This window comes from Pigmentiphaga soli, assembly GCF_039541095.1.
GTDB lineage: Bacteria > Pseudomonadota > Gammaproteobacteria > Burkholderiales > Burkholderiaceae_B > Pigmentiphaga > Pigmentiphaga soli.
Genome location: NZ_BAABFO010000025.1, coordinates 1 through 56,564 on the forward strand (window position 1 = coordinate 1; position 56,564 = coordinate 56,564).

At 69.5% G+C, this 56,564-nt stretch carries 50 protein-coding genes and 3 pseudogenes (1 of these 53 running past the window's edge); 30 read left to right on the plus strand and 23 right to left on the minus strand.

Annotated elements, in window-relative coordinates:
* Positions 1-129 precede the first annotated feature (129 nt).
* A pseudogene (gene dkgB / locus ABD927_RS20015) lies at positions 130-935 on the plus strand (2,5-didehydrogluconate reductase DkgB).
* Positions 936-1,099: 164 nt separating this feature from the next.
* Positions 1,100-2,098 carry a tripartite tricarboxylate transporter substrate binding protein gene (locus ABD927_RS20020; RefSeq protein WP_345251625.1) on the plus strand — a complete coding sequence of 333 codons (999 nt, stop codon included), beginning with the start codon at positions 1,100-1,102 and terminating at the stop codon, positions 2,096-2,098.
* A 55-nt stretch (positions 2,099-2,153) separates the two neighbouring features.
* Here ABD927_RS20020 and ABD927_RS20025 read toward each other — a convergent pair whose 3' ends face one another.
* From ABD927_RS20025 to ABD927_RS20055, 7 genes are all read right to left on the minus strand, one after another.
* The gene (locus tag ABD927_RS20025) at positions 2,154-2,843 is read right to left on the minus strand and encodes a class II aldolase/adducin family protein (protein ID WP_345251626.1); all 690 of its coding nucleotides are present in this window, start codon (positions 2,841-2,843) and stop codon (positions 2,154-2,156) included.
* Positions 2,840-4,183, minus strand: a complete 1,344-nt coding sequence (otnK, locus tag ABD927_RS20030; protein ID WP_345251627.1) for a 3-oxo-tetronate kinase — start codon at positions 4,181-4,183, stop codon at positions 2,840-2,842. The genes ABD927_RS20025 and otnK overlap by 4 nt, the downstream gene beginning before the upstream one ends.
* 46 nt (positions 4,184-4,229) lie before the next feature.
* Positions 4,230-5,168: an FCD domain-containing protein gene (locus tag ABD927_RS20035; protein ID WP_345251629.1), complete on the minus strand. Its 939-nt coding sequence runs from the start codon at positions 5,166-5,168 to the stop codon at positions 4,230-4,232.
* Positions 5,165-6,136 carry a Bug family tripartite tricarboxylate transporter substrate binding protein gene (locus ABD927_RS20040; RefSeq protein WP_345251630.1) on the minus strand — a complete coding sequence of 324 codons (972 nt, stop codon included), beginning with the start codon at positions 6,134-6,136 and terminating at the stop codon, positions 5,165-5,167. The genes ABD927_RS20035 and ABD927_RS20040 overlap by 4 nt, the downstream gene beginning before the upstream one ends.
* Before the next feature lie 88 nt (positions 6,137-6,224).
* Complete coding sequence (locus tag ABD927_RS20045) at positions 6,225-7,001, minus strand: hydroxypyruvate isomerase family protein (RefSeq protein ID WP_345251631.1); 777 nt, start codon at positions 6,999-7,001, stop codon at positions 6,225-6,227.
* Positions 7,002-7,096: 95 nt separating this feature from the next.
* On the minus strand, positions 7,097-8,158 hold the full coding sequence (locus tag ABD927_RS20050; protein ID WP_345251632.1) for an isocitrate/isopropylmalate dehydrogenase family protein: 1,062 nt from the start codon (positions 8,156-8,158) through the stop codon (positions 7,097-7,099).
* 161 nt (positions 8,159-8,319) lie between these two features.
* Positions 8,320-8,991: an aspartate/glutamate racemase family protein gene (locus ABD927_RS20055; protein ID WP_345251633.1), complete on the minus strand. Its 672-nt coding sequence runs from the start codon at positions 8,989-8,991 to the stop codon at positions 8,320-8,322.
* Positions 8,992-10,084: 1,093 nt separating this feature from the next.
* Between ABD927_RS20055 and ABD927_RS20060 the strand changes: the two genes are divergently transcribed.
* From ABD927_RS20060 to ABD927_RS20105, 10 genes are all read left to right on the plus strand, one after another.
* The gene (locus ABD927_RS20060) at positions 10,085-11,515 is read left to right on the plus strand and encodes a cytochrome ubiquinol oxidase subunit I (RefSeq protein WP_345251634.1); all 1,431 of its coding nucleotides are present in this window, start codon (positions 10,085-10,087) and stop codon (positions 11,513-11,515) included.
* Between the two features lie 3 nt (positions 11,516-11,518).
* A complete protein-coding gene (cydB, locus tag ABD927_RS20065) occupies positions 11,519-12,526 on the plus strand; it encodes a cytochrome d ubiquinol oxidase subunit II (RefSeq protein WP_345251635.1) in 1,008 nt (335 codons plus the stop codon).
* A complete protein-coding gene (locus tag ABD927_RS20070; protein ID WP_345251636.1) occupies positions 12,526-12,663 on the plus strand; it encodes a DUF2474 family protein in 138 nt (45 codons plus the stop codon). The genes cydB and ABD927_RS20070 overlap by 1 nt, the downstream gene beginning before the upstream one ends.
* Before the next feature lie 166 nt (positions 12,664-12,829).
* Positions 12,830-13,930, plus strand: a complete 1,101-nt coding sequence (locus ABD927_RS20075; protein WP_345251637.1) for a nitrilase-related carbon-nitrogen hydrolase — start codon at positions 12,830-12,832, stop codon at positions 13,928-13,930.
* Positions 13,931-14,031: 101 nt separating this feature from the next.
* A complete protein-coding gene (locus tag ABD927_RS20080; protein WP_345251638.1) occupies positions 14,032-14,850 on the plus strand; it encodes an SDR family NAD(P)-dependent oxidoreductase in 819 nt (272 codons plus the stop codon).
* Positions 14,851-14,917: 67 nt separating this feature from the next.
* Complete coding sequence (locus ABD927_RS20085) at positions 14,918-15,688, plus strand: SDR family NAD(P)-dependent oxidoreductase (RefSeq protein WP_345251639.1); 771 nt, start codon at positions 14,918-14,920, stop codon at positions 15,686-15,688.
* A 44-nt stretch (positions 15,689-15,732) separates the two neighbouring features.
* Positions 15,733-16,710 (plus strand): Bug family tripartite tricarboxylate transporter substrate binding protein, encoded by a 978-nt coding sequence (locus tag ABD927_RS20090; protein ID WP_345251640.1) that lies wholly within the window; start codon positions 15,733-15,735, stop codon positions 16,708-16,710.
* A 129-nt stretch (positions 16,711-16,839) separates the two neighbouring features.
* The gene (gene gcvA, locus ABD927_RS20095; protein WP_345251641.1) at positions 16,840-17,769 is read left to right on the plus strand and encodes a transcriptional regulator GcvA; all 930 of its coding nucleotides are present in this window, start codon (positions 16,840-16,842) and stop codon (positions 17,767-17,769) included.
* A gap of 230 nt (positions 17,770-17,999) precedes the next feature.
* Complete coding sequence (locus ABD927_RS20100; RefSeq protein ID WP_345251642.1) at positions 18,000-18,929, plus strand: peptidylprolyl isomerase; 930 nt, start codon at positions 18,000-18,002, stop codon at positions 18,927-18,929.
* Between the two features lie 18 nt (positions 18,930-18,947).
* Positions 18,948-19,604, plus strand: coding sequence for an epoxyqueuosine reductase QueH (locus ABD927_RS20105; RefSeq protein ID WP_345251643.1), 657 nt, complete (start codon positions 18,948-18,950; stop codon positions 19,602-19,604).
* Between the two features lie 19 nt (positions 19,605-19,623).
* On the opposite strand, the gene ABD927_RS20110 is transcribed toward ABD927_RS20105, so the two are convergent.
* From ABD927_RS20110 to ABD927_RS20130, 5 genes and pseudogenes are all read right to left on the minus strand, one after another.
* Positions 19,624-20,499: a ChaN family lipoprotein gene (locus ABD927_RS20110; RefSeq protein WP_345251644.1), complete on the minus strand. Its 876-nt coding sequence runs from the start codon at positions 20,497-20,499 to the stop codon at positions 19,624-19,626.
* 34 nt (positions 20,500-20,533) lie between these two features.
* Positions 20,534-21,217, minus strand: a pseudogene (locus ABD927_RS20115) (ABC transporter ATP-binding protein); the annotation flags it as partial.
* A gap of 95 nt (positions 21,218-21,312) precedes the next feature.
* Positions 21,313-22,299: a FecCD family ABC transporter permease gene (locus ABD927_RS20120; protein ID WP_345251646.1), complete on the minus strand. Its 987-nt coding sequence runs from the start codon at positions 22,297-22,299 to the stop codon at positions 21,313-21,315.
* Positions 22,296-23,168 (minus strand): heme/hemin ABC transporter substrate-binding protein, encoded by an 873-nt coding sequence (locus ABD927_RS20125; protein WP_345251647.1) that lies wholly within the window; start codon positions 23,166-23,168, stop codon positions 22,296-22,298. Before ABD927_RS20125 ends, ABD927_RS20120 begins: the two co-directional genes overlap by 4 nt.
* Positions 23,161-24,201, minus strand: a complete 1,041-nt coding sequence (locus tag ABD927_RS20130) for a hemin-degrading factor (RefSeq protein ID WP_345251648.1) — start codon at positions 24,199-24,201, stop codon at positions 23,161-23,163. The genes ABD927_RS20125 and ABD927_RS20130 overlap by 8 nt, the downstream gene beginning before the upstream one ends.
* Positions 24,202-24,412: 211 nt before the next feature.
* On the opposite strand from ABD927_RS20130, the gene ilvD reads away from it, so the two are divergent.
* Entirely contained in the window at positions 24,413-26,293 is a 1,881-nt protein-coding gene (gene ilvD / locus ABD927_RS20135) for a dihydroxy-acid dehydratase (RefSeq protein ID WP_345251649.1), read from the plus strand.
* A gap of 73 nt (positions 26,294-26,366) precedes the next feature.
* Here the strand turns inward: ilvD and ABD927_RS20140 are convergent, their stop codons facing one another.
* Together ABD927_RS20140 and ABD927_RS20145 are read right to left on the minus strand one after the other, a co-directional pair.
* Positions 26,367-26,645 carry a hypothetical protein gene (locus tag ABD927_RS20140; RefSeq protein ID WP_345251650.1) on the minus strand — a complete coding sequence of 93 codons (279 nt, stop codon included), beginning with the start codon at positions 26,643-26,645 and terminating at the stop codon, positions 26,367-26,369.
* A 110-nt stretch (positions 26,646-26,755) separates the two neighbouring features.
* The gene (locus ABD927_RS20145; protein ID WP_345251651.1) at positions 26,756-27,196 is read right to left on the minus strand and encodes a helix-turn-helix domain-containing protein; all 441 of its coding nucleotides are present in this window, start codon (positions 27,194-27,196) and stop codon (positions 26,756-26,758) included.
* A 152-nt stretch (positions 27,197-27,348) separates the two neighbouring features.
* On the opposite strand from ABD927_RS20145, the gene ABD927_RS20150 reads away from it, so the two are divergent.
* Positions 27,349-27,684 carry a hypothetical protein gene (locus ABD927_RS20150; RefSeq protein WP_345251652.1) on the plus strand — a complete coding sequence of 112 codons (336 nt, stop codon included), beginning with the start codon at positions 27,349-27,351 and terminating at the stop codon, positions 27,682-27,684.
* On the opposite strand, the gene ABD927_RS20155 is transcribed toward ABD927_RS20150, so the two are convergent.
* The 4 genes from ABD927_RS20155 to ABD927_RS20170 form a co-directional block, all read right to left on the minus strand.
* The gene (locus ABD927_RS20155) at positions 27,652-29,775 is read right to left on the minus strand and encodes a M3 family metallopeptidase (protein WP_345251653.1); all 2,124 of its coding nucleotides are present in this window, start codon (positions 29,773-29,775) and stop codon (positions 27,652-27,654) included. The genes ABD927_RS20150 and ABD927_RS20155 overlap by 33 nt on opposite strands.
* Before the next feature lie 208 nt (positions 29,776-29,983).
* Positions 29,984-30,835 (minus strand): bifunctional methylenetetrahydrofolate dehydrogenase/methenyltetrahydrofolate cyclohydrolase FolD, encoded by an 852-nt coding sequence (folD, locus tag ABD927_RS20160; protein ID WP_345251654.1) that lies wholly within the window; start codon positions 30,833-30,835, stop codon positions 29,984-29,986.
* Between the two features lie 81 nt (positions 30,836-30,916).
* Entirely contained in the window at positions 30,917-31,540 is a 624-nt protein-coding gene (locus ABD927_RS20165; RefSeq protein ID WP_345251655.1) for a response regulator transcription factor, read from the minus strand.
* A complete protein-coding gene (locus tag ABD927_RS20170) occupies positions 31,537-33,921 on the minus strand; it encodes a PAS domain S-box protein (protein ID WP_345251656.1) in 2,385 nt (794 codons plus the stop codon). Before ABD927_RS20170 ends, ABD927_RS20165 begins: the two co-directional genes overlap by 4 nt.
* A gap of 247 nt (positions 33,922-34,168) precedes the next feature.
* Between ABD927_RS20170 and aceE the strand changes: the two genes are divergently transcribed.
* The 3 genes from aceE to lpdA all read left to right on the plus strand — a co-directional run bounded on the left by aceE (position 34,169) and on the right by lpdA (position 40,682).
* Entirely contained in the window at positions 34,169-36,883 is a 2,715-nt protein-coding gene (gene aceE, locus ABD927_RS20175) for a pyruvate dehydrogenase (acetyl-transferring), homodimeric type (protein WP_345251657.1), read from the plus strand.
* A gap of 102 nt (positions 36,884-36,985) precedes the next feature.
* Positions 36,986-38,734 (plus strand): dihydrolipoyllysine-residue acetyltransferase, encoded by a 1,749-nt coding sequence (gene aceF, locus ABD927_RS20180; RefSeq protein ID WP_345251658.1) that lies wholly within the window; start codon positions 36,986-36,988, stop codon positions 38,732-38,734.
* A gap of 10 nt (positions 38,735-38,744) precedes the next feature.
* Entirely contained in the window at positions 38,745-40,682 is a 1,938-nt protein-coding gene (lpdA, locus tag ABD927_RS20185; RefSeq protein ID WP_345251659.1) for a dihydrolipoyl dehydrogenase, read from the plus strand.
* An 87-nt stretch (positions 40,683-40,769) separates the two neighbouring features.
* Here the strand turns inward: lpdA and ABD927_RS20190 are convergent.
* The 3 genes and pseudogenes from ABD927_RS20190 to ABD927_RS20200 form a co-directional block, all read right to left on the minus strand.
* Positions 40,770-40,874: pseudogene (locus tag ABD927_RS20190) on the minus strand (LysR family transcriptional regulator); the annotation flags it as partial.
* A 37-nt stretch (positions 40,875-40,911) separates the two neighbouring features.
* The gene (locus ABD927_RS20195; RefSeq protein WP_345251660.1) at positions 40,912-41,511 is read right to left on the minus strand and encodes an NADPH-dependent F420 reductase; all 600 of its coding nucleotides are present in this window, start codon (positions 41,509-41,511) and stop codon (positions 40,912-40,914) included.
* Between the two features lie 72 nt (positions 41,512-41,583).
* Positions 41,584-42,318 carry an SDR family NAD(P)-dependent oxidoreductase gene (locus tag ABD927_RS20200; protein WP_345251661.1) on the minus strand — a complete coding sequence of 245 codons (735 nt, stop codon included), beginning with the start codon at positions 42,316-42,318 and terminating at the stop codon, positions 41,584-41,586.
* Positions 42,319-42,429: 111 nt separating this feature from the next.
* On the opposite strand from ABD927_RS20200, the gene ABD927_RS20205 reads away from it, so the two are divergent.
* Entirely contained in the window at positions 42,430-42,792 is a 363-nt protein-coding gene (locus tag ABD927_RS20205; RefSeq protein WP_345251662.1) for a winged helix-turn-helix transcriptional regulator, read from the plus strand.
* 83 nt (positions 42,793-42,875) lie between these two features.
* On the opposite strand, the gene ABD927_RS20210 is transcribed toward ABD927_RS20205, so the two are convergent.
* A complete protein-coding gene (locus tag ABD927_RS20210; RefSeq protein WP_345251663.1) occupies positions 42,876-44,006 on the minus strand; it encodes a methyltransferase in 1,131 nt (376 codons plus the stop codon).
* 178 nt (positions 44,007-44,184) lie between these two features.
* Between ABD927_RS20210 and gor the strand changes: the two genes are divergently transcribed.
* On the plus strand, positions 44,185-45,537 hold the full coding sequence (gene gor / locus ABD927_RS20215; protein ID WP_345251664.1) for a glutathione-disulfide reductase: 1,353 nt from the start codon (positions 44,185-44,187) through the stop codon (positions 45,535-45,537).
* Positions 45,538-45,653: 116 nt separating this feature from the next.
* Here the strand turns inward: gor and ABD927_RS20220 are convergent, their stop codons facing one another.
* Entirely contained in the window at positions 45,654-46,421 is a 768-nt protein-coding gene (locus ABD927_RS20220; RefSeq protein ID WP_345251665.1) for an SDR family oxidoreductase, read from the minus strand.
* Positions 46,422-46,566: 145 nt separating this feature from the next.
* Between ABD927_RS20220 and ABD927_RS20225 the strand changes: the two genes are divergently transcribed.
* The 11 genes from ABD927_RS20225 to ABD927_RS20275 all read left to right on the plus strand — a co-directional run.
* Positions 46,567-47,193 carry a glutathione S-transferase family protein gene (locus ABD927_RS20225; RefSeq protein WP_345251691.1) on the plus strand — a complete coding sequence of 209 codons (627 nt, stop codon included), beginning with the start codon at positions 46,567-46,569 and terminating at the stop codon, positions 47,191-47,193.
* Between the two features lie 44 nt (positions 47,194-47,237).
* Complete coding sequence (gene map, locus ABD927_RS20230; RefSeq protein WP_345251666.1) at positions 47,238-47,999, plus strand: type I methionyl aminopeptidase; 762 nt, start codon at positions 47,238-47,240, stop codon at positions 47,997-47,999.
* Between the two features lie 75 nt (positions 48,000-48,074).
* On the plus strand, positions 48,075-49,400 hold the full coding sequence (folC, locus tag ABD927_RS20235) for a bifunctional tetrahydrofolate synthase/dihydrofolate synthase (RefSeq protein ID WP_345251667.1): 1,326 nt from the start codon (positions 48,075-48,077) through the stop codon (positions 49,398-49,400).
* A gap of 53 nt (positions 49,401-49,453) precedes the next feature.
* The gene (locus tag ABD927_RS20240) at positions 49,454-50,353 is read left to right on the plus strand and encodes an SPOR domain-containing protein (RefSeq protein WP_345251668.1); all 900 of its coding nucleotides are present in this window, start codon (positions 49,454-49,456) and stop codon (positions 50,351-50,353) included.
* The gene (locus ABD927_RS20245) at positions 50,350-50,838 is read left to right on the plus strand and encodes a CvpA family protein (protein WP_345251669.1); all 489 of its coding nucleotides are present in this window, start codon (positions 50,350-50,352) and stop codon (positions 50,836-50,838) included. The genes ABD927_RS20240 and ABD927_RS20245 overlap by 4 nt, the downstream gene beginning before the upstream one ends.
* A gap of 23 nt (positions 50,839-50,861) precedes the next feature.
* On the plus strand, positions 50,862-52,376 hold the full coding sequence (gene purF, locus ABD927_RS20250; RefSeq protein ID WP_345251670.1) for an amidophosphoribosyltransferase: 1,515 nt from the start codon (positions 50,862-50,864) through the stop codon (positions 52,374-52,376).
* A gap of 186 nt (positions 52,377-52,562) precedes the next feature.
* A complete protein-coding gene (locus tag ABD927_RS20255; RefSeq protein WP_345251671.1) occupies positions 52,563-54,290 on the plus strand; it encodes a nitrite/sulfite reductase in 1,728 nt (575 codons plus the stop codon).
* The gene (locus ABD927_RS20260) at positions 54,283-54,846 is read left to right on the plus strand and encodes a DUF934 domain-containing protein (RefSeq protein WP_345251672.1); all 564 of its coding nucleotides are present in this window, start codon (positions 54,283-54,285) and stop codon (positions 54,844-54,846) included. Before ABD927_RS20255 ends, ABD927_RS20260 begins: the two co-directional genes overlap by 8 nt.
* A 1-nt stretch (position 54,847) precedes the next feature.
* A complete protein-coding gene (gene cobA, locus ABD927_RS20265; RefSeq protein ID WP_345251673.1) occupies positions 54,848-55,618 on the plus strand; it encodes a uroporphyrinogen-III C-methyltransferase in 771 nt (256 codons plus the stop codon).
* A gap of 268 nt (positions 55,619-55,886) precedes the next feature.
* A complete protein-coding gene (locus ABD927_RS20270) occupies positions 55,887-56,390 on the plus strand; it encodes a disulfide bond formation protein B (protein ID WP_345251674.1) in 504 nt (167 codons plus the stop codon).
* Between the two features lie 61 nt (positions 56,391-56,451).
* A protein-coding gene (locus ABD927_RS20275) for an enoyl-CoA hydratase/isomerase family protein (protein ID WP_345251675.1) crosses the window boundary here: on the plus strand, positions 56,452-56,564 show its beginning. 1,027 nt of this gene lie beyond the right edge of the window; the window shows 113 of its 1,140 coding nt (coding positions 1-113); its start codon is at positions 56,452-56,454; the stop codon falls past the right edge of the window.

The window sequence follows — 56,564 nt, forward strand, 5'->3', positions numbered from 1 at the left end:
CCGCGCGCGCCGCCGCGCGGCCGGCGTGCCGGCGGCCGCGGGCACGCCCGACGCGCCGTAGCGGCGCAGGGCCCGGACGGGCGCCGGGCAGGATTCACTCAACCTCGAACAATCGGCAAGGATAGAATCATGAACGCCATTCCCGCCTTCGGCCTCGGCACTTCCGCCTGAAAGGCCAGGTCGCCATCGACTCCGTCCGCAACGGACTGGAGCTCGGCTACCGCTGCATCGACACCGCGCAGATCTACGGCAACGAGGCCGAGGTCGGCCAGGCCATCGCCGAGTCCGGCGTGCCGCGCGGCGAGCTGTTCCTGACCACCAAAATCTGGGTCGACAACTATGCGCGCGACAAGCTGATTCCCAGCCTGAAAGACAGTCTGGCCAGACTGCGCACCGAGCAGGTCGACCTGACGCTGATCCACTGGCCGGCGCCGGGCAACGGCGTGGCGCTGCCCGAGTTCATGGGCGCGTTGGACCAGGCCAAGGCCCAGGGGCTGACCCGGCTGATCGGCGTCTCCAACTTCAACATCGAACTGACCCGCCAGGCCATCGCGGCCGTGGGCGAAGGCGAGATCGCCACCAACCAGGTCGAGCTCAGCCCCTATCTGCAGAACCGCAAGCTGGCCGCCTTCCTGCAGCAACAGGGCGTCCAGGTCACCTCGTACATGACGCTGGCCTACGGCAAGGTGCTGAAGGATCCGGTGCTGGGCGCCATCGCCCAGCACCACCAGGCCACGCCCGCGCAGGTGGCGCTGGCCTGGGCCATGCAGCTCGGGTATGCGGTCATCCCTTCGTCGACCAGGCGCGAGAACCTGGCCAGCAATCTGCTGGCGCAGCAGCTGCGGCTCAGCGGCGACGACATGGCGCAGATCGCCGCGCTGGAGCGCAACGGGCGGGAAGTCAGCCCGGCCGACCTCGCGCCCGAGTGGGATTGACGAGAGCGATTGACCCTGCATCTGTCTGTCGTTTATAAATATGAACTTCATTCATTAATATGGCCAAGACCAGGCGCCTGCCTGGTGGCCGGACAGCCGCCACGCGCCGGCGACAGGCGCGGCGGCGTCAGGACAGCGGCCATGCTTCCGAAGGGGGACGACAGATGTTCACAGGGCAATGGCGGCGGCGCTCGAAATGGGTGCGCGGGGCGGTGGTGGCATGGGCGGCGCTGCATGCCGCGGCCGCCGGGGCGCAGAATCCGGCCAGCTATCCGTCGCGGCCGATCCGCATCGTGATCGGCTTCGCCGCCGGCGGCGGCACCGACGTCGTGCTGCGCGCCATCGCCAGCAAGATGTCCGGCATCCTGAAGACGCCGGTGGTGGTCGACAACAAGCCCGGGGCCAACGGCAACCTGGCGGCCGAGGCGGTGCTGAAGGCGCCCGCCGATGGCTACACGCTGCTTTACAACACGTCTTCCATCGTGTTGAACGCGTCGCTGTATCCCAAGCTGGATTTCGATCCACTGAAGGACTTCGCGCCGATCACCGCCACGGTCAACAGTCCGCTCGTGCTGGTGGTCCGCCCGACGCTGCCCGACCGCAGCATCCAGGACCTGATCGCCCGCGCCAAGGCCAGGCCCGACGAGCTGACCTACGGCTCGGCCGGAATCGGCAACATCACCCACCTGGCCAACGTGCTGTTCCAGAACACGGTGGGCATGCGCAGCCGGCATATCGCCTACAAGAGCGAGGCCTTCGCGATGACCGACGTGGCCGGCGGCCACGTCGATTTCTATTTCGGCACCGCGCCGGGCGTGGCGCCGATGGTGAAGGAGAAGCGGCTGCACGCGTTGGCGGTGGCCAGCAGGCGCCGCCTGCAGACGCTGCCCGACGTACCGACCTTCGAGGAGAGCGGCATTCCCGGCATCGTGCTGGGATCATGGTCAGGCATCGTCGCGCCGGCCGGCACGCCCGCGCCCATCGTCGACCGCCTGAACGCCGTGATCCGCCAGGCGCTGGCCGATCCCGCGCTGAGCGCGACGCTGGCCAGCCAGAGCGCCGAGATCCTGGGCTCCAGCCCGGCCGAGTACGGCGCCTACCTGCGCGAGGAAATGGAGCGCTGGGGCAAGATCATCCGCGCCGAGGGCATCAAGGCGGAGTGACGAAGCGGGAACGGGCCCGCACGGCCCGGCGGCCGGCAGCCGCGGGCGATCCGCGCTACCACTGGGCGCCGAAGGTGCGGCGCAGTTCCTCGATGCGGGCCTCGTCCAACGGCGTCGCGGCGCGTCCGGACAACAGCCACAGGCGGGCGGTTTCTTCCAGTTCTTCCAGCGTGGCCATGGCGGCCGCCGGCGAGTCGTGCCAGACGTTCGGACCCAGGCGGTCCAGCATGACGGCGCGCAGCGTCAGGCCGGCCGACGCGTGGCGGGCGATGGCGGCGGCCACCTGTTCGGCGGCGGCCGGGTCTCCGGGCCGGAAGTAGTCGATCAGCGGCACGTGGCCCACCTTCATCACGAAGTAGGGCGTGATCGGCGGCAGCAGCTCGCCCGGCCCGGTCCCCGGGCCGGCGGCCACCAGCGTCAGCGCCACGCAATGCGTGCTGTGGGTGTGGATCACGCAGCGCGCCGGCGCGCCGGCCGCCGCGGTGGCTTCGTAGATGCGCCGATGCAGCGCGATGGTCTTGCTGGCGCGTTCGCCGCCGGTCTGCCGGCCGTCGGCGTCGAGCCGCGCCAGCGCGGCCGGGTCGAGAAAACCGAGGCAGGCGTCGGTGGGCGTGATCAGGAAGCCGCCGCCCTGCGCCTCGTCGAGCCGCACGCTGATGTTGCCGGCGGTGGCATGCACGTAGCCGCGCTCGAACAGGCTGCGGCCGACGCGGCAGATTTCTTCGCGGGCCTGGTTCTCGGTCATGATCGGGCGGCGTCCGTCGTGGTGTCGTCCAGCATCGCGAAGGCCCGGCCGAAGAAATCGGGGCCGCCGAAATTGCCGGACTTGAGCGTGAGGTGCAGGCTGCCCTGCGGTGCATAAGGCACGTTGGCGTGGCACCACGGCACGCCGGGCGCGATCTGCGGGCCGATGCGCATGCGGTCGACTTCCAGCGCCAGCACGCAGGCGCTGGAGGTTTCGCCGCCGGCCAGGATGAGCTGGCCGGCGCCGCGCTCGACCAGCCCGCGGGCAACGGCGGCCAGCGTTCGCTCGACCGCCTCGGCCGCGCCGGCCACGCCCAGGCGCTCCTGCGCGGCGCGCACTTCGTCGGGGCGCGCGGTGGCGTAGACCAGTACCGGGCCGTCCTGCCAGTGCGCGGTGGCCCAGTCGATGGCCTGCGCGGCCAGGCCGGCATCGATGGCCGCGGCCAGCGGGTCGATCCGGAAGGCTGCGCCGCCGCCGGCGATGAAGCGCTCCACCTGGCCCACGGTGGCGGTGGAACAACTGCCCGACAGGATGGCGCGCCGGCCCTGCGGCGGCGGCGGCCGGCCGGCCCCTTCGCGCGGCGCGCGCCGCCGCTGGGGCGCCAGGCCGATGGCCAGGCCCGAGCCGGCGGTGACCAGTGGCAGCGCGGCGGCGGCCGCGCCCAGCGTGGCCAGGTCGGCATCGCTGGTGGCGTCGGCGATCGCGATGCCGATGCCTTCGGCGCGCAGCGCGTCGATGCGCTGTCCCACGGCGGCGGCGCCGGCGGCGATGCTGCGGTAATCGATCAGGCCCACGCGGCGGCGGGTCTGCGCCTGCAGCACGCGCTGCAGGTTGGAATCGGTCATCGGCGTGAGCGGATGGTTGCGCATGCCGGATTCGTGCAGCAGCACGTCGCCCACGAACAGATAGCCCTTGAACACGGTGCGGCCTGCCTCGGGGAAGGCGGGGCAGGCGATGGTGAACGGCGCGTCCAGCGCGTCCATCAGCGCCTCGGTGACCGGGCCGATGTTGCCGGCCGGGGTGGAGTCGAAGGTGGAGCAGTACTTGAAGTAGACCTGGTCGGCGCCCAGCCCGCGCAGCCAGGCCAGCGCCTGCAGCGACTGCGCCACGGCCTCGGCGGCCGGCACGGTGCGGGTCTTGAGAGCCACCACCACGGCGTCGACCTCGCCGTCGAACGGCCCGGCCGGAACGCCCTGGGTCTGCACCACGCGCAGCCCGGCGCGGGCCAGGTTGTTGGCCAGGTCGGTGGCGCCGGTGAAGTCGTCGGCGATGCAGCCGAGCAGGGCGCCGCCTGCCGGACGGGGGCCGCCGGCGCGGCCTGGCGATGTGTCGGTGCTCATGGTCTCCTCTTGGTGAAAACGGAATCGGCGCGCCGCCCGCGCGCCGTCAGAAGTGGGCGGCCGGCATCGGGCCGGGTTCGTGCTGCTGCCCGAGGCGATGCTGCTTGACCTTGCCCACGATGCTCAGGTGCCGCTGCAGGAATTCGGCCGCCTGGCGGCGTTCGCCGCGCTCCAGCATGTCGAGCAGCGCCAGGTGTTCCAGGCATTGCTCGCCGAAATCGGCCGGCCGCGCCATCGCCTTGTATTCCAGCAGCCGTCGCAGGCGGTTGACCTGGCGGATGGCGTCGACGAAGAACGGATTGCGCGAGAAGCCTACCACCGTTTCGTGGAAGCGCGCGCCGATCTCGAACAGCTCTTCGCTGGTGACGCGGCCGCCCAGCTGGCCGTCGCGCAGCGCGGCCTGCTCGGCCCGCAGCCGTTCCAGCGCGGCCTGTTCCAGCGCGAAACCGGGAGCCAGCAGGGCGGCCGGCTCGATCGCGATGCGAAAGGCGTAGGCGTCGGCCAGCGACTGCGGCGAGTCGATGATGTCGGCGAACTCCCAGCCGTGGCCGGGCCGGCGCCGGATCCAGCCTTCCTGCGCCATGCGCTTGAGGATCGGACTCAGCTGGGCCCGCGTCAGCCCGTAGCGCTGGGCCAGGCCGGTTTCGGTCATCGCCTTGGGCAGCACGCCGCGCAGGCGATCCTGGGCAATGATCTGGTAGGTGGACAGGCTGGCCTCGCCGGCCCGGGCCAGCACGCGGCGAATGGCCGCCGGGCCGGCCGCCAGCACGAAGCCGCGGCCGGTGGGCTGGCTGGCCAGGCCCTGGTCGCGCAGCCAGGCCAGGCCGCGCTGGACGGGGAAGCGCGACAGCCCGAGCTCGTTGCCGATGGCCTTGGCCACCAGCGGCGTGCCGGCCGGCAGCTGCGCGCCGAGCGCGTAGGACAGCACGCGCAGTCCGGTACGCTCGGCCGGCGTGGCGGGGGACCGGCCCGGGGCGCCCGTCATTCGAGCTTGATGCGGGCGTCGGCGATGATCTGTTTCCATTTGGACGACTGTTCTTTCATGAAGGCGCCCATCTGCGCCGGCGTGCCGCCGACCGGGATGGCGCCGATGTCTTCGAGCCGGCCGCGCAGCTCCGGATCGCGCAGGGCCTTGCCGACCGCCGCGTTGACCCACTGTACCGCGTCGGCCGGCGTGCCGGCCGGCGCCAGCAGGCCATACCAGGCCAGCACCTCGAAATTGGCCAGGCCTTGCTCGGCGAAGGTGGGCACGTCGGGCAGCGCGGCCAGGCGCTGGCCGGCGGCCACCGCCACCGGCCGCAGGCTCTTGCCCTTGACCAGCGGCAGGATCGAGGTCGAGGTGTCGATGACCAGGTCGACCTGGCCGCCGATCAGGTCGGTCAGCGCCGGGCCGCTGCCCTTGTAGGGCACGTGGACCATGTCGACGCCGGCCACCCGCCGGAACAGCTCGCCCGACAGGTGCGGCGGCGTGCCGGCGCCGCCCGAGGCGTAGTTCAGCTTGCCCGCGCGCGCCTTGGCCTTGTCGATCAGGTCGCGCACGCTCTTGATGTCGGAATCGGGCCGCACCACCAGCACGGTGGGCGTGTTGGCGATCTGCACCACCGGCGTGAAATCGCGGTCGACGTCGTAGCGCAGCGACTCGTACAGGTAGGGGTTGACCGACAGCGTGAACTGGCCCAGCAGCAGCGTGTAGCCGTCGGGCGCGGCGTGGGCGGCGTATTCGTTGCCGATGTTGGTGCCGGCGCCGCCACGGTTTTCGATGACGAAGGTCTTGCCGGTCTGCTGCGACAGCTTGGTGGCCACCAGCCGGGCGACGTTATCGCTGCCGCCGCCGGGGGTGAAGGGCACGACGATGGTGACGGGGCGGGCGGGATAGGCGTCGGCGGCGAGCGCCGGGCCCATGGCGGCCGCCCATGCGGGCAGGAAGGCCAAGGCGCGGATCGGGGGCTTCATGGTGTCTCCTCCATGGTTGGTTTTGGATCGAACCGCTGTCGGGAAAGCGTGCGTTTCCGGGCCGGGGCCGCGCCCGTCCGGGTCTCCTTCAGGCTTGCAGGTAGCGCTGCAGGTGGCGCAGGCCTTCCAGGGTGGTGGTGGCCGGCTTGTATTCGCAGCCGACCCAGCCGTCGTAGCCGCCGCGCGCCAGCTCGGCGAAGAAGGCGTCGAAATCGATGGCGCCGGTGCCCGGCTCGTGCCGGCCGGGGGCGTCGGCGATCTGCACGTGCCCGATCTCGCCTGTCCATTGCCGCGCCACGCCGGTCGCGTCGCCGGTGAGGTTCTGCGCGTGATAGGCGTCGAGGATCAGCCTGGGCGTGCCGCCCAGCGCGTCGAACACCTCGCGGGCGCGTTCGTAGCGGCACATGGCGTAGCCGGGCACGTCCTGGTCGTTGATGACCTCGATCAGCAGGCCCAGGCCGTTGTCGGCGGCCAGCCGGGCGCAGCGTTCGACGTTGCGCATATAGGCCTGGCGCACGCCGGGCGCGTCCCACGACGGCACGGTGCCCGACATCGGATGGATCCATTTCGAGCCGAGCGCCAGCGCGTATTCGATCGCCTGGTCGAGGCCGGCGTCGAATTCGCTTTCGCGGCCGGGCAGGGCGGTCAGGCCTTTTTCCCCCTTGGAGGCATCGCCGCCGGGCAGCGTGACCTGCACCCAGCTCACGCCGTGGTCCTCGAGCATCGCGCGCAGCTGCTGCGGCGTGAACGCGTACGGCGACGGCCACTCGACCGCCTTGAAGCCCGCCTGCGCGGCGCGCGCGATGCGCTCGGCCGGCGGGAACTCCTGGAATTGGTAGCCCAGGTGGGCGCACAGTTTGACCATGTTCGTCCTTCGTGGATGATCGGGGCACTGCCAGGCGGGCGCCGGGCCGCCCCAAGCCCGCCGCGCCCCGTGGGGGGCTATCGTTCGAGGGCTGTTCAGGCGCTCGAACGATCGGGGTCACTGGCTCTCACGCGATCGGCGATGGCGCCGGCCAGCGCGAGCGTGTTAGCGGTGCCGCCGAGGTCGCGCGTCAGCACCTTGCCTTCGCCCAGCACGGCACGCGTGGCCCGGACCACCGAGGCGGCCTCGCGGCCATGGCCCGCGTGTTGCAGCAGCAGCGCGCCCGACAGCAGCAGCGCGACCGGGTTGGCGATGCCCTTGCCGGCGATGTCGGGCGCGGCGCCGTGCGAGGCCTCGAACACCGAGGCCACTTCGCCGATGTTGGCGCCCGGCGCCAGGCCGAGCGAGCCGACCAGGCCGGCGCCGAGGTCGGACAGGATGTCGCCGTACTGGTTGGGGGTGACGACGACGTCGAAGCGCTGCGGCTCCTTGATGATCAGGTAGCAGGCGGCGTCGATCATGTAGTCGTCGAATTCGATGTCGGGGTATTCGCGCGCCACTTCGGCGCAGCAGCGCAGGAACAGGCCGTCGGTGTAGTTGAGCACGTTGGCCTTGTGCAGGCAGCTGACCTTGCGCCGGCCGTTGCGGCGCGCGTAGTCGAAGCTGTAGCGGGCCACGCGGACGGCGGCTTCGCGCGTGGTCAGCTTGATCGCCTGCGCGGCGACGTCGCCGATGCGGTGCTCCCAGCCTACGTAGACGTCTTCGGTGACTTCCCGCATCACCACCACGTCGAGATTTTCGTAGCGGCCCGAGATGCCGGGGATGCCGCGCAGCGGCCGCGGGTTCACGAACAGCTTGAGCTCGCGGCGGATGGCATTGTTGAGCGAGGGGTAGGTGACCTCGCTGCCGTCTTCCTGCACGCAGCTCAGGCGGCCCTCGCCCTTGTTGACGATCAGCGGCGCTTTCAGCGCCACCTTGACCTCGCGCAGCGCGTCGACCACCTGCCGCGGCAGCGGGTGGCCGTAGCGTTCGACCGCCTCGTCGGCGATGGGAATGTGGACCCACTCGAGCGGAAGCCCGGTGGCCTCCAGTACTTGCAGCACGGCGGAAGTGATTTCCGGGCCGATGCCATTGCCTTTCAGGACGCCGACGCGCATGTGGCTAGCCTCATGGAGGGACGGGCGCGGGACAGCCGCCCGGGACAATCGAGGCGCAAGCGTAATCAGCGCTGCATATTTGCGTCAATACATGCAATTCCCGGGTCGAGGGAGCCCATCCTTGAACGACGGTCCGTACGGGACCGGCGCGACGACTGGCGTCATCGGGCTACCCGTGCCTTCAGATTCTCTACCGCGGCATCGGGCGCCGTCAGCACGGCGCGGCCGAGCGCCTGTTCGGCCAGTTCCAGCGCGGTGGAGGTCGAGAAATGGGCCAGCATGACCGCGTCGCAGTGCGCCAGCCGCGGCACGGCCTCGGCCACCAGGCGATTGTGCAGCGCGATGTCGCCGCGGTTGGCGGCGGCCAGGGCCTCGGGCACGCAGATCGTTTCGAGCGTGGCGTCGACGCCGCGCTGGCGGGCCATCGCCTCGAACTCCTGTTCCATCGAGGCCACCGCCGAGGCGAAGGTGGCCAGCATGCCGATGCGCCGGCCCTGGCCGAGGGCGGCCTCGAACATCGCTTCGTTGGGCTTGAGCACCGGCACGGCGACACGCGCGGCCGTGGCTTCGATGGCGTCGCCGAAGGCCGAGCAGGTGTACAGGATGGCGTCGGCGCCGGCGGCGATGGCGTAGTCGGCCAGCCCGCCGATGCGCGCCGAAATGGCCGGCGTGATGGCACCGGCCTGCTGGAGGTCGGCCGGCAGCGCATCGTCGAGCAGGCTGGCGCGGCGCGCCTCGGGCCACAGGCGCCTGAAGGAGGCCTCGATCGGCGCCATGGCGACCTGTACGGCATGGATGAGGGCGATGCGGGGAGCGGCTGCGGATTGGGACATGGCGGGCACGATGGGGACGATGGAAGAGTAGTGCGGCGGCACCGATGAGCTGCGGATTGTGCGCGCCCCGCCGCCGCCGCGCAATCCGTTCCGGCCTGTCAGGCCGCCGCCGCGGCCGTGCCGCCGGCGGTTTGTCGCGGCGCAGCAGACGGATCGGACCGGCCGCCCGCGGCCGGCCGCCTCGGGTATGTCGCTTGCTGGATCGCGGGTCTTTCTGGTCACGATACAAGGAGACATCATGAGGCAGAAACTTCTATGCGCCCATCTGCTGGCCGCCGCGCTGCTGGTCGGCGCGCCGGGCCTGGCGCCGGCGCAGACCGGAGGCACGATGGGCGGCACGGGTTCCGCCGCCGGCCCCGGCGCCGGCAACCCGCCGCCCGGCACCGTGCCCCTGAATCCGTCGGGCACCGCGCCTGGCCAGCCCGGGACCGGCGCCTACGGCTCCGCAGGCACCGTGCCGCCCGGCGGTGTGCCGGTGCCCGGGACGACGGCGCCGGGCGCGGCCACGCAGGGTACGCGGACGCCAGGTACGACGACGCCAGGTACGACGACGCCCGGGGGGACCACGCTGCCGGGCACGGCGACACCGGGTACGTCGCCCGGTTCGACAATGCCCGGTTCGACAATGCCCGGTTCGACAATGCCCGGTTCCACGATGCCAGGCACGACAACGCCAGGCACGACAACGCCGGGCACGACAATGCCGGGCACGACAACGCCGGGTGCGACGAGCCCCGGGATGTCCCCAGGGATGACCCCGGGAACGACAGCGGTTCCCGGCGCTGGAGGTGCGGGCAGCGGCTCGATGGGAGGCGGCTCGATGGGAGGCGGCGCGGCCGGCAGCGGCTCGCTGGGTGGTGGCGCCGCGGGCGGCGGCATGGGCGGATCGGGCGGCGGGGGCCGTTGACGCGAGGGCCGTCGCAGCACTCGCAGCCGTTGCCGGGCCGGTCGATCTGATCCGGTCCGGCCCGTCTGATACGGTGTATTTCAACGCGGCTGCATCTGTTCCGTATCACCCCGGCGTTCTATAGTCTGACCGCCGGGGCTCGCGGCGCGCGCCGCTCGCCCACCGGCTTGCGAAGGAGCACAGTTCATGTGGGGTCTCGACGCGCTGCATCTGGCACGCATACAGTTCGGGTTCACGGTCTCGTTCCACATCGTGTTCCCCGCCATCACGATCGGCCTGGCCAGCTACCTCGCGGTGCTGGAAGCCTGCTGGCTGCGCACCGGCCAGCAGGTCTACCGCGACCTGTATCATTTCTGGTCCCGCGTGTTTGCGCTCAATTTCGGCATGGGCGTGGTCTCGGGCCTGGTCATGGCCTACCAGTTCGGCACCAACTGGAGCTATTTCTCCGAGTTCGCGGGCGGCGTCACCGGCCCGCTGCTGGCCTACGAGGTACTGACCGCCTTCTTCCTCGAAGCCGGCTTCCTGGGCGTGATGCTGTTCGGCTGGAAGCGGGTCGGCCCGGGCCTGCACTTCTTCGCCACCGTGATGGTGGCCATCGGCACGCTGATCTCGGCCACCTGGATCCTGGCCTCCAACAGCTGGATGCAAACCCCCGCCGGCTATGAAATCATCGACGGCCGCGTGGTCCCCACCGACTGGATGGCGGTGATCTTCAACCCATCGTTCCCGTACCGCCTGGCCCACATGGGGATCGCCGCCTACCTGGCCACCGCGCTGATGGTGGGCGCCTCGGGCGCCTGGCACCTGCTGCGCGGCCGCGACAACCCCGCCGTGCGCAAGATGCTGTCGATGGCGATGTGGATGGTGCTGCTGGTGGCGCCGGTGCAGGCCGTGGTGGGCGATTTCCACGGCCTGAACACGCTGGAGCACCAGCCGGCCAAGATCGCCGCGATCGAAGGCCACTGGGAGAACGAGCCGGGCGGCGGCGTGCCGCTCACGCTGTTCGGCTGGCCCGACATGGCGCGCGAGGAAACCCGGTTCGCGCTGAACGTGCCGCACCTCGGCAGCCTGATCCTCACCCATACCTGGAACGGGCAGTTTCCCGGCCTGAAGTCCTACCCGCCGGCCGACCGCCCCAACTCGACCGTGGTGTTCTGGTCGTTCCGCGTGATGGTGGGGCTGGGCCTGCTGATGATCGCGCTCGGCCTGGCCGCGCTGTGGGCGCGCTGGCGCGGCAGCCTGTACCGCTGCAGGCCGCTGCTGCGCTTCGCGCTGGCCATGGGGCCGGCCGGCGTGCTGGCGATCCTGGCCGGCTGGTTCACCACCGAAATCGGCCGCCAGCCGTGGGTGGTGTACGGCGTGATGCGCACGGCCGACGCGGTCTCCAGCCACGGCCCGGCGCAGCTCGGCGTGAGCCTGCTGCTGTTCGTGGCCGTATACGTGGTCGTGTTCGGCAGCGGCATCGGCTACATGATGCGGCTGATCGGGCGCGGGCCGGCCGCGGCGCCGGCGCACGATCCGATGACGGGCGGGCCGGGCCACGTGCGCACGCCGGCGCGGCCGCTGTCGGCCACCGGCGGCGGCGACGAACACCTTCCCGGACGCATGGAGGACTGAAGCATGGGCATCGATCTTCCCCTGATCTGGGCGGCCATCATCCTGTTCGGCGTCATGATGTACGTCGTGATGGACGGCTTCGACCTCGGCATCGGGTTGCTGTATCCGTTCTTTTCCGACAAAACCGACCGCGACGTGATGATGAACACCGTCGCGCCGGTATGGGACGGCAACGAAACCTGGCTGGTGCTGGGCGGCGCCGGGCTGCTGGCGGCGTTCCCGCTGGCCTATTCGGTGGTGCTCAGCGCCTGCTACCTGCCGCTGGTGTTCATGCTGCTGGGGCTGGTGTTCCGCGGCGTGGCCTTCGAGTTCCGCTTCAAGGCCAGCGAGGCAGCGGCGCATTGGTGGGACAAGGCCTTCATCGGCGGCTCGCTGGCCGCCAGCTTCTTCCAGGGCGTCACGCTGGGCGCCTACATCCAGGGCATCCACCTGCAAGGCCGCGCCTTCGCCGGCGGGGCGATGGACTGGCTGACGCCGTTCTCGGTCTTCACCGGCGCCGGCGTGGTGGTGGCCTATGCCTTGCTGGGCTGCACCTGGCTGGTGATGAAAACGCACGGCGGGCTGCAGGCGCGCATGGTGGCGCTGGCGCGGCCGCTTACCTTGGCCTTGCTGGCAGTGATCGCCGTCATCAGCGTGTGGACGCCGCTGGCCGACCAGGCGATCGCCCAGCGCTGGTTCCGCTGGCCGCAGATGCTGTGGTTCGCGCCGGTGCCGCTGCTGGTGCTGGCCACCGCCTGGCAGATCCTGAAGCGGCTGCGCGGCGACCCGCACGTGGCGCCGTTCCTGCTGACGCTGTTCCTGATCTTCCTGGGCTACAGCGGCCTGGGCATCAGCCTGTGGCCCTACGCGGTGCCGCGCTCGCTCACCATCTGGGAGGCCGCCGCGCCGCCGCAGAGCCAGGGCTTCGCGCTGGTGGGCGCGCTGCTGATCGTGCCCGTCATCCTGGTGTATACGGCCTGGGGCTACTACGTGTTCCGCGGCAAGGTCGACGCCTCGGAGGGCTACCACTGATGCCGCGCGGCGCCCCGCGCCGCTGGCTGGGCCGCGTGGCCTGGCTGGCCGGCATCTGGCTGGCCAGCGTGGCCGCGCTGGGCGCCGCCGCCTGGCTGATGCGGCTGCTGATGGGCTGGGCCGGAATGACCGCCTGACGCCGGCGCGTCACCGGCAGCGTGAGTTTTCCTGGGGGTAAGCAAGAATAACTCGATTGCCCGGCGCGAGCCTGGGCCCGCACACTTTCGCTACTCGAACGAGACCCGTGAACGACGCCGCCGGCAGCGCACCGGCAGTGCGGGATTCCCCAAAGGAGCGAAAGCAGTGACCGATCTTTACACCATCGTCCTGATGCAGACCAACCGCGTCGGCATCGACCACCGCCGCGACATCCGCAAGGCCAACCTCGACCGCATCATCGAAATCTTCGGCTACGGCCCGACCCGGCTGGCCTTCCGCGAGTACGCGCCGCTCAAGCTGGTGGTGCTGCCCGAGGTTTTCATGCAGGGCTGGAACAACAACCCCGAGCCCTATTCGAATCTGTTCACCAAGGTCGCCAAGGACATGGCGATCCGCATCCCCGGCGAGGAGATCGAACTGCTGGCCGAACAGGCCCGCAAGTACAAGACCTACATCGCCGGCAGCGCGCACGAGGTGATCCCCGAGATCAGCACCGAGTTCGCCTTCAACGCCGCCTTCATCATCGACCCCAACGGCGAGGTCATCTACAAGCGCCACAAGTATTGCCCCTACCTGCCGTACAGCGGCCGCGACGACGTCAGCCCGCACGACGTCTGGGACCGCTACATCGAAGTGATGGACGGCAAGTACGGCCGCAAGAAGGGCGACGTGCTCAGCTGCATGTTCCCGGTGATCGAGACCGACATCGGCAAGCTCGGCTACCTGATCTGCAACGAGGCCTTCTACCCCGAGCATTCGCGCGCGATGGCGCTGCAGGGCTGCGAGGTGATGATCCGCTCCAGCGGCATGGCCGAGCCCGACGGCTCGCCGCCGCAAGACCTGTGGGAAGTCACCAACCGCGCGCACGCGGCCTTCAACCTGATGTACGTGGCGGCCTGCGCGCCGGGCAACCTGATCGTGCGCGGCAACCCGGCCAACTCGTATCCGGGCGGCTCGATGGTGATCGACTACCACGGCGCCATCATCCAGCACGTGAACTACCCCGGCGAAACCGTGACCGCCGCGCAGATCAGCCTGGAGGCGCTGCGCCGCCGCCGCATGGACCCGCGCCACAACTGGCTCACGCAGGTGCGCAGCGAAGCTTTCCAGGAGATGTACGACAAGCCGCTGTACCCGATCAATATGTACGCCCGGCAGTTGCCTACCGACCAGGCCGACCGCTCGCGCGCGCAGCCCATCCGGCGCTTCGTGGAAGAGGGCATCTACATCCCCCCGAGAGGTTGACCCCCTGCGCGCTTCGCGCGCCCCCCGGGGGGCGACGCTGGCGGACCGGCGGAGCCGGATCCGCGGCGTCCTGGATGGGTGATCTGATTTTGGGAGAGTGCATGAAATTGTCGGAATTGACATTCCGCGGCAAGGCGGCGCTGGTGACGGGCGGCGGCAGCGGCATCGGGCGCGCGATCGGCCTGCAGATCGCCGGCCTGGGCGGGCGGGTGTGCGTGGCCGACCTGGACCGCGACCGCGCCGAATCGCTGGCCGCCGAAATCTGCGCGATGGGCGGCCAGAGCGTGGGCGTGCAGGCCGACGTCACCCGCGCCGACGCGGTGGAACGCATGGTGGGCGCAGCCCGCGAGGCCTTCGGCCGCATCGACGTGCTGGTCAACAACGCCGGCGGCGCCAGCGGCCCCACGTTCCGCATCGGGCAGGTGCGCAAGCTTACCGAGCGCGACTGGGACGACACCTTCACGGTCAACCTGAAGAGCGTGTTCCTGTGCGTGCGGGCGGTGGCGCCGCTGATGCTGGCGCAGCGCGGCGGCAGCATCGTCAACATGGCATCGCTGACGGGGCAGTTCCCGTTTCCCGGCCTGCCCGCGTACTCGGCGGCCAAGGCGGGGGTGATCAGCCTGACCCGCTCGCTGGCCATGGAGCTGGCGCCGCACGTGCGCGTCAACGCGCTGGCGCCGGGCCTGATCGAGACGCCGCGCACGTCGCTGAACCGCCGGCCCGAGCAACTGGAGCAACTGCTGTCCAACGTGCCGCTGGCGCGCATGGGCACGCCGGACGAGGTGGCCAACCTGGCCGTCTACCTGGCCTCCGACGCGGCGGCCTTCGTCAGCGGCAGCGTCATGGATTGCGCCGGCGGGCAGATGTGGATGACGCAGGACGGCCGCCCGGCCTTCCGCGACGCCGACCGGCCCGGCTGAGGCCACGGGCTTGCAGGAACCGGACACGGCCGCCAGCGGCCCGTCCGCCAACCAGGACGAGGGATCGATGAAACTGGAATCAAGGGCCGCGCTGATCACCGGCGCGGCAACCGGCATCGGCCGCGCCAGCGCGCTGCTGTTCGCGCGCGAAGGCGCGCGCGTGGCGATCGCCGACATCAACCGCGACGGCGCCCTGCAGACCGTGCGCGACATCGAGCGGGAGGGTGGCCAGGCCTTCTTCGTGGAGTGCGACCTGCGCCGGTTGAAGCACATCGCCGGCGCGGTGGAGGCCGCCGCCGAGCGCTACGGCCGCCTCGACATCTTCTTCCACAACGCCGGCGTGGCCGGGCCCGGCCTGCTCGAAAACACGACGGAAGAAGCCTACGACCAGATCATGGACATCCATCTGAAGGCGGGCTTCTTCGGCGCCCAGTATGCGCTGCCGCACCTGCGCCGGGCGGGCGGCGGCTCGATCCTGTACACCGCCTCGGGCCTGGGCTTGCGGCCGTCGCGCCAGTCGCCCGCGTATTCGGCATCGAAGGCCGGCCTGCTGATGCTGACCCGCGCGCTGGCCGTCTCGCTGGCGCAGGACGGCATCCGCGTCAACGCGATATGCCCGGGGCCGATCGACAGCACGCCGCTGTGGCAGGGAGTGCTGGCCCGCAACCCCGACATCGTGGCCGACAGCTACGCCGAGATGAACCGCCAGGTGCGCCCGATCAAGCGCCTGGGCAACCCCGAGGAGATGGCGCGCGCCGCGCTGTTCCTGGCCGCGCCCGAGAACTCCTACATCACCGGCGTGGCGTTGCCGGTCGACGGGGGCGGCGCCATGAGCTGACGGCCGGCGAACGCCGGCCCACAACAACGACAGGAGACACGATCATGGAAGGCATTCGGCATTGGAAAGGGGCGTGGCGCGCGCTGGCGCTGTGCATGGCGGTGGCGGCGCCGGCCGCGGCGCAGGACTATCCGGCGCGGCCCATCTCGCTGGTCATCGGCTTCGCGCCGGGCGGCGGCAACGACGTGATGGGCCGGCTGGTGGCCGAGCACCTGCGGCAGGAACTGGGGCAGCCGGTGGTGGCCGAGAACAAGGCCGGCGCCGACGGCGCCATCGCCGCGCAGTACGTGGCGAAGGCTGCGCCCGACGGCTATACGCTGTTGAGCGGGTCCAGCGGCATGATGGCCTACAACCCGGGCCTGAACCCGTCGCTTGCCTACGACCCGATGAAGGACTTCACCCCGGTCACGATGATCGGCTACAGCCAGCTGCTGTTCTCGGTCACGCCCAAGCTGCCGGTGCATTCGCTGGCCGACCTGATCAAGCTGGCCAAGGCCAAGCCGGGCACGCTGTTCTATGCCTCGCCGTCGTCGCCGCACCAGGTGGCGTTCGAGGCCTTCAAGCGCCGTGCCGGCGTCGACATCCAGCAAGTGCCGTACAAGGGGTCGGGGCCGGCCATCCTGGCCGCGGCCTCGGGCGAGGTACAGGTGCTGGTGTCGTCGGTGTCCGACGCGCTGGCGCAGATCCGCGCCGGCAAGCTGCGGCCGCTGGCGGTCACCGGCAAGGAGCGCAGCGGCTTCCTGAAAGACGTGCCGACCGCGATCGAGCAGGGCGTCGATTTCGAAAGTTCGTCGTGGATCGGCCTGTACGCGCCGGCCGGCACGCCGGCGCCGGTGGCCGACAAGCTCTACCAGGCGATATCGAAGGTGCTGACTTCCGACAAGTTCAAGGAGCGGGCGACGGCGGTCGGTTACGAGATGACGCCGCTGATGTCGCCCAGCGAATTCGCCGCCTTCCAACGCGACGAGCTGACCCGCTGGACGAAGGTGATCCGCGACCTGAACCTGCAAATCGCGAATTGAGGCCCCTGGCCTGCCAGGCGCCTGCACGGCGCCTGACCGGCTGTCCCCCGAGGGGACGCAGCCGGCTTGGGGCGGCCCGGCGCCGGCCTACCTAGGCGGCGGGGGCACGGCATGGCAATATCGGCGGTCATGAGAAAACTGCCCCCGATGAACGCCGTCCGGGTGTTCGAGGTCGCCGCGCGGCACGTCAATTTCACCAAGGCGGCCGAGGAGCTGCACGTGACCCACGGCGCCGTCAGCCGGCAGGTGGCGCAGCTGGAGGCATGGCTGGGCACGCCGCTGTTCCGGCGCTCGGCCTCGCAGCTGGCGCTGACGGAAGCCGGGCGCGATTACTTCGAGCAAATCACGGCCGCGCTCGACCGGATCGCGGTGGCTTCGATGCAGGCGCAGCAGCAGGCGGCGCTGACCGGCCTGAAGGTCAGCGCGCCGCCCACCTTCACGATGCGCTGGCTGATTCCCCGGCTGTCGCGCTTCCAGCGCCGCCGGCCCGACATCGACGTGCGGCTGACGACCTCGATCGCGCCGATCAATTTCCAGGACCAAGGCTACGACCTGGCCATTCGCAGCGGCGACGCGCCGCTGCCCAATTGCCGTTCGGTGCCGATGCTCAACGAGACGGTGGTGCCGGTCTGCCACGTGGACCTGCTGGAACGGCCGGGGCTGGCGCGGCCGCAGGACCTGGCGCGCCATACGCTGATCAGCTACGCGACCGAATCGTATTCGTGGTCGGAATGGCTGCAGGGCGCCGGCTGCGCCAACCTGCGGCCGGCCAGCATCCTCAGTTTCGAGCAGATGTATTTTTCGCTGCAGGCGACGCTGGAGGGCCTGGGGGTGATGCTGGTGCCGCTGTTCCTGGTGATCGACGACATCGTCGCCGGCCGGCTGGCGGCGCCGTTCGACGCGCCGCCGGTCATGCGGCGCCGATACTACGTCAGCTATCCGAGCGTGCCGGGCGAGAGCCGCGCGGCGCGCGCCTTCGCCGACTGGCTGGTGCGCGAAGGCGCCGATACGGAGAAATCGCTGGCCGCATGGGAGCGGTCGCGCGGCTGGAGCGATTGAGCGGCCGGCCGTCCGGCCGCCGTAAAATGAAATTCTGTTCATAGCCGAGAGCCGGGCCGCTGGCGACGGTTGTCGCCTACCTCGCAGGCTTTGGGTAGAACCGTCATGGGCGTCGATGTACCATGCGCGCAGGTCGCGCAGGGCAGGCGGGCTATGATGACCCTTCTGCCGCCGCGCCGCATGCCGGGCGCCGCCCGCCGCAACATTCGTCAATGAGGTTTCGCGAAGTCATGAATTCATTCAAATCCGCAGTTCGACCCGGCGCGTTGCGGCGCGCCGGCCTGCACGCCGCGCTCGGCCTGATGCTGGCGACCTCGGCCGGCGCCGCCGTGGCCGCGTCGGCCGGCGCGTCGGTGGCCCGCATGGGGTCGATCTCGATCAGCCAGGACGAACTCGAACAGATGCTGCGTTCGCTGCCGCCGTCGGCGCGCCAGCAACTCAAGGGCGACCATGCCGCCGTCGAGCGCTGGCTGGCCGACCGCCTGGCCAGCGAGGCGCTGCTGCGCGAGGCGCAGAGCAAGAAGTGGGCCGACCAGCCCCAGGTCAAGAGCCAGATCGACGCCGCCGTGCGCGAGATCACCGGGCGCAGCTATCTGGCGTCGGTCAGCCAGCCGCCGGCCGACTATCCTTCGGATGCCGACCTGCGCGCCGCCTACGAGCAGAACAAGGGCAATTTCAACGTGCCGGCGGTGTACCACGTGGCGCAGATCTACCTGGCCGCGCCGCAGTCCGACAGCAATGCCGTGGCCAAGGCCCGCACCCAGGCGCAGGCGCTGGCCGCGCAGGCGCGCAGCGGCGATTTCGCCGCGCTGGCCCAGTCGCAGTCGCAGGACCGCAATTCGGCCGCCAACGGTGGCGACGTCGGCACGCTGCCGCTGGAGCAGCTGCTGCCCGAAGTGCGGACCGCGGTGTCGACCATGAAGCCGGGCCAGGTGTCCGATCCGGTCCAGTCGCCCACCGGTTTCCATATCGTCAAGCTGATCGACAGCAAGCCGGCCCACACCGCCACCTTCGACGAGGTCAAGCCGCGCCTGCAGCAGCTGCTGCGCCAGCAGCGCCAGCAGCAGCTGGCCCAGGCCTATCTGCAGGGGCTGGCCAAGCAGGGTTCCTACACCATCGACAACGCGGCCGTCGATGCCGCGCTGAGCAAGGGCAACTGAGCGGGAGGGGCGCGAGCCATGTCGGATTACGTTCGCAAGCCCCTCGACCCGCCCGGCGGGCAACGCAAGGTGCTGCTGCATTCCTGCTGCGCGCCGTGCTCGGGCGAAGTCATGGAAGCCATGCAGGCGTCGGGCATCGATTTCACGATTTTCTTCTACAACCCCAACATCCACCCGCTCAAAGAGTACGAGCTGCGCAAGCAGGAGAACATCCGCTTCGCGGAGAAATTCGGCATTCCGTTCGTCGACGCCGACTACGATACCGACAACTGGTTCGAGCGCGCGCGCGGGCTGGAAGACGAGCCGGAGCGCGGCGCGCGCTGCACGATGTGTTTCGACATGCGGTTCGAGCGGACCGCGCTGTACGCGCACGAGCACGGCTTCCCGGTCATCACCAGTTCGCTGGGCATCTCGCGCTGGAAGAACATGGCGCAGATCAACGATTGCGGCGTGCGCGCCGCGTCGCATTATCCGGAGCTGACGTACTGGGAATACAACTGGCGCAAGCAGGGCGGGTCGGCGCGGATGATCGAGATCTCCAAGCGCGAGCATTTCTACCAGCAGGAATACTGCGGCTGCGTCTATTCGCTGCGCGACACCAACAGGCACCGCGCCGAGACCGGCCGGGCGCCGGTGAAGATCGGCGTGCTGTATTACGGCGACGACGAAACGTGACGGCGCGGGGCGGTGGCGCCTACGGGGCCATTCCCTGCGCCGGCATCGATTTGGCGCCGGCGCGCAATTCCTCGCAAGGGTCGCCGCGTTCGGCGGCGGCCAGTTCGACGTCCAGGTCATAGCTGCCGGGCGGCGGCGGGCCTTCCGTGAAGCCCACGGCCAGGCTGCCTGCCGGCAGCCACCGGGGAACGCCGAGATCGCGGCGCACGTGGCCGTTGCCGGCCAGCAGCACCACGGGGCGCTGCGCGACGCCGTCCGCCGGCCGGGCGGCGCGCATCATGACCTGGGCCATCATCGCGTCGCGCGCGATCTGCGCGGTCGCCATGGCGGGCTCCATCGAGGCTGGCAGCAGCCCGCAGTGCCCTTGCGCCACTTCCCGCCGCTGCGCGGCCAGCAGTGCGTCCGGCGGTCCGCCGGCCAGGCCCAGCTGCCGCAGTTCGTCCGGGCTGAACACGGCCGGCAGCCCCTGGCGCACGACGCGCCCGGCATCGGTGCGCGATAGGTTGGCCGCGGCCAGCGGCAGTTTTTCGCGCAGCGCGAGATCGATCACGGGCTCGTACAGTTTCCAGTCCCAGCCGGCATTGCCCGGCGCGGCCGCATGGATCACGCAGGCGGCGTCGCCGCATTCCTGCATTGCGCGGTCGAGCGCCGGCTGGCGCTCGCGGTCGAACTGCTCCATCGCGATGGCCGGCCGCCAGCCGGCCCGCACGGCACGGGCCAGCGCTTCGTAGCGCAGGCGGTGGCCTTCGGCGTTGTCGTGAACTTCGCCCAGCAGCGCGATCGAAACCTCCGGCAGCCGCTGCGCCACGACGTCCGCCTCGGCATCGGCCCCACGCGGCAGCGGCGCGCAAGCCGCGACAAGCATGGTGACGGCCAGGATGGGGGCCTGCGTCATGCCGCGAAAAAAGCTTCCTGTATCGCTCATCCGTTCATTGTCCCACGCTGACTTGCCAATGATCGCCGTCGCGGCTGACCGATACGGGCCAGTCGTAGGCACGGCCGAGCAGCTCGGGCCGCAGCGCGTCGGCCGGCGCCCCGTGGGCCAGCAGATGGCCGCCGGCGAGCAGCAGTACATGGTCGGCCCACCGGGCGGCCTGGGCCAGGTCGTGCAGCACGGCGACCACGGTGCGGCCCTGCGCCACTTCGCGCCGCAGGACGCGGAACAGCAGGGCCTGGTGCTTGAGGTCGAGGTGATTGGTCGGTTCGTCCAGCAGCCACAGCGGCGCGTCCTGCGCCGCCAGCCGCGCCAGGCCCGCGCGCTGGCGTTCGCCGCCCGACAGGCTGTGCCAGGGCCGGCGCGCCAGGGCCTGCAGCCCGAACTCGGCCAGCGCCGCCTGCACCCGGGCGGCGTCGGCCGGGCCGGCGCGGCCGAAGCTGCCCAGGCTGGGACGGCGGCCCAGCAGCACGTAGTCGAACAGGTCGAGCGGCAGCCGGTCAGGCGGAAACTGCGGCAGCCAGCCGATGCGGCGGGCCCGGCCGGCGTCGTCCAGCGCGGCCAAAGGCGTATCGCCTACGGATACGGTGCCGGCCGTCGGCGCCAGCAGCCCGGCCAGCAGCCGCAGCAGCGTGCTCTTGCCGGCGCCGTTCGGGCCGATCAGCGCGGTCATGCGGCCGGCCGGCAACTCGGCGCTGACCGGCGCCAGCAGCGTGCGGCCCCGCACCGCGTAGCCCAGGCCCCGTGCGCGCAGCGCGGGCGCGTCCGGCGGCGTCATGCCACCCCCCGGGCGCGCCGCCGCAGCAGCCAGACGAAGAACACCGGCCCGCTCAGCCCGGCCAGCAGCCCCACCGGCAGGTCGACCGGATACGCGATGCTGCGCGCGGCCGTATCGAACAGCAGCAGGAACAGTCCGCCGACGATGGCCGATGCGGCGATCAGGCGCCGGCGGCTGCCGCCCAGCACCAGCGCGCAGGCGTTGGGGACCATCATGCCGATGAAGCCGATCACGCCAGCCACCGATACCGCGGCGCCGACCGCCAGCGACGCGCCGATAGCGGTCAGCAGTCGCACCCGCTCCACCTGCACGCCGAGGCTGCGCGCCTCTTCTTCGCCCAGCATCAGGCAGTCGAGATCGCGCCCCAGCGCGACCAGCAGCGCGAGCCCGGCGGCGGCCACCGGCGTCGCGGCGGCCAGCGACGCGCCGGCCGTGGTGCCGAGGTGGCCCGACAGCCAGACGGTGGCCGCGCGCAAGGTGAGATCGTCGGACAGGAGCAGCATCAGGCCGGTGGCGGCCGCGACGAACATGCCGAGCACCAGGCCCAGCAGCAGCATGCTCACCTCGCCGCCGCCCAGCAGGCGGGCGGCGACCAGCAATATCCAGGTGGCCGCGAGCCCTCCGGCGAAGGCCGCCGCCGGCAGGCCGACGCCATCCACGCCCAGCGCCAGCACCGACACCACCGCCAGCACCGCGCCGCTGGAGGTGCCGATCAGGCCCGGGTCGGCCAGCGGATTGCGGAACAGCGCCTGCAGCGCCGCGCCGGCCGCCGACAGCGAGGCGCCCACGACCAGGGCCGCCGCGACCCGCGGCAACCGCAGGCCGGCGATGACCGGATCGTCCAGCGCCGGCCAGTGCCAGGCCCGGCCGTCGAAACCCAGGCAGGCCACGACGAAGGCGGCGACGGCGGCCGCGCCCAGCGGCGCCAGCCACCGCCGTGCCGCCGCGGCCTGAGGCGGCAGCGCGGTGTCGGTCGAAGTCATCGGAATTTTTCTTCCAGCGCCTGCACGGCGGCGGGGCTGCCCAGATTGACGGTGAAGATCTGGTGCACGGGCATCTCGAACACCTTGCCGCTCCTGCCGGCCGGCGTGGCGGCCACGTCGGCGCGCGCCTTCAGCCGGTCCAGGCCGCCGTAGACGGAGCGGTTGTGCTCGGCCACCAGGATCACGTCGGGCGCCATGCCGACCAGCGCCTCGGGATTGACCTGCTTGTAGCCGTCGATGCCGGCCGCGGCGTTGACGGCGCCGGCGGCGCGGATCAGCGTGTCGGCGGGCGTGTCGCGGCCGGCCATCGTCTTGCCTTCGTAGGTGACCAGCACCCGCACGTTGGAAGGGGCAGCGGGCGTCATGCGGCGCGTCCAGTCGGCGGCCAGCCTGTCGGCGGCGTCGGGGGCGCCGATGAGGCGGCCCACTTCGCGAACGACCTCGGCGAAGTCGCTGCCGTCGGCCTTGCCGCCGAGCTTGACCGCATGCACGCCCAGCTTTTCGAGCTGGCCGAAGACGGTGGGCGGCTGCACGATGTCGGTGCCCAGCGCGAGCGTGGGGCGGGTGCGCAGCACCGGCTCGGCCGCGATCGCGCGCGAGGTGCCGATGTCGGCGGCGCCCGCCAGTTCGGGCATGGTGCTGGAGCGGTCGCGCGCCACCACCTCGCCCGCCTTGCCGAGCGCGACGACGATTTCCGCCACGTCGGAGCTGAGGACGGCCAGCCGTTCGGCGGCCGCGGCGGGCAGGGCGGGGGCGGCAGCCGCCAGCGCGACGGCCAGCGCGGCCCGGCGCAGCACGGCAGGCGGCGCGGCCGTGGCGCGGCGGCCGTGGCCGGCTCGCAGGCCGGCCTTCGCGCGATGGCTACGCATGGGATGCCTCTTCGCGCGGCGTGCCCGGCGCGATGGCGGCCAGGCTGTCGGCCAGCGCCGTCCAGGCCGGCAGCTCCGGCTTGCCGGGCTTGCGCTCGCCGAAGAACTGGACGAGCAGCGTGCCGTCGCGGTCGAAGCATTCGAGCGAGGTGACGGTGCCGTCGCTGGTGGGCTTGCGCACGACCCAGGCGCGGTCGAACAGGTCCATGCGAAGGTGCAGGTTGAAGCCCTCGTCGAGCACGTTCAGCCACGGCCCCATGGGCACGATACGGTGCACCGGCCCGGTATGGATCTGCACGCAGCCGGGGTTGGCCACGAATACCATGATGGGCAGGCCGTCGGCCGCGGCACGCGTGAGCACGGCGTCGACGGCGCCCACGCCGGTTTCTTCGGCGTAGCCTTCCGGCGCCAGCCGCAGCGCCTGGGTGCGGGTGACGCCATGGCGGCGCGTCAGGCCGAAGAATTCGTGGGTGTCGGTCAGCGCGCGCCATTCGCTGCGGAAGGCTTCGACGTCGATCCCGGCGTCGGGTTTTTCGGCGGTGGCGGCGCGCGGCTCGGGCACCACCGGCGCCGGCTCGGCGGCGAAGGCGTCGAACAGGGCGGCCAGCGCGGCGCGGTCGCTGCGGTCGGTGGCATAGACCTTGTGCACGGCGTCGCCGTGGCGGTCGAATATCTGCAGGCTGGGGCGCTCGCCGCCTACTGCGAAGGCATGGGCCCATTGCGACAGGAACAGCCGCAGGTCGATCTCGGGATTGAGCGCGAGGCCGATGGCGCCGTCGATCTGGAGGTGGTCGTAGACGCCGGTCTTTTCATGCACGGCGGCCTCGTTGCGGGTCAGCGCCAGCAGCGGGCCGGCCGCTTTCAGCCCGCCCAGCAGCGGGGCCCAGTCGGGACGCAGGCGCCGCGCGGCCGGATCGTGCGCCACCAGTTCGCCTTCGGCCACGCCGATCCGGGCCGCGGCATCGCGGATGCGCAGCCTGGGTTCGGCGTTTTTCAGATCCTGGTAGCGCTGCCAGAGGGGATGTGTGCTCATCGTTGGATCCTGCAATGGCGGATTCCGGTGGAACGGGTCCGCAATGGGTGGGAGGGAGGCGGCCGGTGCCGGTGCCCTGGGGGCTTAATAATAATGGTTATTATTAACGTTTACAAAGGCTGACGATGCCGTCGGGACGCAAGCGGCAAGGGGCGGCAGCGGCGGTTCGAGCCTATACTTATACGTTTCGTCACTTACCGTGAGAACCGTCATGCCGCACTACCGTTCCCGTACCTCCACGCATGGCCGCAACATGGCGGGCGCGCGCGCGCTGTGGCGCGCGACCGGCATGCAGGACGGCGACTTCGGCAAGCCCATCGTGGCGGTGGTCAACTCGTTCACCCAGTTCGTGCCGGGCCACGTGCACCTGAAGGATCTCGGCCAGATGGTGGCGCGGGAAATCGAGGCGGCCGGCGGGGTGGCCAAGGAATTCAACACCATCGCGGTCGACGACGGCATCGCGATGGGCCACGGCGGCATGCTGTATTCGCTGCCCTCGCGCGAGCTGATCGCCGATTCGGTGGAATACATGGTCAACGCGCACTGCGCCGACGCCATGGTGTGCATCTCCAACTGCGACAAGATCACCCCGGGCATGCTGATGGCGGCGATGCGGCTGAACATCCCCGCGGTCTTCGTGTCGGGCGGTCCGATGGAGGCCGGCAAAGTGATCGAGGCCTACCACCCGGCGCAAGACGTGAACGGCCAGAAGATCATCAAGGTCGACCTGATCGACGCGATGATCAAGGCCGGCGATTCGCGCGTGTCCGACGCCGACGTGGAAAACTACGAACGCTCGGCCTGTCCGACCTGCGGCTCGTGTTCCGGCATGTTCACCGCCAACTCGATGAACTGCCTGACCGAGGCGCTGGGCCTCTCGCTGCCGGGCAACGGCACGCTGGTGGCCACCCATGCCGACCGCAAGGCGCTGTTCCTGCGCGCCGGCCGCCTGGCGGTCGAGCTGTGCAAGCGCTATTACGAGCAGGACGACGCTTCCGTCCTGCCGCGCAGCATCGCCAGCAAGACGGCCTTCCGCAACGCGATGGCGCTCGACGTGTCGATGGGCGGTTCCACCAACACCGTGCTGCACCTGCTGGCCGCGGCGCAGGAGGCGGGCGTGGATTTCACGCTGGCCGACATCGACCGCGTGTCGCGCGAGGTGCCGTGTCTGTGCAAGGTGGCGCCGGCCACCCAGCAGTACCACATCGAAGACGTGCACCGCGCCGGCGGCATCATGGGCATCCTGGCCGAACTGGCGCGCGCCGGGCTGATCGATACCTCGGTGCCGACTGTTCATACCCCCACCCTGGGCGAGGCCATCGCCGCCCATGACGTGCGCGGCAATGCCAGCGAAGCCGTCCAGGCCTTCTTCCGCGCGGCGCCCGGCGGCGTGCCGACTCAGGTCGCATTCAGCCAGGACAAGCGCTTCGACCGTCTCGACCTCGACCGCAGCGCCGGCTGCATCCGCGATCGCGAGCACGCCTATTCGCAGGACGGCGGGCTGGCCGTGCTGCACGGCAACCTGGCGCTCAACGGCTGCATCGTCAAGACCGCCGGGGTCGACGAAAGCATCCTCAAGTTCAGCGGCACCGCGCGCGTGTTCGAAAGCCAGGAAGAGGCCACCGAAGCCATCCTGGGCGATCGCGTGAAGGCGGGCGACGTGGTCGTCATCCGCTACGAAGGCCCGAAGGGCGGCCCGGGCATGCAGGAAATGCTCTATCCCACCTCCTACCTGAAGTCCAAAGGCCTGGGCAAGTCTTGCGCCTTGCTGACCGACGGCCGCTTCTCGGGCGGCTCTTCTGGGCTGGTAATCGGCCACGCGTCGCCGGAAGCGGCCGAAGGCGGCACGATAGGCCTGGTGCAGGAAGGCGACCTGATCGACATCGACATCCCCAACCGCCGCATCAACCTGCGGGTGGACGACGCCGAACTGGCCCGCCGCCGGCAGGCGATGGAAGCGCTGGGCGACAAGGCCTGGAAGCCGGTGGCCCGCGACCGCGTGGTGTCGCAGGCGCTGCAGGCCTACGGGCTGATGGCTACCTCGGCCGACCGCGGCGCGGTGCGCGACATTTCGCAGCTGCGGCGGCGCTAGCCCCGGGCCTGTCGCAAGGCGTTTGTTCGGTAAGGTCATTGCGTGGGCCGGCCTGGTGCGCCGGCACCACCGATTACGCCTTCAGCTTGCGAATGCCAGCGCTCCCGTCCGAGGCGCCCTGCATCATGAACTGGATATCCGCGCTTGTGGGAATGAACCGTACGCCCTGGTCTACGTATCTACCCAAGGCCTTCGTATCCCAGATGCCTCCCAGGCCAACGTACTTGCCATGGCGCTTGCCGCCGCCCGGATATTCTGCATGGCATCGTCGAACGCGGGGGATCGAACTGGCGGTGGATGCCTGTTTCAGCGTCAGGTCGTTGCCGCCCAGCAGCAGATCGATGCCGGGCACTGCGCGATCGCATCCACGTTCGAAACACCTGTGGGCGTTTCGATGATGACCGCGACGATGTGTTGCCCGGCGCCGCCAATAGCCCAGATGGGCATGGCCGCTCCCGGCCGTCATTTCGCGCGTGGCGGGCGCGCCGCGGGCTGGAAGTCCGTGCCGAGGTGCGGCGCCTGTTCTTCGTGCGCCGCGCTTTCCTCTTTCTGCATCCGGTTCAGCAGCTTGACGAATTCGTACACGAGCTTGCGGCGGCGCGGGTCGAGCGCGGAGTAGCTGCGCCGCAGCGTCTGCAGGTCGTCGTGGTAGGGAGCGATGTCCCCTTCGCGCAGCGACGGGGTCATGCCGGGGATGGGCAGCGGTTCCACCAGCGCATACAAATCGGCCACGCGCACTTTCATTGCCCGCGCGATGCTTTCGAGACGGGTGATCGACGGCTTCTGCTTGCCGGTTTCGATGCGAGACAGGTTGCCGGCGTCGAAACCGGCTTCCATCGCCACGGCCTCGAGTTTGAGGCCGAGCTGCTCGCGGGTCTGGCGGATCGCGGAACCAATGTGCATGCCCCGATTGTCAGAGTCGTATTGCCTGCTACGCAAAGCGTAAGGCGCAAAAATTGCGTTATATTTTTGCGAAAGGAGCAAGCCGGCCGTGTCCCGCTATGGTGCGGATTACGATAAGTAAGAATTTGCTCCAATCGAGGAGCCTGCGCTACATGCAATCGTCATCACGTGCCACGCCAGTGGTTGTATTGCGCGGCATCGCCCTGGACGGGCGTGCGGACTGGATTTTCGCGCCGCTCGGCTGGGACGCCGCCAGCCTGGAGCGGCGTTTCCCGTTCTCGGGCCGGCCGGGGGCCGGCAATCGCCGCGCCCTGATCCGGCCCAGCCAGCTCGTCGAGCTGGTGGGCGAATTCGGCGAGCGCCCCTGCGTGGACCTGCCGGCGCCCTACGCGCTGAGCCGGCTGATGCGGCGCAACATGCTGGCGGTGGAGATCCTGATCGCGCGGGTGCCGCCCTCAGGCGGCCTCGGCCATTCCGCTGTGGCGTAGCAGCGCGTCGATCTGCGGGTCGCGGCCGCGGAAGGCGCGGAACGACTCGATCGCCGGCCGGCTGCCGCCCACCTCCAGGATCTCGCGCAGGAAACGGCTGCCCACCTGCGGCAGCAGCGCGGCGTCGCCGGCGGCTTCCTCGAAGGCGGCATAGGCGTCGGCCGACAGCACCTCGGCCCATTTGTAGCTGTAGTAGCCGGCCGAATAGCCGCCCGCGAAGATGTGGCTGAAGGTGTTGATCCAGCGCGAGATTTCCGGCTGCGGCAGCACGTGCAGGCGGTCGTTCACGGCGCGGCTCAGCTCCAGCACCGAGACCGGGCCGTCGGGGTCGAAATCGGTGTGCAGGTGCATGTCGGTGGCGGCCAGCACCACTTGCCGCAGCGTCATCAGCCCGCTCTGGAAGTTCTTGGCCGCCACCATCTTGTCGAACAGCTCGCGCGGCAGCGGCTCGCCGGTGTCGACGTGGGCGGTCATGTGTTCCAGCACGCCCCATTCCCAGCAGAAGTTTTCCATGAACTGGCTGGGCAGCTCGACCGCGTCCCATTCCACGCCGTGGATGCCGGAAACGCCGGCGTCTTCCACCTGGGTCAGCATGTGGTGCAGGCCGTGGCCGAATTCGTGAAACAGGGTGATGACGTCGTCATGGGTGAGCAGCGACGGCCGGCCGCCCGACGGCGGCGTGAAATTGCAGACCAGGTAGGCCACAGGCGTCTGCAGCTCGCCGGCGGGCAGGCGCTGGCGGGTGCGGGCGTCGTCCATCCAGGCGCCGCCGCGCTTGCCTTCGCGCGCGTACAGGTCGAGGTAGAACTGCGCCAGCAGGGTGCCGCCGGCCGATTCCACGCGGAAGAAGCGCACGTCGGGATGCCAGGCCGGCGCGCGGTCGGGCCGCACGCGCACCGAGAACAGCGATTCGATCACCCGGAACAGGCCTTGCAGCACCATCGGCTCGGGGAAGTACTGCTTCACCTCGTTTTCCGAGAAGGCGTAGCGCGCCTGGCGCAGCTTTTCGGAGGCATAGGCGATGTCCCAGGGCTCGAGCGTGTCCAGCCCCAGCTGGGCGGCGGCGAATTCGCGCAGTTCGCGCCAGTCGCGCTCGGCGTAGGGACGGGCGCGGGCGGCCAACTGGTTCAGGAAGTCTTGCACCTGCGCGGGCGAATCGGCCATCTTCGGCACCAGCGAGACTTCGCCGTAGTTGGCGTAGCCCAGCAGCCGGGCTTCTTCGCGCCGCAGCCGCAGCAGTTCCAGCATGATCGCGGTGTTGTCCCAGTCGGCCTTGCCCTGGGCGTACTGCGGCCCCAGCTCCGAGGCGCGGGTGACGTTGGCCTTGTAGATCGTCTCGCGCAGCGCGCGCTTGTCGGCGTATTGCAGCAGCGGGAAATACGAGGGGAAATGCAGCGTGAATTTCCAGCCGGCGTCGCCCTGGACGTCTTCGGCGCGGCCTTGCAGCGCGGCCTCGCGCGCGGCGTCTTTCACGTCGTCGGGCAGGCCGGCCAGCTCGGCCTCGTCGTGCACGATCAGCGCGTAGCCGTTGGTGGCGTCCAGCACGTGGTCGGAAAACGCCTTCGACAGCGTGGCCAGCCTTTCCTGGATCTCGGCGAAGCGCGGCTTGTGCGCTTCATCGAGCTCGGCGCCGCCCAGGCGGAAGCCGCGCAGCTCGTTCTCGATCACCTTCTTGCGGGCCGGCGCCAGGTCCTTGTATTCCTTGCCCGCCGCCAGCGCCTTGTAGCGCTCGTACAGCGCCAGGTTCTGGCCCAGCGAGCTCCAGAACTCCGTCACCCGCGGCAGGTTCTCGCCATAGGCCTCGCGCAGCGCCGGCGTGTCGGCCACGGCATTCAGGTGGCCCACCACGCCCCAGGCCCGCGACAGCGGCTCGGTGCCGGTTTCCAGCACCTCGGCCACGCTATGCCAGGTGGCAGGCGCCCCGGCCGCCTGGTCCGCCTCCAGCCGCGCCACGGCCTCGCGCGCCCGCTCGAGCAGCACGGTGACGGCCGGCGTGATGTGTTCGGGCCGGATCCGGTCGAACGGCGCCAAGCCGGAGAAATCGAGCAGGGGATTGTCGGATGCTGCGGCAGGAAGGGATGGGGACGACATGGAGACTCCAGGAAAGACACGCTGTCCCATCAATAATGGGGACGAACAAACCATCGCACAATACTCCGCCCCCCACCCAGGGCGCCGCGGATCCGGCTTTGCCGGTCCGCCAGCGCCGCCCCTTGAGGGGAGGCGGCCAAGGGCCGCCATGGGGTGGGCCTTCCCTCCGGTCCGCCAGCGCCGCCCCTTGAGGGGAGGCGCGCAGCGCCTAGGGGTAGGCCCTCTGCGCCGATTGCAGTGTGTTGGCCAGCAGCATGGTGATCGTCATCGGCCCGACGCCGCCGGGCACCGGCGTGATCCACCCGGCCACCTGCGAGACGCCGGCGAAGTCGACGTCGCCGCACAGCTTGCCGGCCTCGTCGCGGTTGATGCCGACGTCTATCACCAGCGCGCCGGGCTTGACCATGTCGGCCGTGAGCGTATTGCGGCGGCCGACGGCGGCCACGACCACGTCGGCTTCGCGGGTGTGGCGGGCGAGGTCGGGCGTGGCGCTGTGGCAGACGGTGACGGTGGCGTTGGCCTGCAGCAGCAGCAGGGCCATGGGCTTGCCGACCGTGTTGCTGCGGCCGATCACGACGGCGTGCTTGCCGCGCAGGTCGTAGCCCGTGCTTTCGATCAGCTTCATGCAGCCGTAGGGCGTGCAGGGCCGAAAGCCGTCCAGCCCGGCCAGCAGCTCGCCGGCGCTGCGCACCGAATAGCCGTCGACGTCTTTTTCGGTGGAAATGGTTTCGATCACCTTGTGGGGATCGATGTGGCGGGGCAGCGGCATCTGGACCAGGATGCCGTGGATGGCCGGATCGGCATTGAGCGCCTCGATCCTGGCCAGCAGCTCGGCCTCGGGCAGCGAGGCGTCGTACTTCTGCATGACCGAATGGAAGCCCGCATCGGCACAGGCCTTGACCTTGTTGCGCACGTACACCTGGGAGGCCGGGTCGTCGCCGACCAGGATCACCGCCAGGCCGGGGCGCGTGCCCTGTTGGGCCAGGGCGGCGGCGCGGGCGGCGATTTCGGTGCGCAGGTGCCGGGACAGTTCGGTGCCGTTGATCAGGCGGGCGGTCATGGGAAGGGCTCGAGGAAGAAGGTGGTTCGAACCCCGGATTTTACTGTACGGGGAAGACCGCCCCTGCCCGGCGCCGCCGGCTCAATTCCCCGGCCGGTAATGCAGCGCCACCTTCATCAGGTCGGCCACCGTGGTCACCTGCAGTTTTTCCATGATGTTGGCCCGGTGCGCCTCCACCGTCTTGATGCTGATCCCGAGGTCGTCGGCGATCTGCTTGTTCAGCCGGCCCGCGACGATGCGCTCCAGCACCTGCTGTTCGCGCACGGTCAGCCGCGCCAGCAGCGCTTCGTGGTCGCGCCGGGTGGCTTCCTCGGCCGCCCGCGCGTGGGCCTGTTCGAGCATGTTGGCGACGATCTGGCGCAGGTCGGCCTCGTTGAACGGCTTTTCGAGGAAATCGACCGCGCCTTTCTTCATGGTCGACACCGCCATCGGCACGTCGCCGTGGCCGGTCACGAACACGATGGGCAGGGTGGCGCGGCGGGCGATCAGTTGCTCCTGCAGTTCCAGGCCGGTCATGCCCGGCATCCGCACGTCGGCGATCAGCACGCCGACCACCGCCGGGTCGTACTCGGCCAGGAAGCGTTCGGCGTTGTCGTAGGCTTTTACCCGGTAGCCATTGGCCTCCAGCAGCCAGCGCAGCGAGTCGCGCACGGCCTCGTCGTCGTCGACGATGAATACGGTGCTGGACTGGGGCGTATTGCTCATTGGTGAAGCTCCTTCGGTGCGGATTCCTGTTCTGTTGTCTTGGTTTCGGCCGTCGCCAGCGGGCGGACCGCCGGCAGCGTGAACCGGAAAATGGTACCGCCTTCCGGATTCGGGTCGGCCCACAGCCGGCCGTGGTGGAATTCGATGATGGTACGGCAAATGTTCAGCCCCATGCCCATGCCTTCCGACTTGGTGCTGTAGAAAGGCTCGAACAGGCGCTCGGGATCGATCAGGCCGTGGCCGGTATCGGTAACGGCCACTTCCACCATGTCGCCGTGGTCGATGGCCTCGATCACCAGTTCGCGGCGCGACGAATCCTGCATCGCCTCCAGCCCGTTCTTCAACAGGTTGAGCACCACCTGCTCGATCAGGATCGGGTCGGCCATGACCTCCGGCAACTGCGGCGGGATCTTCTTGACGATATCGATGCGCCGCGTGCGCGACTCGATGCCGGCGAAGCCGACCGCATTCTCGACGACGTCGGGCAGCTTCACGCGCTGCCGCTTGGGTTCGCTGCGCTTCACGAACTCGCGGATGCGGCGGATGATCATGCCGGCCCGTTCGGCCTGGGCGGTGGTTTTCTCCAGCGCCGGCAGCAGCACCTCCGGGTCGACCTCGCCGGCCCGCACGCGCGCCACCACGCCCATGCTGTAGTTGGTGATCGCCGTCAGCGGCTGGTTCAGTTCGTGGGCCAGGGAGGACGCCATCTCGCCCATCGTGATCAGGCGGCTGGTGAGCTGGATCTTCTCCAGCTGGGCGCGCGAGGCTTCCTCGGAGGCGCGCCGTTCGGTAATGTCGCGCGCCACCTGCATCCGCACCCGGCGGCCGTCCACCCACTGCAGCATGCGGTGGCGCACCTCGAACCAGCGGTGGGTGGACGAGGAATACACCTCGATCGCCTCGTCGGTGAAGCGGCCGCGGCGGCCGGCCGACAGTTCGTCGTGGCCGGCGGCCTGCGAACCGAACACGCGGCGGTAGGTCTTGTTGGCGAACAGCAGCTCGGAACCCTTGGGCGTTTCGGCGGTGACCGAGATCGCGTCGTCCAGGCCTTCGAGCACCGTCATGAAGCGCTCGTGCGCCGCCACCAGCGCCTCGCGGATGCGCTTGGGCTCGGTGATGTCGGTCATCGAGGTCATCCAGCCGGTCTGCACCCCGCGCTGGTCGAGCAGCGGCGACACGTACATGCGGGCGAAGAATACCGAGCCGTCGCGCCGCTGGGCCTCCATCTCGAAACCGCTGCTGGGCGCGTTGCCGGCCAGCAGCATTTCGAGGTTGCGGCGCTGCTGTTCCTGGTTGCCCTTGGGCCAGTAGGGGTAGGGCGGGGCGCGGCCGAGCAGGTCGGACTCATCCCAGCCCATCATGCGGCAGAAGGCCGGGTTCACGTAGGTGATGCGGCCTTCCATGTCGAGCACCCGCATGCCGGTCAGCATGGAGTTTTCCATCGCGCGGCGGAACGCGGTCTCGGCGATCAGCGCTTCCTCGGCCTGCGAGCGGAAGCGGGTGTGCCGCCACAGCGCCATCAGGCTCCAGATGATGACCGCCGACAGCGACACCACCACCCACACCAGCATGGTCTGCGAGGTATCGGTGCGGGTACGGTAGGCGGCCGCGCGCAGCATCATGCCGTTGCCGGGCGGGTCGAGCGGGACCTCGTAGGTGTCGACCGCGCCCTTGTCGGCCTGGGTCGAGGTGGCCACCAGCACGCGGCCGTCGGCATCGAGGATCGACACTTTGTATTTGCGCGCCGTTTCCTGCGGCACCAATTGCTGCAGCATGGTGTCGACCGAATAGACCATGGCCAGCGTGCCGAGGAATCTTTCATTTTGGAACACCGGCACGTACAGGTCGACATAGATCTCGTTATATTGGCCGTGATAGGGGCGCGAGTAGGTCGGCCGGTGTTCGTCGCGGGCGATTTCGAAGGCGCGGAAGGCGGCCGGGTCTTCGGCGCCGGGCGTGCTCATGCGGAACGACTGGTTGGCGCGGCGCTCGGGCGTGGCCACCCAGCGGGCGCGGCGGTCGGCCTCAAGCCAGGCGACGTGGATGATTTCCGGGTGTTCGATCAAGAGCTCGCGGGCGTCGTCCTGGAAGCGGCTTTCGGTTACGGTGTTGCGCACCAGTTCGCGCCCGAGCGCGCCGATGCGGTCGCGGGCGGCCAGCATGCGCAGGCGCATCGATTGCTGAGCCCAATCGACGTCGCGCACCAGGGTGCTGTAGCGTTGCGCGTCGTCGCGGGCGTCGAGCCACCACAGGATGGAGCCCATGACGCAAACGAACAGCCCCAGCGCGACGGCCGGGGTGAGCCAGTACCAGGTGCGGCGCCGCAGGCGCGCGAGTTCGCCGACGGGCGCGGGAACGCTGGTGGGATAGACGGTAGACATGAGGCGAAGTGTACGCAGACCGGGGCTCGCGCGGGCAGGGATTTCATCCTTGGGAGAAAAACGCTTCCACCCGAAATGCTTGTGCATTTCACATTATGGTAAAACGTCTCGCAACGCGAAATTTTTATTGCACATGCCAGAGGCGGCTCTTAGAATCGCGGGCGACGGCAGTCCCGATACGGCGGCCCATAAAGCCGATCCGGCGGATGCCACTCGCTGCATGTGACGACATACCCAGGAGACAGATATGTCCGCTCTTCCCCAGGCCGGCGCCGGCCTGAGCGCTGCCAACGACGAAGATACCCAGGAAACCCAGGAATGGCTGGACGCGCTCGAGGCGGTGCTCGATCGTGAAGGCCCCGAGCGCGCGCATTATCTGCTCGAACGCCTGATCGACCTGGCCCGCCGCTCGGGCGCCTACATCCCGTTCTCGCCCAATACCGCCTACGTCAACACCATCCCGCCCCATCTCGAGCCCCCGCATCCCGGCAAGCTCGACCTGGAAGAGCGCATCCGTTCCTATATCCGCTGGAACGCGATGGCGATGGTGGTGCGCGCCAACCGCCTGCATCCGGCCGACGGCGGCGACCTGGGCGGCCACATCGCCTCGTTCGCGTCGCTGGCCACCATGATCGACTGCGGCCAGAACCACTTCTGGCATGCCGAGAGCGCCGAGCACGGCGGCGACCTGGTCTATTTCCAGGGCCATTCGTCGCCCGGGGTGTATGCCCGCGCCTACGTGGAAGGCCGGCTGACGGAAGACCAGCTCGATCACTTCCGCCAGGAAGTGGACGGCAAGGGCCTGTCGTCGTATCCGCATCCGAAGCTGATGCCCGATTTCTGGCAGTTCCCCACCGTGTCGATGGGCCTGGGCCCGCTGATGGCGATCTACCAGGCGCGCTTCCTGAAGTACCTGCACGCGCGCGGCATCGCCGACACCAGCCAGCGCAAGGTATGGGTATTCTGCGGCGACGGCGAGATGGACGAGCCGGAATCGCTGGGCGCGATCAGCCTGGCCTCGCGCGAGAACCTCGACAACCTGGTGTTCGTGATCAACTGCAATCTGCAGCGGCTCGACGGCCCGGTGCGCGGCAACGGCAAGATCATCCAGGAACTGGAAGGCGAATTCCGCGGCAGCGGCTGGAACGTCATCAAGCTGATCTGGGGCGGCTACTGGGACCCGCTGCTGGCGCGCGACAAGGAAGGCATCCTGCGCCGGATCATGGAAGAAACCGTGGACGGCGAATACCAGGCCTACAAGGCCAACGACGGCGCCTTCGTGCGCGAGAAGTTCTTCGGCAAGCATCCCAAGCTGCTGGAGATGGTCAGCCGCATGAGCGACGAGGACATCTGGCGCCTGAACCGCGGCGGCCACGACCCGCACAAGGTGTACGCGGCGTTCGACGCGGCGGCCAGGTCGGAAGGCCGGCCCACCGTGATCCTGGCCAAGACCATCAAGGGCTACGGCATGGGCGCGGCCGGCGAGTCGCGCAACCCGGCCCACCAGCAGAAGAAGCTGGACGCCGACATCATCCGCGCCTACCGCGACCGCTTCAACATCCCGGTGCCGGACGACAAGCTGGACCAGCTGCCGTTCTTCAAGCCGGCCGAAGACGCGCCGGAAATGAAGTACATGCATGAGCGCCGGCAGGCGCTGGGCGGCTACCTGCCCAAGCGCCGCCAGAAGGCCGACGAAACGCTGGCGGTGCCGGACCTGTCGGCCTTCCAGGCGGTGCTCGACCCGACCGCCGAAGGCCGCGAGATCTCCACCACCCAGGCCTTCGTGCGCGTCCTGACCCAGCTGCTGCGCGACAAGACCATCGGCCCGCGCGTGGTGCCCATCGTGCCCGACGAGTCGCGCACCTTCGGCATGGAAGGCATGTTCCGCCAGATCGGCATCTATGCCCACGGCGGCCAGAAGTACACCCCGGTCGACAAGGCCCAGGTGATGTACTACCGCGAAGCCGAGGACGGCCAGATCCTGGAAGAGGGCATCAACGAGGCGGGCGCGATGAGCTCGTGGATCGCCGCGGCGACCTCGTATTCGTCGAACAACCGCATCATGGTGCCGTTCTACATTTACTACTCGATGTTCGGCTTCCAGCGCATCGGCGACCTGGCCTGGGCCGCCGGCGACATGCAGGCGCGCGGCTTCCTGCTGGGCGGCACCGCGGGCCGCACCACGCTCAACGGCGAAGGCCTGCAGCACGAGGACGGCCACAGCCACCTGATGTCGGCCACCATCCCGAACTGCGTGTCGTACGACCCGACCTTCGCGCACGAACTGGCGGTCATCATCCAGCACGGCTTGAAGCGCATGGTCGAGCGGCAGGAGAACGTGTTCTATTACCTGACGGTGATGAACGAGAACTATGCCCAGCCGGGCCTGAAGACGGGCGACGAGGAAGGCATCATCCGCGGCATGTACAAGCTCAAGGAGGCTACCGGCAAGTCCAAGCTGCGCGTGCAGCTGCTGGGCTCGGGCACCATCCTGCGCGAAGTCATCGCGGCCCAGGAGCTGCTGGCCGCCGATTGGGGCGTGGCCGCCGACGTGTGGAGCGTGACCAGTTTCACCGAGCTGCGCCGCAACGGCCTGGACGCCGAGCGCCACAACCTGCTGCATCCCGCCGAAAAGACGCCTCAGGTGCCCTACGTGACCGAAACGCTGGCCAAGACCGAAGGCCCGATCGTCGCCTCCACCGACTACATGAAGGCCTTCGCCGACCAGATCCGCCCCTTCGTGCCGAAGGGCCGCGACTACCGCGTGCTGGGCACCGACGGCTTCGGCCGCTCGGACTTCCGCAGCAAGCTGCGCGAGCATTTCGAGGTCGACCGCCATTTCGTCGTGCTGTCGGCGCTGAAGGCGCTGGCCGACGAGGGCAAGCTCCCGGCCGAGAAGGCTGCCGAAGCGATCAAGAAGTACGGTATCAATCCCGAGAAAGCCAATCCCCAATACGCGTGATCGACGGCCGGGACGGCACGGGCGCCGCGGCGTCCGCCGTCCCGGCCGGCGGCGCGCCTGGCGGCGCGGCGCGGCCGGAACCGGCTTCCTGGAGACAACCGAATGAGCAATGTGAGCGAGCTGAAAGTCCCGGACATCGGCGACTTCAGCGATGTGGAAGTGATCGAGGTGCTGGTCAAGGTGGGCGACCGGATCAAGGCCGAGCAAAGCCTGGTCACCGTCGAGTCCGACAAGTCGTCGATGGAGATTCCGGCGGCGGCGGGCGGCGTGGTCAAGGCCGTCAAGGTCAAGGTGGGCGACAAGGTGAGCGAAGGCTCGCCGCTGGTCGATGTCGAGGCCGAAGGCGAGGGCGCCGAGCAGGCGCCGGCCGGCGCGGGCGCGCAGCAGGCCGCCGCTCCGCAGGCCGCTGCGCAACAGCCCGCCTCGCAGCAGGCCGGCGCTCCGCAGGCCGACGCGGGCAAGAAGGAAGCGCCGGCCGCCGCGCCGGCCCCGGCGCCGCAGGCCGGCGGCGCGGGCGGCGAACAGGTGGTCGAAGTTCCCGACATCGGCGATTTCAGCGACGTCGAAGTGATCGAGGTGCTGATCAAGGTCGGCGACGCGGTCAAGGCCGAACAGAGCCTGGTCACGGTCGAGTCCGACAAATCGTCGATGGAAATCCCCAGCGCCGCCGCCGGCGAGGTGGCCGAGCTGCTGGTCAAGGTGGGCGACAAGGTGTCCAAGGGCAGCCCGCTGGTGAAGCTGAAGACGGCGGGCGGCGCCCAGGCGGCCGCGCCAGCGCAGGCAGCTGCCGCGCCGGCTCCCGCCGGACAATCGCAGGCTGCCGCGCAGCCCCGGGCCGCCGAAAGCCAGCCCGCCTCCGCAGCGTCCGAACCGGGCGCCCAGCAGGCCGAGCGCCAGGCGCCGGTCGAACCGGTGCCGGCCGCGGCCCCCGGCGCCGGCAAGGCGCACGCCTCGCCGTCGGTGCGCAAATTCGCGCGCGAACTGGGCGTGGACCTGACCAAGGTTCCCGCCACCGGGCCGAAGAACCGCATCACGCCCGACGACGTCCGCAACTACATCAAGCGCGCGCTGGCGCAGCCCGGCGCGCCCGCGGCGGCGCCGGCCGCCGGCGGCGCCGGGCTGGACCTGCTGCCGTGGCCGAAGGTCGACTTCGCCAAGTTCGGCGAGATCGAGGCCAAGCCGCTGTCGCGCATCAAGAAGATCTCGGGCGCCAACCTGCACCGCAACTGGGTGATGATCCCTCACGTCACCAACAACGACGAGGCCGACATCACCGACCTGGAAGCCTTCCGCGTCCAGCTCAACAAGGAGAACGAGAAGGCCGGCATCAAGGTCACCATGCTGGCCTTCCTGATCAAGGCCGTGGTCGCGGCGCTCAAGCGCTTCCCCGAGTTCAACGCTTCGCTCGACGGCGATTCGCTGGTGCTGAAGAAGTACTACCACATCGGCTTCGCCGCCGACACGCCCAACGGCCTGGTGGTGCCGGTGGTGCGCGACGCCGACCGCAAGGGCGTGATCGAGATCGCGCGCGAAACGTCGGAACTGGCCAAGAAGGCGCGCGACGGCAAGCTGTCGCCGTCCGACATGCAGGGCGGGTGTTTCTCGATCTCGTCGCTGGGCGGCATCGGCGGCACGCATTTCACGCCCATCATCAACGCGCCGGAAGTGGCCATCCTGGGCGTCAGCCGCTCGGCCTACAAGCCGGTGTGGGACGGCAAGCAGTTCGTGCCGCAGCTGACGCTGCCGCTGTCGCTGTCGTACGACCACCGCGTGATCGACGGCGCCGCGGCGGCCCGCTTCAACGCCTTCCTGACGGCCGTGCTGGCGGACTTCCGCCGCATCCTGCTTTGAGGGGCAGCCGATGACCATCGAACTGAAAGTTCCCGACATCGGCGATTTCAGCGACGTCGAAGTGATCGAGATCCTGGTCGCCGAAGGCGACACGATCAAGCCCGAGCAAAGCCTGGTCACCGTCGAATCCGACAAGTCGTCGATGGAGATCCCGGCCGAGCAGGGCGGCGTGGTCAAGTCGCTGCGCGTCAAGATCGGCGACAAGGTCAGCAAGGGATCGGTGTTGGCCGAGATCGAGCCGGCCGGCGCTGCACCGGGTGGCGCTGCACAGGGTGGCGCTGCGCAAGGCGGCGCGGCCCCGGCCAAGGCCGAGGCGCCGGCCGCCGGCCAACCGGGCGGCAAGCCCGCGGGTGACCAGCCCGCAGGCGGCAAGCCCGCAGGCGATCAAGCCGCAGCCGGCAAGCCCGCAGGCGATCAAGCCGCAGCCGGCAAGCCCGTGGCCGCGCCGGCCCAGGCCCCGGCCGCGCAGCCATCTTCGGCCCGCCAGCCCGTGGGCGAAGCCACCGCCCCGCAGCCCGCCACCTTCTCCGGCCAGGCCGACCTGAGCTGCGACGTGCTGGTACTGGGCGCCGGCCCCGGCGGCTATTCGGCCGCGTTCCGCGCGGCAGACCTCGGCCTGAACGTGGTGCTGGTCGAACGCTACGCCGCCCTGGGCGGCGTCTGCCTGAACGTGGGCTGCATCCCGTCGAAGGCGCTGCTGCACACCGCGGCCGTCATCGAAGAAGCGGCGGCGATGGCCGACCACGGCATCAGCTTCGGCAAGCCGCAGGTCGATCTCGACAAGCTGCGCGCCTTCAAGGACAAGGTGGTCGGCAAGCTGACCGGCGGCCTCTCCGCGATGGCCAAGGCCCGCAAGGTGACAGTGATCCAGGGCGTGGGCAGCTTCGCCGACCCGCACCACCTGACCGTCAAGACCGCCGACGGCGACAAGACGGTGCGCTTCGCCAACGCCATCATCGCCGCCGGCAGCCAGTCGGTGAAGCTGCCGTTCGCCCCCGACGACGAACGCGTGGTCGATTCCACCGGCGCGCTGCTCCTGCGCAGCATTCCGCAGAAGATGCTGCTCATCGGCGGCGGCATCATCGGGCTCGAAATGGGCACGGTGTATTCCACGCTCGGCGCGCGGCTCGACGTGGTCGAGATGCTGGACGGCCTGATGCAGGGCGCCGACCGCGACCTCGTCAAGGTCTGGCAGAAGCACAACGCTCATCGCTTCGACAACATCATGGTCAAGACCAAGACGGTCGGCATGGAAGCGAAGGATGACGGCATCTGGGTCAGCTTCGAAGGCGAAGGCGCGCCCAAGGAGCCCCAACGCTACGACCTGGTGCTGCAGGCCGTGGGCCGCCGCCCCAACGGCGGCGCGATCGGCGCCGACAAGGCCGGCGTGGCCGTGACCGAGCGCGGCTTCATCCCGGTCGATTCGCAGATGCGCACCAACGTGCCGCACATCTTCGCCATCGGCGACCTGGTCGGCCAGCCCATGCTGGCCCACAAGGCGGTGCACGAAGGCCACGTGGCGGCCGAGGCCGCCGCCGGCCAGAAGAGCCACTTCGACGCGACCGTGATCCCGGCGGTGGCCTTCACCGACCCCGAAGTGGCCTGGGTCGGCCTGACCGAAGACGACGCGCGCAAGCAAGGCCGCAAGATCACCAAGGGCGTGTTCCCCTGGGCCGCTTCCGGCCGCGCGATCGCCAACGGCCGCGACGAAGGCGTCACCAAGCTGCTGTTCGACGAGGAAACCCACCGCATCGTCGGCGGCGGCATCGTCGGCACCGGCGCCGGCGACCTGATCAGCGAAGTGGCGCTCGCCATCGAAATGGGCGCCGACATGGTCGACATCGGCAAGACCATCCACCCGCACCCGACGCTGGGCGAATCGGTCGGCATGGCCGCCGAGGTGGCCGAAGGCGTCTGCACCGACCTGCCGCCGATGCGCAAGAAGTAGGCCGCGCCTGGCGCGCCGCCGTTCGCGGACAAGGGGCGCTTCGGCGCCTCTTTTTTCGTTTCACGATGATTCCGGCGCCGCATTTCGCGCCCGCGACAGCGGCGACTGCCCGATGTGCAGTCGTTCCGCTGCGCGGGCGAAATGGAGTTCTTCGGCACCGGCCAAGAAGCAGCGGAGGTGTCGAAGCGCCACCGTATTGCTCCTCCTGAGTCGGCGCGATCACGATCCCTCAGTCGAACTTGATCAAGTCCTTGAAGATCAGTCGGCCCCAGCTGTTTCCACGCGCCTGCACCAGCAGTCCGCCTTCCGAAAGCCGGCCGAGTTTGATCGGCGCGAAACCGAGCTTTTCCGCAAGCGCGCTAATCTCCGCTGCGGCTGCGTCATCGTCGCTCGCCAGAAACACGACTCTCCTGCCACCATGAACGGTGGGGTCTTGGGCAAGGGTGGCAGCGATCAAATGGTTGAAGCCCTTGACCAGTTTTGCGCCGGTGAAGGCCCGCGCGATAAATCTAGAAGAAGGCTGTCCTCCCAGTTGCTCAGGCGGCACGCCGTAGGCATTGGTCATATCAATGATGGTCTTGCCCTGCCAAGTGGGGAGCGCCTTCGCAACCTCCGGGTGCGACTCGAAACGGACGGCCAAAAAGATGACGTCCGCCTTGACGGCTTCCGCAAGCGTTTTGGGAATGATCGTGGGGCCGATCGCGGCCGCATCAGTTGCAAGGCTTTCCGGGTCGCGCTTGGTCGCAACAGATACTTCGATGCCGTTTCGGGCAAATGCCTTGGCAAGCGCTTGGCCGATATTGCCAAAGCCAATAATTGCGCAGCTCATATATTTTTCCTTGGTGTGCCACGGCTTCTAGGGCGCTCGAAATGTGGAGCGCCCCGGGCCAGTCGCGGCGTGTCAGAGTTGCGCCAGGCCGCCGTCGACGGCGAGCTCGCTGGCGGTCATGAAGCTGCTGTCCGACGACGCGAGGAAGGCGGCTGCCGCCCCAATCTCCGACGGATCAGCCATGCGCTGGAGCGGGGTCATTGCGCCGTAGGCCTTCTGGCCCTCCTCGCCCAGCGCCTCCTTGGCAAGTTCGGTCGCAGTCGCCCCGGGCGACAGCACATTTACCCGGATGCCGGTGCCCTTAAGATCTTCCGCCCAAGTACGCGCGAGATTGCGCACTGCCGCCTTGCTCGCGCTATAGGCCGTGAATCCGGGGGCACCCGTGGTGCCGGCGCTCGATCCGGTCAGGATGATCGAGCCTCCCTCGCGCATCAGCGCAAGCGCCTTCTGGACAGTGAAGATCGTGCCTTTCACATTGGTATCGAAGGTTTCGTCAATATGTTCGGCGGTGATCCGGCCGAGCGGGAGCGGGCTTCCCGCCCCGGCGTTGGCAAAGACGATATCGAGGGTTCCGCGCTCCGCCTTCACCGCCGCGTAGAGACGCTCGAGGTCGGCTTCATCGGAAACCGAACCCTTCACTGCGCGGGAATTGGGGCAAAGATCGGCCACGGCGGCGTCAAGCGCCTCTTGTCGGCGGCCAAAGATGAAGACGAAAGCGCCTTCCTCGATGAAACGCTTTGCCGCGGCAAGGCCGATGCCGGTTGCGCCGCCAGTAATGACGGCGGTCTTTCCATTCAGTCTGGTCATGTCACGAACCCTTGATTGACGTTGCAAGGAAGCAGAAAACTGCTTACTTGAGGTAAGTATGGGTCCATGGTAACCTAACGACAAGTATGCACTTTTAGGTAAGTACCAAGAATGACGACACCTTCTGAAACCTGCGGAACCGGCTGCGGACTCAACGCCACACTGCGCATCATCTCGGGCAAATGGAAACCACTGATCCTGTTCTTCCTGCGCGACGGGCCGAAGCGCTACGGCGAACTCCGGCGCTTGATCGAGGGCGTCAGCGACAAGGTGCTGATCCAGCAATTGAAGGATTTGGAAGCTGATCGCGTGCTGGCACGAACCGACTACAAGGAGGTGCCACCGCGCGTGGACTACGCGTTGACCCCGCTTGGTCGTAGCTTGGCCGACGCCATCATCCCGCTATGCACTTGGGGAACTGAGCACGCATCAGAAATGGCAGGCATCTTTGCCGAGCGTGACGCTTTGCCCTAGCTAAAGCGGACGGGCCATGGATCGGGCAGCAAGGCTCGACGGCAGAGACTCTTCGTTGCGCGCCGGCCCGGCGGCAATTCTCGCTATCTCCGCACCGTCAGCCGCCACAGCGACGTGATCTCGCCGCCGCGCGCCTGGTGCAGCGGATCGTCGGCATCGGCGGCCTTGCGGTGCGTGGGGCGGGCATCGAGCCGGGCAACTACCTCCAGCCCGGCGGCCTCGATCGCATCGAGCAGCGACTGGCGCGTGCGCAGCTCCAGCCGCTCGGCCAGGTCCGACAGGACGAGCCAGCCTTCGCCGCCGGGTTCCAGGTGAGCGGCCAGGCCGCCCAGGAAGCCGGCCAGCATGCGGCCGTCGGCATCGTAGACGGCGTGTTCCAGCGGCGACGACGGCCGCGCCGGCAGCCATGGCGGATTGCAGACGACGAGCGGCGCGCGGCCGGGCGGGAACAGGTCGGCCTCGACGACGTCGATGCGGCGCGCCAGCCCCAGCCGCGCGACGTTGTCGCGGGCGCAGGCCAGCGCGCGCGGATCGACGTCGGTGGCGACCACGCGCGCCACGCCGCGCCGCGCCAGCACGGCCGCCAGCACGCCGGTGCCGGTGCCGATGTCGAAGGCCAGCGCCGGCGCGGGCGAGGGCAGCGGCGCTCGCGCCACCAGGTCCAGGTATTCGCCCCGCACCGGCGAGAACACGCCATGATGCGGATGGATGCGGCCGCCGGCGGCGGGCACCGGCACGCCTTTCTTGCGCCATTCGTGGGCGCCGATCAGCCCTTGCAGCTCGCGCAGCGAGATCACCGACGGTTCGCCGCCCGCGCCCCATACCTCGGCGCAGGCCTGCCGCACGTCGGGCGCGCGGCGCAGCGGAATGCCGTAATCGGCGTCCAGCGGCACCAGCAGCATGCCCAGGATGCGGGCGCGCTGCGCCTGCGCCAGCCGATGCCGGTTGAAGGCGTCGAGCGGGGAGGCGGCCGGTTTGCGCGGCCGGCGGTCGATGCGGCGCGCCAGGGCCTGCAGCAACTGGCGCGCGTTCTGGAAATCGCCGCGCCACAGCAGCGCCGTGCCTTCGCAGGCCAGCCGGTAGGCGGTGTCGGCGTTCATGCGGTCGTCGGCCGTCTGCACCCGGGCCGGCGGCGGATGGCCGTTCTCGGAGCGCCAGAGCGCGGCATGCGGCTGGCCGGATTCGGTCCAACCTACGGTGGAAGGGGTATTCAAATCGTCACCTGCTGGCACGCGCTGGGAAGGGGCCGATTATAAGGATCCCGGGCTTGGGCCGGGCGCGATGCGCGGGGCGTCGCGACGCCGGGCCGCCGGCGTCCTCCCACGCTATCATCGCGGTGTCCCCGACCAACCTCGCGGCGCGCATGCGCGCGCCGCGGCGAGAGCCACTGCCATGTCCCGATTCGATTTCGACCTCATCACCATCGGCGCCGGTTCCGGCGGCGTGGCCGCCTCGCGCCGCGCGGCCGCCTACGGCGCGCGCGTGGCCATCTGCGAAGACAGCCGCGTGGGCGGCACCTGCGTGATCCGCGGCTGCGTGCCGAAGAAGCTGCTGATGTTCGGCTCGCAGTTCTCCGAGGCCTTCGAGGACGCGGCGGGCTACGGCTGGTCGGTCGGGCCCGCGAGCTTCGACTGGCCGGCGCTGATCGCCGCCAAGGACCGCGAGATCGCGCGCCTGGAAGGCGTCTATCGCAAACTGCTGGACGGCGCCGGGGTGACGCTGCTGGAAGGCCGCGGCACGCTGGCCGACCCGCACACCGTGGAAGTGGCCGGCCGCCGGCTGACCGCCGAACGCATCCTGGTGGCCACCGGCGCGCGGCCGGCGCTGCCGCAGATCCCGGGCATCGACCTGGCCATCACCTCGAACGAGGCGCTGGACCTGCCGGAACTGCCGCGCCAGGTGCTGATCGTCGGCGGCGGCTACATCGCGCTCGAATTCGCCGGCATCTTCCGCGGGCTCGGCGCCGACGTGTCGCTGGCGATCCGCCGCGACGCCGTGCTTGGCGGCTTCGACGCCGACATCCGCGACGCGGTCATGGCCTCGCTGGTCAAGCGCGGCGTGCTGGTCCTGCCGCACACCCAGGTGGCCGCGCTGCACCGCGAAGGCGAGCGCACCGCCGCGCTGCTCGACGATGGCCGCACCATGGTGGTCGATCGCGTCATGGTGGCCACCGGGCGGCTGCCCAACACCGGCGGCCTCGGGCTGGAGGCCTGCGGCGTCACGCTGGACCTGGAAGGCGCGGTGGAGGTCGGCGCCGATTCGCAGACCACAGCGCCCGGCATCTACGCGGTGGGCGACGTCACCAACCGCATGAACCTGACGCCGTGGGCGATCGCCGAAGGCCGGGCGCTGGCCGAACGGCTGTACAACGGCAAAAGCGTGCACGCCGATCCGCACCACGTGCCGTCGGCCGTGTTCTCCCAGCCGCCGGTGGCCACGGTGGGCCTGTCGGAAGACGACGCCCGGCTGCACTACGGCAAGATCACCGTGTTCCGCTCGCGCTTCCGGCCGATGAAGAACACCCTGTCGGGCCGCGACGAAACCACGATGATGAAGCTGGTGGTCGACGCCGCCACCGACCGCGTGCTGGGCTGCCACATGGTCGGCCCCGACGCGCCCGAGATCATCCAGGGCCTGGCCATCGCGCTGAACTGCGGTGCCACCAAGCAGCAGTTCGACCGCACCATCGGCCTGCATCCGACGGCGGCCGAGGAGTTCGTCACGATGCGCGAACCCGTGAGGTAGGCCCATCCCGTACGCGCTTCGCGCGCCTCTCGAGGGGCGACGCCGGCCGACCGGCGAAGCCGGATCCGCGGCGTCCCGGATGGCAGGGCGGTTCAATCGGGGCTGGCTTGCAAAGCTCAAGTTCCGCCGATATTGCGCACCAGCCCGCCGTCGACGAAATAGCTGGCGCCAGTCACGTAGCTGGCGTCGCCGGAGGCCAGGAACAACGCGACGTTGGCGACTTCCTGCGGATCGCCCGGGCGGCGCATCGGGATCTGCGAGGCTGCCTTGGCGGCGCTGGCCGGGTCGCGCAGCCGTTTCTCGGTCATCGGCGTGGCGATCATGCCGGGCGCCACATTGTTGATGCGCACGCCGTCGGCCGCCAGCTCCAGCGCCAGCGTGCGGGTGATCGAGCGCAGCGCGGCCTTGGCCGCGTCGTAGGCGACGCTGCCGGGCAGCGAGATTTCCTCGTGCACCGAGGTGATGTTGACGATGGCGCCGCCGCCCTGCGCCACCATGCGCTTGGCCGCGGCCTGGCACAACAGCCACGGCGCCACCACGTCGACGTGCAATACCCGCAGGAACTCGTCCAGCGGCGTGTCCAGCGAACGGTTCTGCGACGCGCCCATGCCGGCGTCGTTGACGAGGATGTCGATGGCGCCGATCTTCTGCAACGCCTGTTCGAAGAAGGCGCTCACATTGGCCGGCTCGGAGAAGTCCGCCTGGACCACCTCGGCGCGGCGGCCGGCCGTGCGCACCTGAGCCGCCGTCTGTTCGGCCCCGCCCCGGTCGGACCGGTAATGGATGAGTACGTCGGCGCCTTCGCGCGCGAAAGTCACGGCGATCGCCTGGCCAATGCCGCTGTCGGCCCCGGTCACCCAGGCCGTCTTGCCCGATAGTTTCATGCTGGACTCCCCTTGCGGCCGCGATGCGATGGCCGGCACGCAGCAATTGCCATGCCGCCTGCCAGGCCGCGGGAATTGTTTGCTGCCGGACAGGACAATGAATGACAATCACTGTTCCGATCCCTCCGCCCCGGCCTCCCTCGCCATGACCATCCAGCTCTACGCCTTCGATACGCCCAACGGCCGCAAGATCAGCGTCGCCCTCGAAGAAATGCAGTTGCCCTATGCCGCGCACGTGGTCGACATCGGCAAGAAGCAGCAGTTCGAGCCCGACTTCCTGCGCATCAGCCCGCCCGGCAAGATCCCCGCCATCGTCGACGACGACGGCCCGGGCGGCAAGACCGTCAGCGTGTTCGAGTCGGGCGCGATCCTGGTCTACCTGGGCGAGAAGTCCGGCAAGTTCTGGCCGGCCGATCCGCTGGCCCGCGTCGAGGTGCTGCAGTGGCTGATGTTCCAGGTGGGCAGCTTCGGGCCGATGCCGGGCCAGGTCCATCACTTCCTGTCGGTGCAGGATCCGGCCGACCAACGCTACGGCCTGGAGCGCTTCACCAAGGAGACGCTGCGCCTGTACGGCGTGATGGACCGCCACCTGGAACGCAACGAATACTTTGCCCGCGAGTTGTCGATCGCCGATTTCGCGATCCTCGGCTGGGCCTGGCGCCACCCGCGGCACCGCGTGGACCTGGCCGACTACCCCCATGTGGAGCGCTGGTACGGCGCGCTGATGAGCCGGCCCGGCGTGCGGCGCGGGTTCGAGGTGCCGCTGCGATGAACCGGACGGCGCCGCGCCGCCCGCAACGATAAGGAACCGGCCGCATGCCGATCACCATCAAGACGCCCGCGCAGATCGAGGCGATGCGCGTGGCCGGCCGCCTGGCCGCCGAAGTGCTCGACATGATCGGCGAGTACGTGCGGCCGGGCGTGTCCACCGAAGAGCTGGACCGGCGCTGCTTCGAATACATCACGCAGGTGCAGAAGGCGATCCCGGCCAACGTGGGCTACCGCGGCTTTCCGAAGACGCTGTGCGCGTCGGTCAACGGCGTGGTCTGCCACGGCATCCCGAGCCCGGCCGAGATCCTGCGCGAGGGCGACATCGTCAATCTCGACGTTACCGTCATCAAGGACGGCTGGCACGGCGACACCAGCCGCATGTATTTCGCCGGCCGGCCGTCGCCGGCCGCGCGCCGGCTGGTCGACACCACGCGGGAAGCGATGCTGCGCGGCGTGGCCGAGGTGCGCCCCGGCGCCCGCCTGGGCGACGTCGGCGCCGCGATCCAGCGCCATGCCGAGGCCCACGGCTATTCGGTGGTGCGCGAATTCTGCGGCCACGGCATCGGCCGCGTCTATCACGAGGAGCCGCAGGTCCTGCACTACGGCAAGAACGGCACCGGGCTGCCGCTGCGCGAAGGCATGGTGTTCACCATCGAGCCCATGCTCAACGCCGGCGGCGCGGCGGTCAAGGTGCGCGACGACGGCTGGACGGTGGAAACCGCCGACGGCTCGCTGTCGGCACAGTGGGAACACATGGTCGCCGTCACCCCCAACGGTTATGAGGTATTGACCTCCCCCGCGCGCTGACGCGCGCCCCGGGGGGCGGTGCTTGTGGGGCGCGGTGGCACTATAGTTATGGTCTTTGCCGAATTTGCTGCTTCCATGTCGTCTTCCGCCCCCGTTTCCCGCCCCGATGCCGCCACGCCGCTGGCGGATTGGCTGAGCTATCTCGAATCCATCCATGCCCGGCCGATCGATCTCGGCCTGGAGCGGGTGAGGGCGGTGGCCGACCGCCTGGACATCCGGTTCGACGCGGTCAGCATCGTGGTGGGCGGCACCAACGGCAAGGGCTCGACCTGCGCGATGCTGGAAGCGATGCTGCTGGCCGCCGGCTACAAAGTGGGGCTGTATACCTCGCCGCACCTGATCGAGTTCAACGAGCGCGCGCGGGTCAACGGCGAGTTCGCCACCGACGCCCAGCTGGCCGAGCAGTTCGCCGCCGTCGACGCCGTGCGCGGCGACACCACGCTTACCTATTTCGAGTTCACCACGCTGGCCATCCTGCGCCTGTTCGCCCGCAGCGGGCTCGACGCCGTGATCCTGGAAGTGGGGCTGGGCGGCCGGCTCGACGCGGTCAACATCATCGACGCCGACTGCGCCATCGTCACCAGCGTCGACCTCGACCATACCGACTGGCTGGGCGACGACCGCGAGCGGATCGGCTTCGAAAAAGCCCACATCTACCGCCCCGGCCGGCCGGCGATCTGCGCCGACCCCGTGCCGCCGCAATCGCTGCTGGACTACGCCGCCCGCATCGGCGCCGACCTGTGGCGTTTCGGCCGCGACTACAACTACGCCGGCGACAAGCAGCAGTGGAGCTACGGCGGCCGCTCGCAACGCCGCAACGCGATGGCCTATCCGGCGTTGCGCGGCGCCAACCAGTTGCTGAACGCCTCGGCCGCGCTGGCCGCGCTGGAAGCGCTGCGCGACCGCCTGCCGGTGCCGCAGCAGGCGGTGCGGCTGGGCCTCCTGCAGGTGCAGCTGCCGGGCCGCTTCCAGATCCTGCCCGGCCAGCCGGCGGTGATCCTCGACGTGGCGCACAATCCGCACGCGGCCGCGGTGCTGGCCGACAATCTCGACAACATGGGGTTCTACCCGTACACCCACGCCGTGTTCGGCATGCTGGGCGACAAGGATATCGACGGCGTGATCGCCCGTCTGGGCCACCGTATCGACCACTGGTACTGCGCCGGGCTGTCCGGGCCGCGCGGCGTGACGGGCGAGGACCTGGCCGCGCGGCTGCGGGCGGCCGGGGCGAAAGAGGGCGCCGACGCTTCGATTTCTGCTTACAAAGACCCGGCCGCCGCCTATGCCGCGGCGCGGGAAAAGGCAGGCGAGGGTGATAGAATTGTAGTCTTCGGGTCATTTCTGACCGTAGCCGGTGTATTGACTTACCTGCGCGATCTGAAAGCGGCGCGCAAGGCCTGACCGGGCTGGCGCCGCAGGCCGCCTTCCAGACGCTTGAACAGCCGGACGTTTCGATGGGATTGCTCGACCGCAAGAAAAAGGCAGCTTCCGACAAGGCCAAGCCCGGCCGCGCCGATTACGGCGACGACGCCCGCGATCCGGCCCAGGAAGCGCGCCGCCGCGCCCGTCGGCGGCTGGTGGGCGCGATCGCGCTGGTGCTGGCCGCCATCGTCGTGCTGCCGATGGTGCTCGATTCCGAGCCCAAGGTGCTGCCCGACGACCTGCCGATCCAGATTCCCGACAAGAACGCGCAATTCGCGCCGCTGGCACCGGCCGCCGGCGCCGCCGCCCAGGGCGCCGATGGCGCCGCGCAGCCGCCCGCCGCGCCGCAGCCGTCCCCCGAGCCGCCCAAGGCGGCCGATGCGGCCGGCGGGGCCAATAGTGCGGCCGCCAATGCGGGCAACGCCGCCCGCCCGGCACCGCAGCCTGCCGAGCCGGCCCGCGCCGACGCCTCCCAGCCCGGCGCCTCCCAGGCCGACACGGCCAAGGCCGACGCCATGAAGGCCGAAGCGGCCAGGGCCGAGGCGGCGAAAGCCGAAGCCGCCAAAGCAGAAGCCGCCAAGGCGGAAGCGGCGAAGGCCGACGCCGCCCGCGCCAAGGCCAAGGCCGAGGCCGAGCGCGCCCGCGCGCTGCTCGACGGCGCCCCCGCCGCGCCGGCCGCCACCACCGCCCGCGCCGACGCCAAGGGCAGCTTCGCGATCCAGATCGCCGCCTTCTCCACCGAAGAGCGCGCGCAAGACATGCGCGACCGGCTGTCGGCGGCGGGCATCAAGAGCTTTACCGAACGGGTCAGCACCGGCAAGGGCGACGTGTTCCGCGTGCGGATCGGTCCGTTCGCCTCGCGCGAGGCGGCCGATGCCGCCCGCAGCCGTGTCACCTCGGCCGGATTCAGCAGTTCCATCGTGCCGCTGTGACCCCGTTCGACTACGGCGTGCTGGTGATCCTGGCGGCGTCGATGGTGATCGGCCTTCTGCGCGGGCTCGTCAAGGAAGTGCTGTCGCTGATCGCCTACGCGGCCGCCTTCTATTGCGCCTACCGCGTCGGCCCGATGGCCTACGAATGGCTGGCGCCGCACGTCGACAACACCGCGCTGCGCTTCGGCCTGGCCTACGGCGGCGTGTTCATCGCCACGCTGCTGGTGGTGGGGCTGGTGAACATGGCGCTGGCGATGGCGATCCGCGCCACCGGGCTGACGCCGGCCGACCGCGGCCTGGGCGCGCTGTTCGGACTGCTGCGCGGCGCCGCCATCGTGCTGGTGCTGGTGGTGGCGGCGGGCTTCACGCCGCTGCCCAAGGAACCCTGGTGGACCGGCGCGATGCTGTCGCCGCTGGCCGAAGACGGGGCGCGGGCCATCAAGCCGATGCTGCCGGCCCCCTTTGCGGATTGGATCCGCTACTGATTTGCTGTTGAAAAGAGGCTCCCATGTGTGGAATCGTCGGTGTCGTCTCGCAGGCGCCGGTCAATCAGTTGCTCTATGACAGCCTGCTGCTGCTGCAGCATCGCGGCCAGGACGCGGCGGGCATCGCCACGCTGCAGGGCAATGTGTTCAATATGTACAAGGCGCACGGCCTGGTGCGCGACGTGTTCCGCACCCGCAACATGCGCTCGCTGCCGGGCAACGCCGGCATCGGCCAGGTGCGCTACCCCACGGCGGGCTCCAGCTCCAGCGCCGAGGAAGCCCAGCCTTTCTACGTCAACGCGCCGTTCGGCATCACCTTCGCCCACAACGGCAACCTGACCAACTGGGAAGCGCTGCGCGAAGAACTGTTCCGCGTCGACCGCCGCCACATCAACACCAATTCCGATTCCGAGGTGCTGCTCAACGTGCTGGCGCACGAGCTGGAGCGCGCCTCCAACGGCGTCTCGCTCGACGAGGACGCGATCTTCCGCGCGGTGTCGGCGGTGCACCGCCGGGTGCGCGGCGCCTATGCCGTGATCGCGCAGATCGCCGGCTACGGCCTCTTGGCCTTCCGCGATCCCTACGGCATCCGGCCGTTGTGCGTGGGCAACGTCGAAACCGACCACGGCGTGGAATGGATGGTGGCCTCGGAGTCGGTCACGCTCGAAGGCATGGGCTTCAAGATGCTGCGCGACGTGGCCCCGGGCGAGGCGATCTTCATCGACGCCGACAGCCGCATGAGCGCCCGCCAGTGCGCCGAGAACCCCCAGCTCAACCCCTGCATCTTCGAATACGTCTACTTCGCCCGCCCCGATTCGCTGATGGACGGCGTGTCGGTGTACGGCTCGCGGCTGCGCATGGGCGAATACCTGGCCGACAAGGTGGCGCGCAACCTGCGCCTGGGCGACGTCGACGTGGTCATGCCGATTCCCGATTCGGCGCGGCCGGCGGCGATGCAGCTGGCCGCGCGCCTGAACCTGGACTACCGCGAAGGCTTCATCAAGAACCGCTACGTGGGCCGCACCTTCATCATGCCGGGCCAGGCGGTGCGCAAGAAATCGGTGCGCCAGAAGCTCAACGCGATGAGCGAGGAGTTCAAGGGCAAGAACGTGCTGATCGTCGACGATTCCATCGTGCGCGGCACCACCAGCGGCGAGATCGTCGAAATGGCGCGCGCGGCCGGCGCCAACAAGGTGTTCTTCGCCTCGGCCGCGGCGCCGGTGCGTTTCCCCAACGTCTACGGCATCGACATGCCGACCCGCCGCGAACTGATCGCCTACGGCCGCACCGACGAGGAAATCGCCAAGGTGATCGGCGCCGACGCCCTGGTCTACCAGGACATCAACGCCATGCAGCAGGCCGTGCGCGACATGAATCCGGCCCTGCAGCGCTTCGACGTATCGTGCTTCACCGGCGAATACGTGACCGGCGACGTCACGCCGGAATACCTGGACCACATCGAGCAGACGCGCAATGCCCGCGACAAGAGCGAAGGCGGCCTGCAGATCAACATGGGCTACGCGGCCAACGACTATTGATGGATTTGCATCCCGCCGGCCGGAAGGTCCAGCGTCCGGCGGCGGTCCGTCATAGACGGATCGCATATAACCAAATTACTAAACTGTCGTTTTGTTCATGACCGCAAGTTTGTAACCTGGGGTCATCGGACCGGTGCGGCTGTGCCTTGGCGCGCGCCGGCGTTTCTCATACAAAAAAGGCTTGGCATGTATCAGTACGACCCGATCGACCAGCAGATAGTCGAACAGCGAGCAGCCCAGTTCCGCGATCAGACCCGCCGTTTCCTGGCCGGCCAGCTGACGGAGGACGAGTTCCGCACCCTGCGCCTGCAGAACGGCCTCTACATCCAGCGCCACGCGCCGATGCTGCGGGTGGCGATTCCTTACGGCCTGCTGGCCTCGCGCCAGCTGCGCACGCTGGCCACCATCGCGCGCCGCTGGGACCGCGGCTACGGCCACTTCAGCACGCGCCAGAACATGCAGTTCAACTGGCCCAGGCTGCCCGACGTGCCCGACATCCTCGACGAGCTGGCCAAGGTGCAGATGCATGCCATCCAGACCAGCGGCAACTGCATCCGCAACACGACCACCGACCATTTCGCCGGCATCGCGCCCGACGAGATCGTGAATCCGCTGGTGTGGTGCGAGCTGATCCGCGAATGGTCGACGCTGCATCCCGAGTTCGCCTTCCTGCCGCGCAAGTTCAAGATCGCCGTCAGCGGCGCCGTGTCGGACCGCGCCGCGGTGGGCGTGCATGACATCGGCCTGCAGGCCGTCGAGCAGGATGGCGAAGTCGGCTTCCGGGTCTGGGTGGGCGGCGGGCTGGGCCGCACGCCGATGGTGGGCCAGCTGATCCGCGACTTCCTGCCGTGGCCGCACGTGCTGACCTACATGCAGGCCATTCTGCGCGTCTACAATCTGCACGGCCGGCGCGACAACAAGTACAAGGCCCGCATCAAGATCCTGGTCAAGGACCTGACGCCGCAGGTGTTCGCCGAGCAGGTCGAGAAGGAATGGGCCACCATCGCCGGCGGTCCGGACACGCTCAGCTGCGAAATCGTCGACGCCGTCGCGCAGCGCTTCACGGTGCCGGCCTACGCGGCCGACCCGGGCGCCGACCATTCGGCCGACCAGGCCGCCGACGACCCGCGCTTCGCCCGCTGGCTGCGCCGCAATACCCATCCGCACAAGGTGGCCGGCTATGCCGCCGTCACCATCTCGCTCAAGCGCACCGGCGTGCCGCCCGGCGACATCACCGCCGACCAGATGGACGCGGTGGCCGACCTGGCCGACCGCTTCAGCTTCGGCGAACTGCGGGTATCGCACGAGCAGAACCTGGTGCTGGCCGACGTGCCGCGCAGCCAGCTGCATACGCTGTGGCGGCAGCTCGACGCGCTGGGGCTGGCCACGCCGAACGTGGGCCTGCTGACCAATATCGTGGCCTGTCCCGGCGGCGATTTCTGCGCGCTGGCCAACGCGGTGTCCATCCCGGTGGCCGAGGCCATCCAGCGCCGCTTCGACGATCTGGACTACCTGTACGACGTGGGCGAGCTGGACCTGAACATCTCGGGCTGCATCAATGCCTGCGGCCATCACCACGTGGGCCACATCGGCATCCTGGGCGTCGACAAGGCGGGCGAGGAGTGGTATCAGGTCACGCTGGGCGGGCGCCAGAGCGGCGCCGCCAAGCCGCTGCCCGACATCGAATCCACGCGCGGCGCCGGCGCCGCGATCGGCCGCATCATCGGCCCGTCGTTCGCCCGCGAAGAAATCCCCGGGGTGGTCGCCAATCTGGTCGAAACCTATGTGGAGCTGCGCGACAGCGATGCCGAGCGCTTCATCGACGTGGTGGAACGCCTGGGCATCGACCCGTTCAAGACCCGCGTCTACGCCGACCGCAAGGCCGTTCGCGCCAAGGAGGCCGTCCATGCCTGATGCTGTCCTGACGCAAGGCGCGGCCCAGGAGCAGGGCGCAGCCCGGGGGCAGGCCGCCGGCCAGCCCACGCTGATCCGCCATGGCCGGCTGGAAGCCGATACCTGGCGGCGTTTCGAGCCGTCCGGCGATGCCGCGACGCCGCCCGACGACGGCGACTGGCTGGTGCCGCTGTCGACCTGGCTGGAGGCCAAGGACACGCTGCGCGCGCGCCGCCATCCGGTCGGCATCCTGTTCGGGCCCGACGACGACCCGCGCGAACTGGCCGAGGACGGCAAGTTCGACGTCGACGGCGTGGCGCTGATCGCCGTCGATTTTCCGGTCTACACCGACGGCCGCGGCTATTCGATCGCGCAGGTGCTGCGCACCCGGCTGGGCTGGCGCGGCGAGCTGCGCGCGGTGGGCGACGTGATGATCGACACCATCCACTACCAGGCCCGCTGCGGCTTCGACAGCTTCCTGCTCAAGCCCGGCCACGATCCGCAACTGGGGCTGCAGGCGTTCCAGCTTTTCACGGCGCACTACCAGAAGACGTATCCGAAGCCAGCCGCGGCCTGACATGAAGCCGAATTCCGCCATCGCTCCCAAGGTGTACCTGGTCGGCGCCGGCCCGGGCGCGGCGGACCTGCTCACGCTGCGCGCGGCGCGGCTGCTGGCGCGGGCCGATATCGTGTTCCACGATGCGCTGGTGCATGCCGACGTGCTGGCGATGGCGCCGCAGGCCAGGCTGGTGCTGGTCGGCAAGCGCAGCGGCCGCCTGTCGACCGCGCAGCGCTTCATCAACCGGCAACTGGTCGACGCCGCCGGACGCTACCGCTGCGTGGTGCGGCTCAAGGGCGGCGATCCGATGCTGTTCGGCCGCGCCCAGGAAGAGATCGGTGCATTGCGCGAGGCCGGCATCGCGGTCGAGATCGTGCCCGGCATCAGCGCCGGCTTCGGCGCCAGCGCCGAGGTCGGCCAGTCGCTCACGCGCCGCGGCCTGAGCCGCAGCGTCATCTTCCTGACCCCGGCCGTCGGCACCGGCGAGGCCCGCCACGAATGGGCCCAGGCCGCGCGCCACGCCGATACCGTCGTCCTCTACATGGCCGGCCGCCAGGCCCAGGACATCGCCGACGGCCTGATAGGCGCCGGCCTGCTCCCCCAACGGCCCGCCGTGCTGATCGAAAACGCCACGCTGCCCGGCCAGCGCATCATCCCCACCACGCTCGCCGGCCTCCCCCTGGCCGCCCGCCAGCTCGCCGACGGCCCGGCCCTCATCCTGATCGGCGACGTCTACGCCGAACTCATCGGCCTGGCCGCCGCCACCACGCCGCGCTCCGCCGCCGCCTGACCCTCCGGTCCCGCTCCAGCCAAGCCTTGACCCTCGCAAGGCCGCAGCATCCCGATGCCCCCCCAGATCCACATCGCATGACCCAAGACGCCCCGCCCGGGATGCGGCGGATCCGGCTCCGCCGGTCCGCCCGCATCGTCCCCCCTCGGGGGGGAAGCGCGAAGCGCGCAGGGGGGCCCCCATTCCATGCGAGAATGCGCACGGGTCTGCTCTAGTCGGCCGCCCGCGGGCGGGTTCCGTTCACTTCCATCGAGCATCGTCGCGCCTCATGAAGAATCCTCTTACCGATCGCCTGCTGGCCCTGGTCGCCATCTTCAGCCTGCTCGCGGTCGGCATCGCCCTGGTGTCCCAGCACGTCTTCGATCTGCAGCCCTGCGCCTGGTGCGTGCTGCAACGCCTGATCTACTTGGCCATCGCGCTGTTCTGCGTACTGGCGCTGGTCGCGCGCCGCAGCGCGGCGCTGCAGCGGCTGTTCGCCGCCATCGCCGCGCTGCTGGGCGCCGGCGGCATCGCGGCGGCGATCTACCAGCACGACGTAGCCTCGCAGATGCTGTCGTGTTCGCAGACCTTCGCCGATCGCTTCATGACCCGCTCCGGCCTGGACGAAGCCCTGCCGTCGGTATTCGGCATCTTCGCCACCTGCATGGATGCCGCGGTCGACGTGCTGGGCGTGCGTTACGAGATCTGGAGCCTGCTGTTGTTCGCGCTGCTGACCGTGGCGCTGCTGGCCGCGCTCACGCGCAGCAGCAACAAGCGGCGCCTGTTCTCCTGACCGGCGCCGCCGCCCGGGCGCGGCGCACGGCTTCGTTTCTTTCGTCCGAAGAGGAAGCGGCATGACCGACCCCGTATTGTTCGAAGAACGCGCCGCCGGCGCCGGCCGGCGCATCGGCATCGCCACGCTGAACGCGCCGCGGGCGCTCAATGCGCTGTCGCTGCCGATGATCGA

Coding starts and splice junctions, on each gene's coding strand:
- ABD927_RS20145 (WP_345251651.1), bottom strand. CDS start 27,196: ATGCACATTGGTTCCGCGATCCGCCAGACCCGCGAGCAGCTCGGCCTC.
- ABD927_RS20260 (WP_345251672.1), top strand. CDS start 54,283: ATGCCTGATGCTGTCCTGACGCAAGGCGCGGCCCAGGAGCAGGGCGCA.
- ABD927_RS20220 (WP_345251665.1), bottom strand. CDS start 46,421: ATGAAACTATCGGGCAAGACGGCCTGGGTGACCGGGGCCGACAGCGGC.
- ABD927_RS20255 (WP_345251671.1), top strand. CDS start 52,563: ATGTATCAGTACGACCCGATCGACCAGCAGATAGTCGAACAGCGAGCA.
- gcvA (WP_345251641.1), top strand. CDS start 16,840: ATGAGAAAACTGCCCCCGATGAACGCCGTCCGGGTGTTCGAGGTCGCC.
- ilvD (WP_345251649.1), top strand. CDS start 24,413: ATGCCGCACTACCGTTCCCGTACCTCCACGCATGGCCGCAACATGGCG.
- ABD927_RS20060 (WP_345251634.1), top strand. CDS start 10,085: ATGTGGGGTCTCGACGCGCTGCATCTGGCACGCATACAGTTCGGGTTC.
- gor (WP_345251664.1), top strand. CDS start 44,185: ATGTCCCGATTCGATTTCGACCTCATCACCATCGGCGCCGGTTCCGGC.
- ABD927_RS20020 (WP_345251625.1), top strand. CDS start 1,100: ATGTTCACAGGGCAATGGCGGCGGCGCTCGAAATGGGTGCGCGGGGCG.
- cobA (WP_345251673.1), top strand. CDS start 54,848: ATGAAGCCGAATTCCGCCATCGCTCCCAAGGTGTACCTGGTCGGCGCC.
- ABD927_RS20110 (WP_345251644.1), bottom strand. CDS start 20,499: ATGACGCAGGCCCCCATCCTGGCCGTCACCATGCTTGTCGCGGCTTGC.
- ABD927_RS20045 (WP_345251631.1), bottom strand. CDS start 7,001: ATGGTCAAACTGTGCGCCCACCTGGGCTACCAATTCCAGGAGTTCCCG.
- ABD927_RS20120 (WP_345251646.1), bottom strand. CDS start 22,299: ATGACTTCGACCGACACCGCGCTGCCGCCTCAGGCCGCGGCGGCACGG.
- ABD927_RS20080 (WP_345251638.1), top strand. CDS start 14,032: ATGAAATTGTCGGAATTGACATTCCGCGGCAAGGCGGCGCTGGTGACG.
- ABD927_RS20170 (WP_345251656.1), bottom strand. CDS start 33,921: ATGTCTACCGTCTATCCCACCAGCGTTCCCGCGCCCGTCGGCGAACTC.
- ABD927_RS20240 (WP_345251668.1), top strand. CDS start 49,454: ATGGGATTGCTCGACCGCAAGAAAAAGGCAGCTTCCGACAAGGCCAAG.
- ABD927_RS20040 (WP_345251630.1), bottom strand. CDS start 6,136: ATGAAGCCCCCGATCCGCGCCTTGGCCTTCCTGCCCGCATGGGCGGCC.
- ABD927_RS20205 (WP_345251662.1), top strand. CDS start 42,430: ATGACGACACCTTCTGAAACCTGCGGAACCGGCTGCGGACTCAACGCC.
- ABD927_RS20085 (WP_345251639.1), top strand. CDS start 14,918: ATGAAACTGGAATCAAGGGCCGCGCTGATCACCGGCGCGGCAACCGGC.
- ABD927_RS20125 (WP_345251647.1), bottom strand. CDS start 23,168: ATGCGTAGCCATCGCGCGAAGGCCGGCCTGCGAGCCGGCCACGGCCGC.
- ABD927_RS20225 (WP_345251691.1), top strand. CDS start 46,567: ATGACCATCCAGCTCTACGCCTTCGATACGCCCAACGGCCGCAAGATC.
- lpdA (WP_345251659.1), top strand. CDS start 38,745: ATGACCATCGAACTGAAAGTTCCCGACATCGGCGATTTCAGCGACGTC.
- ABD927_RS20105 (WP_345251643.1), top strand. CDS start 18,948: ATGTCGGATTACGTTCGCAAGCCCCTCGACCCGCCCGGCGGGCAACGC.
- aceE (WP_345251657.1), top strand. CDS start 34,169: ATGTCCGCTCTTCCCCAGGCCGGCGCCGGCCTGAGCGCTGCCAACGAC.
- ABD927_RS20155 (WP_345251653.1), bottom strand. CDS start 29,775: ATGTCGTCCCCATCCCTTCCTGCCGCAGCATCCGACAATCCCCTGCTC.
- purF (WP_345251670.1), top strand. CDS start 50,862: ATGTGTGGAATCGTCGGTGTCGTCTCGCAGGCGCCGGTCAATCAGTTG.
- cydB (WP_345251635.1), top strand. CDS start 11,519: ATGGGCATCGATCTTCCCCTGATCTGGGCGGCCATCATCCTGTTCGGC.
- folC (WP_345251667.1), top strand. CDS start 48,075: ATGTCGTCTTCCGCCCCCGTTTCCCGCCCCGATGCCGCCACGCCGCTG.
- ABD927_RS20035 (WP_345251629.1), bottom strand. CDS start 5,168: ATGACGGGCGCCCCGGGCCGGTCCCCCGCCACGCCGGCCGAGCGTACC.
- aceF (WP_345251658.1), top strand. CDS start 36,986: ATGAGCAATGTGAGCGAGCTGAAAGTCCCGGACATCGGCGACTTCAGC.
- ABD927_RS20165 (WP_345251655.1), bottom strand. CDS start 31,540: ATGAGCAATACGCCCCAGTCCAGCACCGTATTCATCGTCGACGACGAC.
- ABD927_RS20270 (WP_345251674.1), top strand. CDS start 55,887: ATGAAGAATCCTCTTACCGATCGCCTGCTGGCCCTGGTCGCCATCTTC.
- ABD927_RS20200 (WP_345251661.1), bottom strand. CDS start 42,318: ATGACCAGACTGAATGGAAAGACCGCCGTCATTACTGGCGGCGCAACC.
- ABD927_RS20025 (WP_345251626.1), bottom strand. CDS start 2,843: ATGACCGAGAACCAGGCCCGCGAAGAAATCTGCCGCGTCGGCCGCAGC.
- ABD927_RS20195 (WP_345251660.1), bottom strand. CDS start 41,511: ATGAGCTGCGCAATTATTGGCTTTGGCAATATCGGCCAAGCGCTTGCC.
- ABD927_RS20055 (WP_345251633.1), bottom strand. CDS start 8,991: ATGTCCCAATCCGCAGCCGCTCCCCGCATCGCCCTCATCCATGCCGTA.
- folD (WP_345251654.1), bottom strand. CDS start 30,835: ATGACCGCCCGCCTGATCAACGGCACCGAACTGTCCCGGCACCTGCGC.
- ABD927_RS20070 (WP_345251636.1), top strand. CDS start 12,526: ATGCCGCGCGGCGCCCCGCGCCGCTGGCTGGGCCGCGTGGCCTGGCTG.
- map (WP_345251666.1), top strand. CDS start 47,238: ATGCCGATCACCATCAAGACGCCCGCGCAGATCGAGGCGATGCGCGTG.
- ABD927_RS20100 (WP_345251642.1), top strand. CDS start 18,000: ATGAATTCATTCAAATCCGCAGTTCGACCCGGCGCGTTGCGGCGCGCC.
- ABD927_RS20150 (WP_345251652.1), top strand. CDS start 27,349: ATGCAATCGTCATCACGTGCCACGCCAGTGGTTGTATTGCGCGGCATC.
- otnK (WP_345251627.1), bottom strand. CDS start 4,183: ATGAGCACCGACACATCGCCAGGCCGCGCCGGCGGCCCCCGTCCGGCA.
- ABD927_RS20090 (WP_345251640.1), top strand. CDS start 15,733: ATGGAAGGCATTCGGCATTGGAAAGGGGCGTGGCGCGCGCTGGCGCTG.
- ABD927_RS20050 (WP_345251632.1), bottom strand. CDS start 8,158: ATGCGCGTCGGCGTCCTGAAAGGCAATGGCATCGGCCCGGAAATCACT.
- ABD927_RS20130 (WP_345251648.1), bottom strand. CDS start 24,201: ATGAGCACACATCCCCTCTGGCAGCGCTACCAGGATCTGAAAAACGCC.